We start from the raw sequence: 57671 nt of genomic DNA, 5'->3' as shown, positions 1-57671 counted from the left end.
TTTCCTGCAGATCTTTTTCCAGAGAACCGGCATTCACGCCGATACGGATAGGAATATTTTTATCGCGTGCGCAGTCAACCACCGTGCGAATACGCTCTTCGTTGCCGATGTTGCCGGGGTTAATACGCAGGCAATCAACGCCGTACTCTGCGACTTTAAGCGCGATACGGTAATCGAAGTGGATATCGGCGACCAGCGGGACGCTGACCTGCTGCTTGATAAGCTTAAACGCCTCTGCGGCGTCCATTGTCGGCACGGATACGCGAACGATGTCGGCACCCACGCGTTCTAATGCTTTGATTTGATTAACCGTGGCTTCCACATCGGTGGTGCGCGTATTGGTCATCGACTGAACGGCGATAGGGGCACCATCGCCGATTGGCACATTACCGACGTAGATCCGCTTGGATTTGCGACGTTGGATGGGTGCGGCATTATGCATGGTAAATCTCCACAATTACGCGTCTGAACTGGCGCTGATTATTCAGCACCGACAGTGAGACGTGCAACCTGGTTAGTTCTGATAAAGCGACTCAGGTCCACAGGTTTGCCCTGATATTGAACCTGTACTGCTGACGGTGCGCCAATTTTCAGTTTATAAGGCGCTTTACCCGCTAAATCGAGCTTCGCATCTTTGCGCTGCAGGCCGCTAAACAGCTTTTTGCCGCTGGCGTCAGTCACTTCCAGCCAGCAGTCAGCTGTGAAGTGCATAGACAGCCCCTGAGAGGCGTCCGTAGTCTGATTCACGCCAGCCTGGTCGGTTGGCAGTTGGCCTGCGGTTGGCGCTGGCGTTGTCTGAGCGTTATCAACAGGTGCCTGGCTTGGCGCCACAACGGCAGATTGCTGAGCCGCATCTGCAGCAGCGGTTTGCTGAGCTGGTGCAGAAGAAGAAGCGGTGTTCTCCACTGGCGTAGGCAGTTCAACAGGTTGCGCAGGTGTTGATGTAGTAGATGTTGCATCGGCAGGCGTATCACTGCCGGTGTTCAGCGGCACAGACTGGCCGCCGCTGGTTGAAAGTTCGGTGGAAGATTGATCGGCCATGGTCGACAGCTCTTCCTGCTGCGCTTTGTGATTTTGCCACCACCATGCGCCGGTCAGGCCAATCACCACGAACAGAATCAGCCAGGTAAAGCTCATCAGCCAGCCGTCGCGCTTTTTACGACGCTTACCAAGAGAGAAGCTTTGCATCGGCTCAACTTTGGCTGCCTTAATCGGTGCCTGTTTCGCCATCATCGGCAACAGCTCTTCTTCAGGAATACGAACCAGTCGCGCATAAGAGCGGATATAGCCACGCAGGAAAGTAGACGCCAGCTCGGCAGGCGCCTTGTCGTCTTCGATATCCCTGACGGTGGAAACTTTCAGGCACAGGCGTTCAGCCACAGCCTGCTGGCTGAGCCCCATTTGCTCACGTGCATTACGTAAACGCTGGCCTGTGGTTTGTGCTGCATTTGATTCGTTAGTGGCTTCAGTATTCATTAGCTACAACTGCTGGTACTGTTCAAATTAAAGAATTTGGCACAAGTCCTGTACCGCAGCGTCTCCGCTACGTCAGATTGACTCGCACCGCGAAACAAATCTGATACCTGAAGGCTACCCCTCAGTAAAAATACCCGATTCCCGCCATGCTGTTAGCGCTAGCTGGCATTTTAACGGGCTACCGGACTCGCCGGTTAGTTAACCATAGTCAGCCTTTGGCAGGCTGTCCGTTAACTTTACGAAATGGGCACAACTAAACTGTTGTTGCGACGCTACATACTGCCTTAAAGCCGCCAGAAACGCACCGTAATTATTATGCTGAATGATGTATTAGGCCACGTTATTGACTGTTCATGCACTTTTGCCCGTTTTTTATACTGCGCCGGGCGCCCTCGCCCAGCGCGGCAAATCGCCATCTACAATCAAACAGCCTTTACGGCAATAGGTTCACCCTGCATACGTTTACGCATAGTGCGTTTGGTACGGTCGATCACTTCCCCGGCCAACTGACCACATGCCGCGTCGATATCGTCACCGCGTGTCTTGCGAACAATGGTGGTGAAACCATAGCTCATCAGCACTTTAGAGAAACGATCGATACGGCTGTTGGAGCTGCGGCCGTATGGTGCGCCCGGGAACGGGTTCCATGGAATCAGGTTGATTTTGCACGGCGTATCTTTCAGGCATTCAGCCAGCTGATGCGCATGTTCGGTACCATCATTGACGTGATCCAGCAGAACGTATTCCACCGTGACGCGGCCCTGGTTGGCGTTGGATTTCTCCAGGTAACGACGAACTGCCGCCAGGAAGGTTTCGATGTTGTACTTCTTGTTGATCGGCATGATTTCATCACGAATATCATCGGTCGGCGCGTGCAGCGAAATTGCCAGCGCGACATCAATCATATCCCCGAGCTTATCCAGTGCGGGTACCACACCAGAGGTAGAAAGCGTGACGCGGCGTTTGGACAGACCAAAGCCAAAGTCGTCGAGCATGATTTCCATTGCCGGAACAACGTTGTTCAGGTTCAGCAGAGGTTCGCCCATGCCCATCATCACCACGTTGGTGATAGGACGCACGCCGGTTTTCTTCTGCGCACCGATAATCTTCGCCGCGCGCCAGACCTGACCAATAATTTCAGACACACGCAGGTTACGGTTAAAGCCCTGCTGCGCGGTTGAGCAGAATTTACATTCCAGCGCACAGCCAACCTGAGAAGAAACACACAGCGTGGCGCGGTCTTCCTCCGGGATATACACCGTTTCCACCAGCTGGTCGGCAATTTTGATTGCCCACTTGATGGTACCGTCGGCAGAACGTTGCTCTTCAGCAACTTCAGGTGCACGAATCTCGGCGATCTCTTTCAGCTTATTGCGCAGGACCTTGTTGATGTCCGTCATTTCATCGAAATCATCACTGCAGTAGTGATACATCCACTTCATGACCTGATCTGCACGGAAAGGTTTTTCACCCAGCTCGGCGAAAAACTCGCGCAGCTGCTGGCGGTTGAGATCGAGCAGGTTAATTTTTTCGGCTTTATTGGAAACAACAACAGGTGTTGCTTCAGGCGTGTTCATTTCAGACATAATGTTTTCCGGCCTCGTTGTTACACGTTATGGCCCCTGGAGGGTTAGAAAAAGAAACGCCCCGGTGAGCAGGCTCTTCCGGGGGCGTTGCATTGTACAAATTCTATGGCATAGATGCCACGACTGAAAGCGAACAACTAAGATATTAAGTGTAAATTCGCTTACAGATTTAGAAATATCAACGTGTGCGTGGGCACACTTCGCCTTCGCCGAAGAAGTAGGCGATTTCACGGGCTGCGGATTCTACGGAGTCAGAACCGTGGGTGCCGTTTTCGGTGAAGCTGTCTGCGTAGTCTGCACGCAGAGTACCCGCCAGTGCGTTAGCCGGGTTAGTTGCGCCCAGCAGGTCACGGTGACGCTGTACTGCGTTTTCGCTTTCCAGCACGGAAACAACGATTGGGCCAGAAGTCATGAACTCAACCAGACCGTCGAAGAACGGCTTACCGTCGTGCTCGGCGTAGAAACCACGAGCCTGCTCAACGGTCAGGTGCAGCATTTTTGCGCCAACGATTTTAAACCCTGCAGATTCAAAACGAGCATAAATGTTACCAATAACGTTTTTTGCCACCGCGTTTGGTTTGATGATGGAAAAAGTACGTTCAATAGCCATGATTACCTCTGTAGATGTTCTGTGTGTCCGGGGAAACCCGGTTATGAAATTGGCGCAGATTATAAAGAGCAAGTTTGTCGTTGCCTATGGATGGAGATAACATTTTTTTAAAATAAGATTAGTTTTGGCAACACTATTGCTGCAGCGGATGAAATTTCACGTTTTGTCGTCACTGCAGGGTAAAGGTCGCGCTGGCAACCTGCCCGGACTCATCCATCACCACGACCTGATAGTCGCTCGGTTTATTGAGCATTAAGGCCAGCCCGTCGCCTTTGCTCTCTTCGCTTTCTCCGTTAATGAACCACCACCGCTGGCCCTGCCCGCCCTGGCTGGAAAACCGTAGCGGGAGCTGCATCTGCCCCGGTAAGCGTTTCAAAATAGTGCCGTCACGCACGCCGAGCAGCAGCAGCGGCGTTGCACTCTCTTTCTGTAGCGGTGGGCAACTGGCTGAAACGGCTGGCAAACGAGCAGCACGGCGTTCAGTCGGGGGTAGCCAGGGTTCAAGGGGCAATGGCCAGAGAGCCACTGCCTGTTGAATAGCCCCAGGACAATCGGCGGCCACTCGCTTACCCTGCGCATCCACCCAAATAAGCTGGCGCGTTCCCTGAACGCCCTCTTGCCCCGGAGCCAGCAGCGTGGGCGGCTGAGCATCGTCCAGAAGCCATGTTGCCAGCCGTCGACGACAGTTCACATCCCCGGCTGGCAATGCCTGGCCGCCAGGCCAGCAGATCTCTGCGGCAGTAACGGAAGTGGGCCGGGGATCGGTCGGCAAATGGAGCTGCTGCACGCGCGAATTAGCCTGCAGCAAATTATTCACCTGATTAAGCAGCGGTACGGCACTCCCTAACCCAAACTGCCCCGCCACCGGCGTGCTATCAGGCCTGCCGGTCCAGATGCCAATCAGATAGCGCGAGTTAATGCCTATGGCCCAGGCATCACGATACCCGTAACTGGTCCCGGTTTTCCACGCCAGAGGCACGACGGGAGGTAAAGAAGCATCCGGCTGAGGCTGGGCTTCTCCGGCAAGAATACGGCGAATCACCCACGCAGCTCCCGGCGACATCAGAGGGCGCTCTTGCAGGGCATCACTTTCCAAAATCCGCAACTGAGCGGCCTTGCCATGACGGGCAAACGCGCTGTAGGCTGCCACTATCTGGTCCAGCCTGGCGCCACCGCCCCCAAGAATAAGCGACAGGTTGGGCTCACTGCCCTGAGGGAAGCGAAGATTAAGCCCCACATTGCCCATCTGCCCGGCAAAACGCTTCGGCCCGTAGGCCTCAAGCACCTGAACAGCAGGTAAATTCAGCGAACGCACCAAAGCATCACTCATGCTTACCGGCCCGTGAAAACCGGTGTCGAAATTCCCAGGGCGATAATCGCCGAACCGACGCGGGACGTCCTGCAACAACGACGCCGGATGAATCAGCCCGTCATCCATTGCCATGCCGTAAACAAAAGGCTTTAACACGGACCCCGGCGAGCGAATCGCGGTGACCATATCGACATGCCCAAATCGGCTATCGTCGTTAATATCCGCCGATCCCACCCACCCGCGAACCTGCATTGTGGTGTGATCAACCACCAGCATGGCCAGAGAGGATCGAGGCGGCAGGCGTGATTTCCAGTTCAGCGCCAGCTCTTCCAGTTGGCGCTGTAAAGGAGCATTTATCGTGGTCGCAATCAACGTTGACTTGCTTTTCGATACCAGTGCCCGCGACAGCAGCGGAGCCAGCTGCGGCATCTGTCGCGGTGCCAGCCAAACAGGCTCCTGCAAAGCCTCATCAACCTGCTTTTGCGACCACACGCCCTGTTCCGCCATACGGCGTAAAACCTTATCCCGCGCCTGTTGCGCTCGTTCAGGCCAGCGATCGGGCCGCAGGCGGCTGGGAGCCTGAGGTAGCACGGCAAGCAAGGCCGCTTCTGAATAACTTAGCTGTTCAGGCGCTTTTCCAAGGTAGGCCCAGCTTGCCGCGCCGATCCCCTGTAGAGTGCCGCCAAAGGGGGCACGATTAAGGTAGAGCGTCAGGATCTCCGTTTTGGAAAGATGCCACTCGAGCTGAAAGGCCCGCCAGACCTGACGTATTTTGCCGCCGAGTGTACGAGGATGGGGATCCAATAAACGGGCAACCTGCATTGTCAGCGTACTGCCACCAGAGATTACTTCCCCATTGAGCAGATCCTGCCAGGCCGCACGCAAGATAGAGAACGGATTGACGCCAGGATGATCCCAAAACCAGCGATCCTCATAGCCGATTAGCGCTTCCAGGTAGCGGGGAGACACCTGGTTTTGTACGACGGGATAACGCCAGATCCCTTCGGCATCCGCAAAACGCCAAAGCGGCGTGCCGTCTGCCGCCACCACCACCCGGGCCGGATTGACCTCTTGCAGCGGCAACGGCCAAAGCTTATCCGCCAGCCAGATAAAAGTGGCAACCAGCAGTGGGACTATCAGCCAGAGATAGCCCCGCCGCCAGCGTAGCCTTGATCCGTTAAGCACCGACGTTCTGCTTACGGCACAACGGTCAACGTGCCGATACTGCTACCGGTTGCCCGCCACTGCGGAACGTACATGGATTCCACCTGCGGTACGGGCACGGTGTAGCTTCCCGGCGTAACGGCTCGGGCCAGGTAAATAAGAGTCGCATGCTGGCCTTCATTAAGCGGCAATGCGGCCACAAAGCGGTCATCCCTGAACTCCACATGCTGAATGTCCTGCTGCTGCATTTGGTTCAGCAGAGTCTGTACTTCACTCGCGCTGTCCCCCAGGCTGGCGCTGCTTTTAGCCAGATTCTGGTTTTCCAGCTCCAGCCCGGCCGGCAGTAAATCGACGACCAGAGCATCAGGCACGTTCTTGTCTGCCCAAACATCCAGCCAGACCATAACCAGCTCACCGCTTTTCAGTGAAGAAAGCGGCCGGGTGTTGCCTTTCGCATCAAGGAAGTGGCGTTCAATATGCAGCACATTGCTGTAGGGAGCCGGTGCCTGCTGCGGATATCCCGCGCTGTCGAGGCGTAAATAGAGGCTGCTCATCCCGGTGTTGGTCACCTGAAGGCCAGAAAGCTGCTGCGCGCTCAAATTACGCGTTACCGACTGACTGGATGCCAGTGGCTGTGCACCAAGCGATGTTTGCGCCTGCCAGTCGCCTTTCACGTTTTGCAGACCGTGACCGGCAATAAACAACGCATTGGTTTCCTGAGTGGATAACCAACCCTGGCTCCAGGCCATATCAGACAGCTCAAGCAGTAGCTGGTTTTGGGTGTCGGGTAGCAGCTTATTCTCTTCCAGCAGGCTCAGCATCATCGCTTTATCCCGCAGTTCGCTGCCGTAATCCGCCATCCAGATCTGTTTATCACTGCGCTGAGTTTTCAGCCCCAAAGCAATCGCTTGTTGGCTACGAGGTTCATCCCCCATGAGCTTCAGGGCCACGCCCAACTGCACGAGGGGCAGCCCGGCACGAGCCTGCTCGCGGCGTTGCCAAAGCTCTCGCAATGCCCCAAGGGGCGCTTTTTGCTGGCGAGCCAGCACCAGCCCGGCATAGGTCTGTACCGCAAAGCGGCTGGCCGGAGCGTCATCACTGTAGCGTAAGGCAATCAAACCCGGATCCTGCAGATAGCGCAGCAGGCGCTGATTGGCCTTGCTGAGTGCATCCGCATTGACGCTGTAACCCTGTTCGCCAGCTCGCACCAGGAAGTCGGTCACGTAGGCCGTCAGCCAGTATTCTTCCGGCCCTGCTTTATCCCACAGCCCAAAAGCGCCATTGTCACTTTGCATCTCAAGCAGGCGGGCAATCCCTACATCAATGGCGTTCCGGCGCTGCTGGTCGGTAATACCTTTGATACCCAGCGCATTAAGTTCAGCTTCATTGGTGTACAGAGACGGGAACAGGCCGCTGGTCGTTTGCTCAAGGCAGCCATACGGATAGGCTTTTAGCTCACGAATGTAACGCGCCAGGTTCAGTGGCGGACGCCCGCTCAGCAGCAACTGCCCTTCCAGGGTTGATTCAGCAATGCCGGACAGATGCTTAGGCGGAAGCGTCCATGTCTCTCCCGGTTTAACCACGGCACCGCTGTTCACCGTCTGCGCAGGGAATGCAGGACGAACGCCGATTTTCCACTGTTTGATTGGGTCAGCCAGCGCTTCACCCGGCAGTGCGAGGCCGTTAATCACGGCTTTGATTTCACCGTCACCGAAACCTTCCAGCGCACGTACGGGAATGAACAGCGTGCCGCGAGCACCAGGCGCCAGCTTCACGTCCATCGTCGACGCGCCATTGAGCGCTAACAGCCCCTGAGCGCTGAGTACCACGCTAAGCTGCTGGGGCCTGTCCGTCAGGTTAGTGAGATCCAGCGCGAAGCGGCTGGTATCGCCACTCGCCATAAATCTCGGCGCTGCCAGTTCGCTCACCAGCGGCGCGGCAACTGTGACTTTTTCTTCGGTATTACCAAAGCGATCGTCGGTCCAGGCCTGCGCCATAACCCGCAACTCGCCGTTGAAATCACCAATCGGCAGCGTTACCGTTCCTTCGCCGTTTTCATCCAGCGCAACCGGTTGGGCTTGCTGAGCGATGATAGTGACATGATTCACCGGCTTTTTACCGCCGCGACTTAGCTCATCGCCTTCATCGCCGTCACCGCCGAAGCGCAAAGCAGCCAGTCGCCCTTCTCCTTCAATCACCTGACCGTAAATGTCATAGATATCTGCCCCATAGCGCTTGCGTCCAAAGAAGGCGTCCCACGGATCCGGCGTTTTGTAATCGGTGATATTAAGCACGCCGCTGTCCACGGCGGACAGCAGCACGTTAATCTGCTTCGGCACTTCGCCATTTTTCACGCTGGCCTTCACCTTCACGGTCAGGTTTTGGTTAGGCCGCATTTTAGCTGGATTTTGCAACGTCAGATCGAGACGGCGGCTCTCGTCTCCTAGCGGCAGATGAAGGATCCCAACCGCACGCTTAGGCGTGGCGGAACGCGCCTTGTCTCCGGGGCGAATAACAACGGTGCTTAAGTAAAGATCGTGCCGCTGCCAGCTCTTATCCACCGGAATGGCAAGATCCATGCCGCCTGCCGGAACATCGATTTCTTTCCACCACAGTGGGCCGTCACTGGATTCCACCAGCGCATAACCTTTACCTGCGGCAGGCGCGGCAATATGCAGATTGATGGTATCGCCAGCTTTGTAAGACGGTTTATCTATTTTTAACGTCACTCTGTCCGGGCGCACTACCCCCGTGCCATCGCTGTTATCCTGCCAGCTGTAACCGGCCCAGAAGCGCAGGCTACTGACAAGGTTGCTCTCTGGATCTCGAACTTCCAGACGGTACGAGCCCCACTCTACCGGGAAGGCAACTTTGCCCGTTTCTCCGGCAGCCAGCGTCAACGTCTGCTCGGCTTCCACCAGATCTTTTTGATCGTACTGAGACCGCCAGCCTTCACTTTCTTCCCAGCTCCAGTAGTAGTCCCGACGCTCACGAATCAGGCGCACGTCCAGATCGCTTACCGCCAGCTTTTCCCCCCGCGAATCGGCATACACAATGTCGAAACCTGCGCTGCTGTCTTCATCGACGATGGGCTGAGTGCGGGTAGTGTCGGTCCGGTAGTCATAAACCTCTTTGCTGGCAAATTGAGGGCGGATCCCAGGCATTGCCTGAGCTGGCCAGATAGCCTGCTCAACGCGGCGTGTCACCGGGCGACCGCCGGACTCCAGCAGGCTAGCCTGCAAAATAAGGCGCAGAGGAGAATGCACGTCCCCCCACTGGCTTTCCGCGCTGACGGTCGTGTGCCCTTGTTCATCCAGCGTTAGCTCAACGGCATCCAGGCTACGGGAAAGGTTTTGCTCATTGATATCTCCGAACTGGAACCCAGGCAGCTTTGCAACGGCATCACGTAAAGGGCGCAGGAATAACTGCCCCTGAAGGCTGTTACCCGCGGCTGGCGCACCGTAGAGATAGCGTCCGGTAACGTCGAAATTGACGGTATCTTCAGGCGCTATCGGCGCACTCTGCGCCGTGAGATTCAGCGCCATACGCTCCGGCATGAAGTCTTCAACTTTAAATGTCCAGATACGCGGCTGGTTATCCCCGGTGTTGACCCGCATTTGCCAGTTACCGGTTGCCGCGCTTTCACTCAGAGGATAGGTAAATTGATAAAGTCCGTTGGCAGACTGCCACACTTCTGTACGGGTAACCTGTCCGTCTGGTTTTACGACCTCAAGCTTCACCGGCTGCGGCGGGAGCGGTTTGCCATCCCCATCCCTGAGCAGGGCATTCACGATGACAGACTCTCCGGGACGATAGAGATCTCTTGGGCCAAACATGAAGAACTGTTTGCTGTAGCCTTGCTCACCGGCAATATCAAACTCCGCCAGATCCAGCGCCGGGCGGCTGAGATCGAGCAGCGTGGTTTGCTCACCATTGCGCGCCAGCAGCAGCGTGCCTTTGTTCAGCTTCTCAAGCGTGGCATGCCCGTCACTATCACTTTTCGTTTGCCCTACCGTTTGGCCTTTTTCGTTCAACAGCGCAATCTCCACACCCGACTGCGCGGCACCGTTCTCCAGGCTTTGAGTAAAGACGTCAATTCTGTCGTGGTAGCGATGCACCGAAACACCAACATCACTCAGCGTGAACAGGGTTGCAGCATTGCTGTAGGCGTAATGCCCGGCCTGGCTCATGATAGCGAGATAGACGCCGGGCTGCTGGAGAGGTTTGATATCACCCAGCGGCAGCATTAGCTTCTCACGGGTATTTCGCGCAGGATTTAGGTCAAAACGCCCGGTGTAAACCAAGTCAGCCAGCTTCAGCAGATTGTCAGATTCCCAGTTTGAAACCGAGTTACGGTACTGCCACTGGCTGACAAACGCGCTTAGGGAGCTGTCTTTAATGCGATAAAAGTTAACGTCAACGTTATCGACGTTAAGCGCCATCACCGGCAACCCCGCAATCACTTTAGTCGGCAGCAAGGAGCCCCGGCTGGCAAAGCCAACGCTCGGCTGAATATCACGCGTGGCAATTTGCTTTTCAAAGCCATCTTCGAACGTCGCTTTATTGAGCGCGAGCAGCCCGCTGTCTACGGTCACAATCAGCGTGCGTTTGGGCTCCAGATGCCGCAGACGAAGTTCTTTTAGGTCGCTGGAAAGCTCCCAGGCACCGTCCACTTTGCCGCTGGTTTTATCCACGAGATGGGCAACTTTATTGAAGTCCTGATTGGGATCGAGCGGAATCGAGAAGGTCAGCACTAACGTACTGGCACCGTCCAGCTGAACTTCAGAGGCATCGAGCAGCTTCAGCGGCTTCCCCGCAGACTGCTGAGCCAGTTTTTCCAGTTGAGCTGCATCCGGTTTAGTTTCAGCCTTACTGTTTTGTTCCGCTGCTGCAGAGGCGGTGGGCTGAACGGTTTGCTGATTGTTTTTATCGTCACAGCCGGAAAGCGCAAGCAGGCCGCAAACCAGTACGGCAAGGCTCGTCAAACGTAGTGCATTCATTCTTTCATCCCTGGCCAATAAGGGCCGCCAAACATTACGTAGAGCAAGTATTATGCGGATTAGCCAGAAAAGCGAAAGTCGGAATACTCTGCCTTGCGCGAGGCCTCGCAGGCGGCAGTAAATTTGCGGGAGTATTCATTAAGTTTTACGAAGTATCTCGCGGTGTCGGGCAAGGCCGCTTGCCGGGTTATAGAAAAACACCGACAATCCATTTTTCTTTGATGAACCGGAGGCTCATTGTGTCCACCTCTTTCTTCGTCGCGAGCGACTGGCTCGCAGAACATATTAACGATGACGATATCCAGATTTTAGATGCCCGCATGGCACCAGCAGGCCAGGAAGCACTTCGCGATATGCCTGCGGAGTACCGTGCCGGGCATCTGCCAGGTGCAGCCTATTTCGACATTGAAGCGCTCTCCGATCACACCAGCCCTCTTCCTCATATGATGCCACGTGCAGAAGCGTTTGCCGTTGCTATGCGCGAGCTTGGCGTTAGCAGTGACAAGCATCTGGTGGTTTACGACGAAGGCAACCTGTTCTCCGCGCCTCGCGCCTGGTGGATGCTGCGCACCTTCGGCGTCGAGAGAGTGTCAATTCTGGCCGGTGGGCTGGCGGAGTGGCAGCGTGAGGCATTGCCGCTGGAACAAGGGGGCGTGGATCTACCGGAAGGTGAGTTCGAAGTTAACTTCGACCCGCTGGTGATTAAGCGCCTGACGGACGTGCTGCTGGTCAGTCACGAAGGCACTGCACAGATTGTGGATGCCCGACCTGCTCCACGCTTTAACGCGTTGGCCGATGAGCCACGCCCGGGCCTGAAACGAGGCCATATTCCTGGGGCGCTTAACGTGCCGTGGGTGGACCTGGTAGAAAACGGTCAACTGAAGACTACGGACAAACTGAGCGAGATCTTTGAACGCCAGGGCGTGAACTTTGAGCGGCCAATTATTGCCAGCTGTGGTTCAGGCGTTACCGCCGCCGTTGTGGTGCTGGCGCTCACCACGCTGGGCGTGAACGGCGTGTCGCTTTACGATGGTTCGTGGAGTGAATGGGGTGCTCGCCCAGACCTGCCCGTTGAGCCTGCGCAATAAATACTAAAAGGGAGGCACTGCGCCTCCCTTAGAATATGTATAACCGGCCGTTAAATAATGCGGTTTTGCTTGAAGTCGCGCAGGAAGCTGCCCCAGCGGCGTTCATAGAACGGCGTGATGTGGGCAATCATAAAGTGGCTGATACCCTTCTCGCCTTCAACAACCTGGCAGATATCAACCGGCTCATCGCCCGGTAACGTATCGGTAGCCACGCTTCCGGCCTGGCGAATAATCGCCTCGATGCCGCCGTCTGCCTCAATGCCAATCAGCAGGTTTGGCTCTTCGTCCGCCTGCTCTTTGATAGAGCAGATAAACGCACGTTTGACCGTTTTCAGGTTTTTAAACAACGTGGTCAGAGAGTCAACCATCTGCGCTGGCGGTTCAGCGACTTCGGAAAGCAGCAGTGAAGTACCGCCCTCCAGCACTTCCTGCTGGCTCAGTGGATCGCTTTCCGCGCTGACCAGATGGCTGATTTCATTTGGCGTAAATTCTTTGCCTGTCGGCAGTTTGGCGTTGAGGAACAGTGCTTCACCCAGCGTCATTTCAAATAAAGTGCGCACGGGCATTACCACAAACGCCTGCTCGTGACTGACCGCTTCCTGCAAAGCTTCCAGGGAGGTGAAGAAAGGGATCACCGAAGTGCCGTCTTCTTTTTCCCAGTGCTGCAGTTCAACCGCGCTATCGGCGTCAATCGCTTCACCTTCTGCCGCATTGCCCGGCACCCAAACGGTGGATTCCAGCAGGGTACGGAAAAATGCCGGGCGATGCGCCGGCTCGGTTGCCGCCTGCTCAAGCAGGGTTTCTAATTCGTTTTTTGTTTCTGACATTGTTATTCCGGGATAAAGCTTAAGAGGTTTACCCTCACCCTAACCCTCTCCCTGAAAGGGAGAGGGAACAGTTCTGAGTATCTCTTCCTGAAAGGGAGAGGAGAACCACTCAAAGTGTCTCCCCTTCCAGAGAGAGATTGTCGGTGTTAACTTCCCTCGAACTTTTGTCTCCCTCTCCCCAATGGGGAGAGGGGCGGGGTGAGGGGCAATATTACTTCGCTAACAGCAGATTGGCGATCGCACGCACGCCGAGACCGGTCGCACCAGCAGACCACTGCTCAACGGCACCTTTACGGTAAGTCGCAGAACAGTCAACGTGCAGCCAGCCTTCGTGGTAGTTTTCTACAAAGTGAGACAGGAAACCTGCCGCCGTGCTCGCACCAGCAGGGTAAGAGGCGTTCGCGGTATTGTTCAGTTCGGCGAAGTTAGACGGCAGCTGGCTGCGGTGGAATTCAGCCAGCGGCAGGCGCCAGAACGGCTCGTTTTCTTCCGCCGCGCTTGCCAGCAGGCGGGCAGCCAGCTTGTCATCAAAACTGAACAGCGCATGGTAGTCATTACCCAGGGCCGTTTTTGCTGCCCCGGTCAGGGTCGCGCAGTCGATGATCAGCTCTGGCTTCTGTGCGGCAGCGTCAATCAGGCCATCAGCCAGCACCAGTCGCCCTTCGGCATCGGTATTCATCACTTCAACGGTTTTGCCGTTGCGGTAGGTGATGATGTCACCCAGCTTCATGGCGTTGCCGCTGATCATGTTATCCGCACAGCACAGGAACAGCTTAACGCGCTTGTTCAGGCCACGAGTGATGGCCAGAGCCAGTGCGCCAGTGATAGTCGCGGCACCACCCATATCGGATTTCATGGAATCCATAAACGCGGTCTGCTTAATGCTGTAGCCGCCGGAGTCAAAGGTAATGCCCTTCCCGACCAGGCTTGCATAAACCGGTGCATCCGGGTTGCCGGTTGGGTTGTAGTCCAGTGCCAGCAGCACAGGGGCGCGGTCTGAGCCACGGCCAACGGTGTGGATACCGGCATAGTTCTGCTCACGCAGGTCTTCACCCTTGGTGATGCGGTAAGAAACGTGGTCGCAGGCGACATCGCACAGCAGATCTACCGCGCGGGAAGCAAGCTGCTCAGGGCCAAGCTCTTCGGCCGGGGTGTTGATGGTATGGCGAACCCAGTCGATCACTTTCAGGCGGTTATCCAGCTCTTTCTGCTCGGTTTCGCTCAGCACCGCCCAGTCAATTTTGCGGGTGCCTTTTGGGGCACGATAGCCCTGCCAGAAAGCCCAGCTTTTCTCAACGTCCCAGCCTTCACCAGCCAGTTGGACGTGCTTCAGCCCCTGGCCGTCAATTTTGCGCGCCGCGCGCTGGATCAGACCGAGATCCTCTTTGCCGGTCAGGTGTAGGGTAATGCCGTCATTGTTAATGCTATACGTCGCCTTTTCGCCCCAGCGTGCGTCCGCTGGCTGCGTGGAAAGGGTGATTTTCATGGCTTCAGTCATTTTCCAATCCTTCATTATTCAGCACAGGCAAAATGCAAAAACGGGCCGCCCAAGGCAGCCCGTGTATCATTCAGCTTCATCTAACCAGACAAGTAAAATCGCTTCCAGTACTTTCTCGTTAGAAGCGTTCGGATCGTCATCAAACTCTTCCAGCTCGCAGATCCACTGATGCATATCGGTGAAACGCACCGTCTTAGGATCGAGATCCGGAAGGCTGTCGTACAGCGCCTCGCCGATTTCGCGGCTGTCGGTCCACTTCAGTCCCATGGCGGCTCCCGTTAGTGTTCGCGTGCGTGGTTAATGGTGTAACGCGGCATCTCAACCACCAGATCTTCGTCGCTGACGCGAGCCTGGCAACTCAGGCGGCTTTCCGGCTCCAGACCCCATGCTTTATCTAGCATGTCATCTTCGTCTTCGGTGCTTTCCGCGAGGGAATCAAAACCTTCACGCACTACGCAGTGGCAGGTGGTGCAGGCGCAGGACTTCTCACAGGCGTGTTCAATCTCAATGCCGTTGCGCAGCGCAACGTCGAGAATGGTTTCACCTTGCTTCGCTTCCAGAACTGCGCCATCCGGACACAGGTCCTGATGAGGCAGAAAAACAATCTTTGGCATATTAAACCTCGTCCACAGAATGGCCGGTCAGCGCTTTACGGATCGATTGATCCATACGACGTGCGGCGAATTCCTGGGTTTGCTTGTCTACGTTTTTGATTTCATTTTGAATAGCGTCGGCATCTTCGCCTGCTGCAGCAGCGCTTAACGCGGCCATCGCGGCATCAATGTCGGCACGTTCTGCGGCGCTTAGCAGCGCGGCATCCGCCGTCAACGCGCTGGTCAAACTTTCCAGCACGCGGGCAGCTTCGACTTTTTGCTCGGCCAGCATGCGTGCCTGCACATCATGCTCGGCGTAACTCATGGAATCCTGAATCATACTGGCAATTTCGCCATCGCTCAGGCCATAAGAAGGTTTCACCTGGATTGAAGATTCAACGCCGGTGGATTTTTCCATCGCCGTCACGCTCAGCAGGCCATCGGCATCGACCTGGAAGGTGACGCGAATGTGGGCTCCGCCCGCGGACATTGCCGGGATGCCGCGCAGCGTAAAGCGCGCCAGAGAACGACAGTCCTGAACGAGTTCACGTTCGCCCTGCAGCACGTGGATTGCCATCGCTGTCTGGCCGTCTTTGAAGGTGGTGAATTCCTGCGCGCGGGCCACCGGGATGGTGGTGTTACGCGGGATAACCTTCTCGACCAGGCCGCCCATCGTTTCCAGGCCAAGGGACAGCGGAATCACATCCAGCAGCAGCATTTCACTGTCCGGCTTGTTGCCCACCAGAATATCGGCCTGAATGGCCGCGCCGATGGCAACAACTTTATCCGGGTCGATAGAGGTTAACGGCGTGCGGCCAAAGAACTCGCCTACGCGCTCACGCACCAACGGTACGCGGGTTGAGCCGCCGACCATCACCACTTCCAGTACGTCTTCTGCTTCCACGCCCGCGTCTTTCAACGCACGACGGCAGGACAGCAGCGTCCGTTTAACCAGAGAAGAGATAAGCTCGTTGAACTGCTCGCGGGTGACTTGGCCCTGCCAGCCAGCCACTTCCACACTAGCGGTGGCGGCATCGCTAAGCGCGATCTTGGCGGCGATGGCGGCGTCCAAAAGCTGGCGCTGCACGCGGTCGTCGCTACGGTCAGCAATCCCGGCCTGCTCACGCAGCCAGTCGGCCAAAAGATGGTCGAAGTCATCACCGCCCAGCGCGGAATCACCGCCGGTAGCCAGCACTTCAAACACACCGCGGCTCAGGCGCAGGATGGAGATGTCAAACGTCCCACCGCCCAGATCGTAAACGGCAATAACGCCTTCTTTGCCTGAATCGAGGCCGTAGGCAATTGCCGCGGCGGTAGGTTCGTTCAGCAAACGAAGAACGTGCAGCCCGGCAAGGCGAGCAGCGTCTTTGGTGCCCTGGCGCTGCGCATCGTCAAAATAGGCTGGCACCGTGATCACCACGCCATCCAGTTCCCCTTCCAGGGTTTCACTGGCTCGCGCGGAGAGCGATTTCAGGATGTCGGCAGAGATGCGTACCGGGTTCAGCAGTCCCGCAGGCGTTTCAATCATCGGCAGGCCGTTTTCACTGGCCTGCAGGCGATACGGAAGATGAGGATAACGCGTCTGGATGTCCGCCAGAGAGCGGCCCATCATACGTTTTACCGAGCTAATGGTATTCGCGGGATCCTGCGCGGCAAGCGCGCGAGCGTCAAAACCAACGATATGCTCTTGCTGCTGATAATGCACCACGGAAGGCAGTAGGTGGCGGCCTTCATGGTCGGCAAGGGTTTCGGCCTGGCCGCTGCGAACGGTAGCCACCAGCGAGTTGGTGGTGCCAAGGTCGATGCCCGCCGCCAGCCTGCGCTGGTGCGGCGCAGCCATCATGCCAGGCTCACTAATTTGTAATAAGGCCATGTATCGCTTCCAAAAATCGGGCCTGAGTTCAGGCGTTAAAAGTCGAGCAGCTTTTCTTCTAGTTGTTCAATTTGGCTCTGCAATTTGTCGAGGAAACGCAGCTTGCGCACAGTGTCCGCCGCCTGTTCCCACTGCTGGTCATCCAGCTGCTGCACCATCTGCGCGCTGCGGTTTTTCACCATCGTTTTTACGCGCGAGGCAAAGCTTTCAAGCTTGTCGCTGTCTTTCGCCTGCTCGATATCGTCCAGCTCTTCACGCAGCTCCAGCTGTTCCATCAGGAACGCGGTGTCGCGCACGGTGTGCTGTTCATTCGCGAGGTCGAAACCGTTCAGGGACAGGATGTATTCGGCGCGGGCAAGCGGATGACGCAGCGTCTGCCAGGCCTGGTTGATAGTGGCGGACTGGCTCACGGCCAGAAGCTGTTCTGCCTGAGGGCGGCTGGCGTATTTGTCCGGGTGGAACTGACGCTGCAGCTCCTGGTAACGGCTGGCAAGTTGCTCGGTGTTCAGGGTGTAGCCTGGCGTCAGCCCAAACAGGGTAAAATAATCCATAACAGACTCGGGTTCAGATCAGGTAAGTGCTGTGTGGTAAAGCAAAATCCCCACAGGCCAGAGCCAGTGGGGAATTGCGCGGGATCAGACGTGGAAGCTTTCGCCGCAGCCACACTCATCCTTCACGTTCGGGTTAGTGAACTTAAACCCTTCGTTAAGGCCTTCTTTGACGAAGTCGAGCTCGGTCCCGTTTAAGAATTGCAGGCTTTTACCATCGACAACCACCTTCACGCCTTTGTCCTCGAACACGGTGTCATCCGCCATCGGTGCATCAACAAATTCGAGAACATAAGCCATCCCAGAGCAGCCTGATGTGCGTACACCCAGACGCAGACCAAACCCTTTACCGCGGTTGGTCAGGAAGGCACTTACACGGGCAGCGGCGCTGTCGCTAAGGGTAATCGACATACAACAACCTCAATAAAAATGTTAACTCGTCATACTTCGAGCCGCTGCCGGGCAGCAAGCTCGAATTAGTTAGAGTTATTTTGTTTCACGTTTGCTTTTGTAATCCGCGATAGCCGCTTTGATAGCGTCTTCAGCCAGGATTGAGCAGTGAATTTTCACCGGCGGCAGTTCGAGTTCGTCTGCGATGTCGGTGTTTTTGATCGCCTGCGCTTCGTCCAGGGACTTGCCCTTCACCCACTCGGTCACCAGCGAGCTGGACGCAATCGCCGAGCCGCAGCCGTAGGTTTTGAAACGCGCGTCTTCAATGATACCGTCATTGTTGACTTTGATCTGCAACTTCATCACGTCGCCACAGGCCGGTGCACCCACCATGCCGGAACCTACGCTGTCGTCGCTGTTGTCAAAAGAGCCAACGTTGCGTGGGTTTTCGTAGTGATCAATTACTTTTTCGCTGTAAGCCATTTTTACTTCTCCAGAATCTGAAATCGACGTCCTGACGAACGATCAGTGATGAGCCCATTCGATGGAATTAAGATCCACGCCCTGTTTGAACATTTCCCACAGCGGAGAAAGGTCGCGCAGACGGCCAATGGATTTACGTACCAGCTCGATGGTGTAATCGATCTCTTCTTCAGTGGTAAAACGACCCAGAGAGAAACGGATAGAGCTGTGTGCCAGTTCATCGCTCATCCCCAGCGCGCGCAGCACGTAGGATGGCTCGAGGCTAGCGGAAGTACAGGCTGAGCCCGAAGAGACCGCGAGGTCTTTCAGCGCCATGATCAGCGACTCGCCTTCAACGTAGTTAAAGCTGACGTTGAGGATGTTTGGCGCGCCGTGCTCCAGGTCACCGTTCAGGTAAACTTCTTCCATATCTTTCACGCCGTTCCACAGACGGTTACGCAGCGTGCGCAGACGGGCCATTTCGGTCTCCATCTCTTCTTTTGCGATACGGTAAGCTTCGCCCATGCCGACGATCTGGTGTACAGGCAGCGTACCAGAACGCATGCCGCGCTCGTGACCACCGCCGTGAACCTGCGCTTCGATACGGATACGCGGTTTGCGACGCACGTACAGCGCACCGATCCCTTTCGGCCCGTAAATTTTGTGGCCAGAGAAGGACATCAGGTCAACTTTCAGCTGGCTCAGGTCGATAGGCAGTTTGCCCACGCTCTGGGTAGCATCAACGTGGAAGATAATGCCACGGGAACGGCACATTTCGCCGATAGCCGCGATATCCTGCACCACGCCGATTTCGTTGTTCACGTGCATGATGGACACCAGAATAGTGTCTTCACGCATAGCGGCTTCCAGCTGCTTCAGGTCAACGATACCGTTGCTCTGCGGCGCCAGATAAGTCACTTCAAACCCTTCACGCTCAAGCTGGCGACAGGTGTCCAGCACGGCTTTGTGTTCGGTTTTGGCGGTGATGATGTGCTTGCCTTTCTTCTGATAGAAGTTAGCTGCACCTTTGATGGCCAGGTTGTCTGACTCGGTCGCGCCGGAGGTGAAGACGATTTCACGCGGGTCTGCGCCAACCAGTTCAGCGATTTGGTTACGGGCAATATCAACGGCTTCTTCAGCCTGCCAGCCAAAACGGTGGGAACGAGAGGCCGGGTTACCGAAGGTGCCGTCCATCGTTAAAAACTGCATCATCTTCTCGGCAACACGCGGGTCTACCGGCGTGGTTGCGGAGTAGTCGAGGTAAATCGGTAATTTCATTGCTCTTAAGCTCCGTACATCACTTCAATGCGAAGAATCAGGCTTAAAATATGTTGCCGTTATAGACAGGGAGCACCGCTCCCCGAACCTGATTCTAAAATTCTTGTTCTTCTGCTTATGCGCGCAGTTTGACGTCGATAGCGTCCTGAGAACGGGTGCTGCGATGATTTTCACTATGTTGACGATCGGACACGTCCAGCACTTCCTGGTTGTTAACCAGTTCACCCAGGGTGATGTTATTCAGGAAGCCGGTCAGGCGATCGCTCAGGTCGCGCCACAGCGCGTGAGTCAGGCACTTATCGCCGCCCTGGCAGCCGCCCTTACCCTGGCAACGGGTGGCGTCTACGGACTCATCAACGGCGCTGATCACTTCGCCTACGGCGATGCTGCTCGCGTCTTTACCTAACAGATAACCACCGCCAGGACCGCGAACGCTGGCCACCAGGCCATTTTTACGCAGGCGGGAGAACAGCTGCTCCAGGTAGGAGAGTGAAATACCCTGACGTTCAGAAATATCAGCCAAAGGAACCGGGCCCGATTCAGAGTTCAGCGCAACGTCAAGCATCGCGGTTACGGCGTAGCGCCCTTTTGATGTCAGTCTCATGTCTTACTTAACCTCAAATAGCCCCTCGAGCCGGGGGTTTTTAAAAGTGTGATTGTCACATAGCAGGACGCAAGTCTGACATTCCTGAGTAAAATGGTCAACTATTTAACCTACCATTTTACTCAAGTATTATTGGCCCGATTTTTTCGGGTTTTCCAGCGACGCCAGCATGCCGCGCAGGATGTTTAATTCCTGACTTTCCGGGCGTGCACGGGTAAACAGACGGCGCAGGCGATTCATCACCTGCCCCGGATGGGTTGGGCGAATGAAACCGCTTTCCTGCAGCGCTTTTTCGAGATGCACGTAGAAACGCTCTAAGTCATCCACCAGCGGATAAGGGGCGTCTTCCTCTTCTTTAGCCGCTTCCGGCTGCTCTTGCGTGGCGAGCCAGGCAATGCGCACTTCATAGGCGAGGATCTGTACCGCCATCGCGAGGTTAAGGGAGCTATATTCCGGGTTCGCCTGAATGGCAACGTGATAATGGCATTTTTGCAGCTCTTCGTTGGTCAGGCCCACGCGTTCGCGGCCAAAGACGATTGCCACCGGCGCATGCTGCGCTTCGCTGATGCTTTTTAAACCGCATTCGCGCGGGTCCAGCATCGGCCACGGCAGAGTGCGGGAACGCGCGCTGGTGCCGACCACCAGGCTGCATCCTGCCAGCGCTTCATCAAGCGTATCGACGATCTGAGCATCGCCAATAACATCACTGGCGCCAGCGGCCAGGGCGATGGCCTGGGAGTCCGGTTTGACCAGCGGATTGACCAGCCACAGGTTAGTTAAGCCCATGGTTTTCATAGCACGAGCCACGGAGCCCATGTTGCCGGTATGCGAGGTTTCGACCAGCACGATTCGTACGTTTTGCAGCATTGTCATTCATAGCCTGGGAAGAATATCGCAATATCTTATCATAACCCTGGGACATATTCCGAACGCTCTGCTATACTCCGCCGCGATTTCTGTTCTTTAACATCCAGCGAGAGAGACCGATGCAACATCCAATGTTGACCATCGCCGTGCGTGCTGCGCGCAAGGCGGGTAATGTAATTGCCAAACACTACGAAACACCAGACTCCGTAGAAAGCAGTCAGAAAGGCAGCAATGACTTTGTGACTAACGTCGATAAAGCTGCAGAAGCGATTATTATCGACACAATCCGCAAATCTTACCCGCAGCACACCATCATCACCGAAGAAAGCGGTGAACATGCAGGCGAAGATCAGGACGTGCAATGGGTTATCGATCCGCTGGATGGCACCACCAACTTCATCAAACGTCTGCCACATTTCTCCGTTTCTATCGCTGTTCGTATCAAAGGCCGCACTGAAGTTGCCGTTGTTTACGATCCAATGCGTAACGAACTGTTCACCGCGACCCGTGGCCAGGGCGCCCAGCTTAACGGCTACCGCCTGCGCGGCAGCAACGCACGCGACCTGGACGGCACCGTTCTGGCGACCGGCTTCCCGTTCAAAGTGAAGCAGCACGCGACCCCTTACATCAACATCGTTGGCAAACTGTTCACCCAGTGTGCAGACTTCCGCCGCACCGGTTCCGCTGCGCTGGACCTGGCCTACGTTGCCGCTGGCCGCGTGGACGGTTTCTTCGAGATTGGCCTGAAGCCATGGGATTTCGCCGCAGGTGAGCTGCTGGCTCGTGAATCCGGCAGCATCGTGTGTGATTTCACCGGTGGCCATAACTACCTGACAACCGGGAACATCGTCGCCGGTAACCCGCGTGTTGTGAAAGCCATGCTGGCTACCATGCGTGAAGAACTGAGCGAAGCGCTGAAGCGCTAAGCTTTTTTTGCCTGACCTTCTTTAATAAAGAAGAGGCAAAAGCAAAAATCCCCTCAGCTTTACGGCGAGGGGATTTTTTTATGCCCGCATTTAGCGACACGTTCAGAAAGGCCGAATACCTCGCGCCATCGGCTGGGCGCTCAGCCACATAATCAGCGCTGCCACGACCAGGACAATTCCTCCCGCCAACGCGAGCGTTGACCAGCCCACCTGCCGCCACAGCACCGGGGCCTGGTTCCCGCTTAAGCGAACCGCCAGCGCACGGAAGCTGTGCACCAGCAGCGCCAGGCCGGAAATGGTGATCGAGGTACCTGCCGCCATCGCCAGCGCAGACAGCACGCCCCAGCTAAAGACCCCGATTACCTTGCTGAACAGCAGCACCATAATCGCGCCAGAACAGGGGCGCATGCCCATCGACAGGACAATCATCAGCCTGGCCCGCCAGTCGTTTCCCGCCGTCAGCTGTTTTTCGTCCGGGACGTGCTGATGCCCGCAGCCGCAGTTGGCGTCATGCACATGATGCGGCGTAAACGAGGTAAATTTGGGTTTGCGGCGTAACTGAACCTGTAAACGCCGCAGCGCCCGCCAGCTCAATAAAAGGCCCAGGAATCCGACAAGCAGATAGCTGCCCTTCTCCAGCCAGAAGCTGCTGAGATGAAGCTGCCGGGAAGGCAAAGCGAGAACACCCAGTACCACGACCACCAGCGCAATAGCCACCAGCCCCTGCAATAAAGACGCGGCAAAGGTCAAACCGAGGCTGCTTTTAATTTTCGAGGGATGGGTCGCAAGCCAGGTGCTGATGACGATTTTGCCGTGCCCCGGCCCCAGCGCATGGAGCACGCCGTAGACAAAACTGAAAGAGAGCAGCGATAAGCCTGCGCGAGCGGGGTTGTCCGCCACCTGGCGCAGCAGCCCGCTTAATTCCTGATTGATTGAACGCTGCCAGACGGCCGAACTAAGCAAGATTTGCGGCCAGTAAAGCCACAAGGCATAAAGCCCGGCGGCGGCAAGCAGAATAAACAGCGCCAGCGGCCACAGATGGCCCCAGCGGCGGACGGGAGAAGAAGCGGTGATTATTGACATGCCAGCGTCACCTCCTGAGCAAACTGTTTCCCTAAGTCCATGTCCTCCGGCGGGGCGTCAGCTTTATCCAGCGACTGCGCGAACAGCAGAGTTTCTTCGCTAGGCTTTGGCGTGTGCACGGCAACTTTACAGCTTGAGGCCAGCTCCTGCGGCAGATGCACGTCCCCGTCGTGGTCATAACTCATGTCGACAAAATAGGTCGGATCGAAGGTCGAGAAACGGTATGTCTGCCCTTTGAGTGGCTGCGGATGCGCCAGCGGCAGAACAAACGTCAGCACCGCCTGATGATTGCTACGGCTCAGGCCATATTCCGGCGGCAAATTGCCAAACTTCACCTTCTCTTTGTTATGCCAGAACTCGGTAAAGTAGTGCTGGCCCAGCACATTAGCCATCACTTCTGCCGCCAGCTTCTTCCATACTGGCGACCCCGGCTTGGCGTCGCCGGCGTCATACAACAGATCTGCTGAAGTAATGTCGTCCATCGTCCACTGCATTTTTAGCCCCGTCAGCTGCCCCTGATCAACCACAGGCGTGGTGACGATGGAGATAAAACTGTGGGGATGCGCCTGCACGCTTGCCACCGAAAACCCTGCCAGCAGCAAGGTTACTCCTTTCAGGCTGATTCTTTTGTCGCTCATGCTTCCCTCAAGATTTAAATTCTGTGAGCCAGCCGTAATTCCGTGATGAAAAACTAAAAAGGGCAATATATTGGCCGAAACCTTTAGCTATTCTTAACTTCTGACACCACATTGGGACAGCCAGATGATGACTTTACTGACGCCGCCACCCTCTGTGCTATCCAGTTCGCAGCGCCGCTGCCACCTGCTTCTGATGCTCTATCTCCCGGAGCAGATCGTCACGCAGGAGGTCATTGCCAGCCTTAACGGCGTGGATCAGAGGCAAACCCTGCAAGATATAGCCGACACGGGCCATGAGATCCAGAGTTATCACCGTCTCTCCCTGACGCAACAGCAGGACGGCAGCTACCGGATTGAAGGCACAGTCCTTGACCGCCGCCTCTGCCTGCTGCACTGGTTGCGACGCTCGCTGCGCCTTTGCCCGCAGTTTGTGCAAAACCACTTTAGTCCGGCGCTAAAGTCCCAGCTAAAGCATCTGGGGCTTATCAAGGCGCTGTATGACGAAACTAATTTACGTGCGCTGGTGAATCTGTGTGGTCGCCGTTTAAAAAGGCAGTACGACAGCCGGGACAGCCAGTTCCTGACGCTGTTTTTGCAGTATTGCCTGCATCAGCATCACTCCGGCAATGCGCCAGTCCTGACGCCGCAGCAGCGCGAATGGAGCCAGATGCGGCCTGAGTTTGTTGTCGCCCAGGAAATAGCCCGCCACTGGAAGCGCCGCGTCATGCAGCCCGCAGACGTTGATGAACAGCATTTCCTGGCCCTGCTGTTTCAATTGCTCAGAATTCCCGATCCGATTAATGACGAACATGAACAGGATGCCCGGTTACACAATGAAATCGCACGGATGATTGAACGTTTCCGCCGTCAGGCCGGGCTTTCTTTTAGCGATGAACAAGGGCTAAGCGATCAGCTTTATATTCACCTCGCCCAGGCGCTGAACCGCTGCCACTTTAATATCGGCATCGACCACAGCCTGCCGGAAGAGATCACGCGTCTTTATCCGAGGCTAATGCGAACCTCGCGAGAAGTGCTTGCGGATTTTGAACAGCACTATGGGATTCAGTTTTCCGATGCGGAAAGGGGCCTGGTCGCGGTTATCTTTGGTGCCTGGCTGATGCAGGAAAGTGACATTCAGGAAAAACAGGTGTTGCTGCTGACGGCCGACGATCGCGAGCTGGAACAGAAAATTGAGCAGCAGCTGCGCGAGCTGACACTGCTGCCGCTCAACATTAAATATCTGGCGGTGCAGCAGTTTCAAAGCCAGGGCGCCCCGCGTGAAGTGGTGCTGGTCATTACGCCCTACGCGACCTCGCTGCCGCTGTTTTCTCCCCCGCTCATTCACGCCACGCTGCCGCTGGGAGAACACCAGCAACAGCGTATCAAAGCGCTGTTAGAGGCTTAGCTTTCCGCAACAGGGCTGACTGCGGCGACTTTGGGCCGCAGGAACAGCGCCGGGGCCGCCACCAGCGCCATGACCCAGAACATCCCGCCCTGCAAATGCTGATAGAGGAAGCCCGAGAAAATCGTCATCACGGCGATACCGCCGCCCATCGCCACGGCGGAGTAAACGGCCTGCAGGCGGATCACCTCCCCGCCTTTGCGGGCAGAGATATAGCGCATCGCCGCCAGGTGGCAAATCGTGAAGCTGCCGCAGTGCAGGATCTGCGCCACAATCAGCCACGGAAGTTCGGTGGTGCTTGCCATCAGGCTCCAGCGAATAATGCCGGACACGGTGGACAACAGCAGCAAATCTCTGGCGCTCCAGCGGCGGAACAATTTGTTGCTGAGGGCAAAGATAACGATTTCCGCCACCACGCCCAGCGACCATAAATAGCCCACAACGGAAGCGGAATAGCCTGCCCCCTGCCAGTAAATCGCGCTAAAACCGTAGTAGGCCGCATGCGCGCCCTGCAGCAGAGAAACACAGGCCAGAAAACGCCAGGCACTGATAATCAGCCCTTTCCAGGCGGGCCAGCCAGCTGAAGCCTGATGCCGGGTTTCGCCCTGAGGCATAATGGAAGGCCGCAGCATCATGCCAATCAACATCGACGCCGCGCCAATGGTCAGCAGGACCAGAATAGCCTGATAGCTGAACTCGCTCACCAGCTTGCCGGTAATGGCCGAGCCGATGACAAACGCCAGCGATCCCCAGAGCCGCACCCGGCCATAATCCAGCGGCATTTGCCGCTGCCAGGTCCCCGCCAGCGCATCGGTCAGCGGCACCAGCGGCGAGAAAAACAGGTTAAAGCCCACCATCGTCAGCAGCAGCCAGAGCGCGGCATGGCCCAGCCAGAAACCGGCGGCAAAAATTAGTGTGGCAAGAGCTAACAGACGAAGGGCAAAAACAAGGCGGGAAGGATCGGTCACGCGGGGGGCTAATAATAAACTGCCGAGGAAACGGGCAATCAGCCCTGAACCTAACAGCAATCCGATAGTTTTCGGGGGAAGCCCGACGCCTTTGAGCCAGACGCTCCAGAACGGCAAAAACACGCCATAGCTAAAGAAGTAGGTAAAGTAACTGAGCGCCAGCCAGCGCGTGGAATGCAAAACCATGATCCCTCCCGTTTTGGAGGCGATAGTGTCGGGGATAGCTGACTGGCATGCAAGCAAACATTAACAGCGCAATAACACACATCAAAACAATGGCTATTGCGCGTTAGCTCACCTCAATCTCCATCTCCAGATGCGTGGTCTGGCCCGTCTCCAGTATGACTAAACCCGGCATCCCCGCCTGGTTGTGCGCGTTGACCGGATGCGTTTGCGGTTCAAGACAGATAAACGGCTGGTTCCCCATGCTGAATACCATCAAACAGGCCGCCGGGCTACGCAGACAAATGCTCATATCCGAGTGGGTAATAACCGCCCTGCCGCTCCAGCCGGAATACCCCACGTTAAGCCACTTGTTCTCCGGCGTTTTTGCACGGGAAAAATCTGCCTGCGGGGTGAACGTCCCTTCCCAGGCCAAAGGCAGGTGCTGCTCGCCTTCGGGCCAGTAGCCGCTGGCGGAAAACTGCACCTGGCTGGCTGACTCCAGCGCAAAATAAGGATGTAAACCCAGCCCGTATATCATCGGCTTCTCGCCGGTGTGCTTCAGCTCAAGCCGGGTTAACAGCCTGTTGCCTGCCAGGCGGTAAGTCAGATTTGCCAGATAGTGAAAACCGCAGGGATGCTGGCTGCACAGGCTCAAGGTGACAGACTCAGCTTCGTGCCGCTCAACGTGCCAAAGCTTTTGCCAGCCATCCCCGTGCAGGAAAAAGTGCTCATCGACGAGGCTGTCTGGCAGTTGGATTCGCTCGCCGCGCAGATGGAAAGCGTTCCCGGCCACCCGGTTAGCCAGCGGCAGCATTGGAAACAGCGCCGGGTTCGCGGGATGAAAAATCGGTTTTCCGTGCCTGAGAGATTCAAAGCCGAGAACTGAGGCCCCCTGCGGGGCAACAGTCAAACTAAGAAAATCATTTTGCAGGTGCAGAGTGTCCACTAGCGTAGCGCCTTTGCGGCCCGCGTGGGAGAAGCATTCACGCGGCCTTCAGTCAGCTGCTGCTCCAGCGCTTCGAGGCTCACGCCTTTGGTTTCCGGCACAAAGCGGCGCACGTAGATAAAGCCCGCGGCACAGATAACGCCGTACAGCAGGAAACTGCCGGATGCGCCCAGGCCCGCATTCAGCAGAGGGAAAGTGTAAGTCAGCAGGAAGCAGGCGACCCACAGCGCTAATGTCCCCAGCGACATCGCCAGGCCGCGAACGCGGTTCGGGAAGATTTCCGCCAACAGCACCCAGGTTACCGGGGCCAGCGTCAGCGCATAGGTGGCGATGGCGGCCAGCACCAGAATCAGGACCGGCAGCCCCAGAATGCCCAGGCCGTAGGCGGCACCAATCAGCGCATAGATAATCGTCAGCCCAGCGGCCCCAAACAGCATCAGTTTGCGGCGGCCAATTTTGTCCACCAGCGGCAGCGCGGCAAGGGTGAACACCAGGTTAATCAGGCCGGTCGCAACAATCGATTTCAACGTGCTGTTAATGTCGAACCCGGCGGAAGCAAAAATCTCCTGCGCATAGTTGAAGATAACGTTAATCCCACACCACTGCTGGAACACCGCCAGCACCATACCAATCACGATGATCGGGCGAACCTTCGGTGTCCAAAGCGCGGACCACGACACTTTTTGTGTGTCCTTGCTTAACGTTTCCTGAATATCTTTCAGCGTTGCATCGGCATAGGCTTTACTGCCGATGCGGCTCAGCATTTGGTGAGCGCGTTCGTTTTTCCCGGCGCGCACCAGCCAGCGAGGTGACTCAGGCACAAAAAACATCAGGATCAAAAAGACCACCGCCGGGAAGGCTTCAAAGCCAAACATCCAGCGCCAGCCCACCTGCCCGTTCCAGCTGGCGCTGATTTCCTGCATCGTTGCCTGGCTGGCAACCGGCTCGGCAATCATCAGGTTAATCAGCTGCGCCGCCAGCACCCCAACCACAATGGTGAGCTGGTTGACCGCCACAAAGCGCCCGCGCTGTGCCGCCGGGCTGATTTCTGCGATATACATCGGACTAAGCGCCGAAGCGAGGCCAATCCCCACCCCGCCGACAATGCGCCAGAGAACAAACATATCGAAGTGACTTGCCACTGCGGTGCCCCAGGCAGACGCGGTAAACATAATTGCGGCAAGAATAAGGGGAATTTTGCGGCCAAACTTGTCGGCACACCAGCCGGAGAGTATCGCCCCAAGAATACATCCCACCAGGGCAGAGCTCATTGCCCACCCGGAAACGGCCGGGTCGGTAATAGAAAAATAGGCTTCGTAGAACGGTTTTGCCCCGCCGATAACCACCCAGTCATAACCAAACAACAGCCCGCCACAGGCGGCCACCAGACAGATGGTCCAGACGTAACCCATGCGTAGTTGCGATTGCATACTTTCCATGGTCGATCCTCATCTTGTATTTGTAGAGTAAGGGAGCGGGCGCTCATCGTCGCCCGCCAGTTATTGTTAAAGTACGCCGGTGCTAAGGGCCTGACGCAGCAGATGCGCCTTGTCATGGGCCGGGTTAAGGGTCAGCAGGGCTTCCACCCGCTGGTTGAAGGCGGCGATATCCCCCAGGCCGAGCCATCCAAGCGCCTCCACAAACAGGCAATGCTGCTGATGTTGTTTCCGCGGGTCGCCATTGAGCGCAATCAGGTCCGGCAGGGAAACGGCGAAGAAATCGGCCTCAACCCCGTCGGCACGGTGCGCCTGCGCCCAGTCAACAAAGGCTTTGAATTGCTGATGAGCCGCCTCAAGCTCACCCAGCTGTTTGAGGGCCATAGCCTGATAGAAGAGGTAGTCCACGGGCTGGTCGTTGTAGTAGCGCCCGGCCGCCAGGGAACTCCCGCCCTTCAACGCCTGCTGGAAGTAGGATTTCGCCAGTTCGTGACGCTGCAGGAGCTGCGCACAGCACCCAAGCAGATACCAGATATCGTTGTCGGTTTGCCCGACCAAACGACCTTCGCCGAGGTTTTCCGGGTAGTTCAGCGCCTGTTGCAGCAGCTCCTCCGCCTGACCGTATTGGCCGGCAGACATACTGGCCAGGGCGAGCCGCTGTTGGCTGATAATGTACTGCCCCGTCACTTTGCCTTCGCCGCCTTCCCACGGGTGGAACTTGCGTTCAGCCAGCACCTTCGCGGCAGCTTCCTGCTTGCCATGCTGGTTCCACAGGCTCAGCAGCTCGGCAGTGAGATCGTCACGTTTTAGCGCGACGTCACGCTTCGCCTCCAGACGGGTAAGACGCTCCTCTGGTGCGCGGCCATTCAGCTTCAGCAGGAAGTCGAGTTCAAACAGGAAGCGCGCATTATCAGGTTCGAGATCAACGGCACGCTGCAGCAGCGTTTCAGCTTGCTGAACGTCCTGCTCTTTATTCCAGGCATGAATCGCCAGCACGCGCTGCACGGAGGCAAACTCCGGCATCTGTTCAGCGCAGAATGCCCAGCAGGTTAGCGCTTCTGCATAGCGACGTTTGCTGTACCAGAAGCAGCCCAGCAGATACTGCGCAAAACCATCCTGCGGAAGGCGCATCAGCATTTGCACTTCATCCAGCGTGTTAGGGAAGCGAACCCGGGCGGTAAACTGCTCCCGAGCCTGCACGAGATAGTTTTGCTGGCGCTGTGGATCGGATTCCAGCGAGGCTTGCCACAGCAGCGGCATCGTTTCCTGGGCATTCAGCACGGCGAGCAGTTCACGCGCGGCATGCTCTGCCCCAAAGCTCATCAGCCAGCCGGCCAAAACGCTGGCGTTAGTGCCGCGCTGGCCGGTCACCTGTCGCAGTTTTTGCTTGTCACCTTCATTCTGGGTTATCGCCCAGCGGGCATAATGCAGGGCATAACTCAGCGGCCAGACGGCAAGCTGCTGCTCAATCCACGCCAGCGCCGTAGCTTTTTCTCCTTGCTGAGACAGCGCCAGGGCTTTCAGCCCCATTGCCAGGTTATTAGAGGCGTTGAACTGCAAGCTTTGGGACACCAGCGCTATTGCGCGAGCCGTTTCCCCTTTGCGCATTGCCAAACGGGCCAAGGCATAAAATGCCGCATCCCGGCAGTTGCCGCTCCAGCTGGCCTTGTAGTAAGCATCGAAGGCGCCGTCGTAGTCGCCCAGGCGCTCTTTCGCCGAGCCGAGAAGCTGGCTGGCATCACCATTTTGCGGGTTTTTGTTCAGGCGATGGGCGCGCTGCAGCGCCGCGTCGGCGTGCTCTTTGGCTTTTTGCCAGTTGCCCCGGTTGAATTCGAGCGTGCCCAGGGCGACGTTACAGCGGGAATCGAGCGGATCAATGTCCAGCGCTCGCCGGTAGTAGTCGAAGGCTGACCGGCTGGCGTGCAGATACTGCTCCAGATGCTGACCAATGAAATAAAGCTCGTCGCAGTTAGCGATCTGTTCGGGCTTAGCCGGGGCCTGCGCCGCCTGCGGCAGAGGCAGCTCTTCCGCGATGTGTTCCAGGTAGCTGAGCACCACTTCGCCTTGCGCGTTGAGTAAGCTCAGCGTCAGCCGCTGCGGCCAGTCATCCGTCAGTTGATGCAGCCAGGCTTCCGCCGGTTTCAGGCTGAGCGGCGTTTGCCACAGGACTACGCCGTCGCTTTCAAGACGCAGCTTCACCGCTTCCAGCGGGGAGATGGCGTAGACACCGAGTTCCAGCCTGCCCTGTTCACGCTCAAGTTTGATGGCCGCATCGGTGCTGGCGTTTTGCAGCGTTCCCAGCTTGCTGTAAGGCAGGAAGTTTTGCACAAACACTTTTTCTTCAAACGGCGCCAGCCAGGTAAAGTCCGGCTGGTTATCGGTGAACACGCCGGTCATCAGCTCGATGTACGGGCCGTTGGTGTCGGTCAGATTGCGATCCCAGGCCAGGCCAAAGTCGCAGTTGCCCCAGGTCCACTGCTTTTTGCCCGGCGATACATGGTGATCGGCAATGTGCAGCAGCCCGCCCTGTTCGCCGTGGTGGTAGGCCCCAACAAAATCGTAATTCGACTTATCGGCCATGTAAGAGGTTGGCACCGGGATGTTTTTGTAGCGCGAGATATCCACGCCCGCAGAGTAATCCACTTTGTAGTAGGTGCCGCGGGCAATCGGGAAGGCGGAAACGTCGCGTTTGCCGTGGTCAAACACCGCGGTCACGTCCGGCGGGAATACGCTCTGATGGTCGTCACCGCCCTTCACCGCCGGGTTAGCCCACCACAGGAAGTGGCGCGGCGTGGCGTTGCCGTTAAAGACTTTGCCGGTAATTTCAATCAGCGCTTTTTCCGGGTAAAGCGTAAACCCGGTCATTACCTGCAGGCCGCGCATCGGCTCCACTTCCCCCAGCCAGACGGTTTGCGCCCCGCTTTCGTGCTGCTGGAAGGTCACGTCTACCGGCAGAAACGTGGTCGGGCGGTGGTGCTGAGGCCAGTTGAATTCGATCCCACCGGAGATCCACGGCCCAATCAGGCCCACCAGTGCGGGTTTGACCACTTCGTTGTAGTACACGAAATCGCGCTCCATCACTTTGTCCCAGGCTCGGTGAATACGCCCGCCCAGCTCCGGCAGCATCATGACGCGAATGAAATCGTTCTCCAGCCAAACCGCCTGATACTCGCGCATTTCTCGTTTACCGGTCAGGGTGTCTATCACGCCATAGGGGTAAACCGCGCCGGAAGATCCCTGATAGACACGATTTTCCAGGAACATCGGGTTTGGATCCTCTGCTCCGGTAGTCCAGGTAGGGAGTGAGATCGTTTCCTGCCAGACTTTAACGGCTCCGTACATAGCAACTCTCCAGTAAACAAATAACAGTGAATGAGGAATTGCCAACAGTCTGGAGCAGCTGATTATGATTTAATCGCTGAATGCTCACGCAATACAGTTAATGAGGTTTAGTAAACATGCAGCAGTCAGGTCTCAATAATCAGCGGGTACGTCAGCTCAACCGACAAACGCTGATGAAGCTGGTATGGTGGCACAAGCAGCTGAGTAAATCGCAGTTTGCCCGCTACACCGGGCTGTCCATTCCGGCCGTCAGCAACATCCTTGAGGAACTGGTCGATGAGGGCAAACTTAGCCACTCCAGCGAAAACCTCAGCAGCCGGGGGCTAAACAGCGGCAGCTATCAGATCCCGCCGGAGGGGGATTACATCCTCTGCATGAACGTCACCCCCACCAGCATCGAGAGCCAGCTGTGCAACGCCCAGCTTTCGCCGATAGCCGACTTTGAGCGCCGCGCTATTGTGGCCCCTTCTCCCCAGATGCTGCTGTCGGCCATCGAAGCAATCTGGCAGCAACAGCGAAAAAACTGGCCGAAAAAAACGATTAATCTCGCGCTGGGCATACACGGGCAGGTAGATCCGGTGACCGGTGTGTCGCAAACCATGCCGCAGGCTCCCTGGCGGGAGGCAGTGGAAATTAAATACCTGCTGGAAGAGAAGCTGAACGTTGAAGTCAGGCTGGATAACGACTGCGTGATGCTGGCCCTGGCAGAAAAGTGGCAAAACAACGGCAACCGGGAAGATTTCTGCGTGATTAACGTGGATTACGGCATCGGCTCTTCGTTTGTGATCAACGGGCAAATCTATCGCGGCAATCTTTACGGCAGCGGGCAAATTGGCCACACCATAGTTAATCCGGACGGCATGGCCTGCGACTGCGGGCGCTATGGCTGCCTGGAAACCGTGGCTTCGCTCAGCGCGCTGAAAAAACAGGCCCGCATCTGGCTCAAAACGCACCCTGAGGCGCAGCAGCACGATCCGGAAAAGCTCACTTCCCGGCAGCTGGTTCAGGCGCTGCATGCCGGGGATGAAAGGGTCGCCCGCTGGGTAGAAGATTCGGCCAACGCGATTGGGCTTAGCCTGTACAACTTCCTTAATATTCTCAACATTAACCAGATCTGGTTCTATGGCCGCAGCTGCGAGTTTGGCGAAAACTGGCTGAGCGCCATTAAACAGCGCATTGGTTTTAATCCGTTCGACCACGGTGATGGCCTGAAGAGTCACGCCACGCAAATAAACTTCGGGCAGCTCACCCGCGCCCAGCAGGTGATGGGGATTGGTTATTTATATGCCGAGAAGGCGCTAATGGAATAATGAGATGGCGTCGGGCGTCATTAATAAAAACATTCATTAACACAAACAACGTGGTAGAGGCGCAACGGCAATGGCAGGCTCGGAAGTTGTGTATTAACTTTAAATTGAGTCCACTACAGGCGAGCCCGCTATGAACACACTACGCTATTTCGATTTTGGTCAATCTCGTGCCCTGATCCTGCTTATTGCCCGTATTGCGTTGATTCTGCTGTTCATTATTTTCGGCTTGCCGAAGCTCAGCGGATTCAGCGGCACCGTGGCGTACATGGAGCATCTTGGCACCCCACTCCCGACGCTAGCCGCCGCGATTGCGGTGTTTATGGAAGTTGTCGCGGCTATCCTGGTCATCATCGGGTTCTTTACCCGCCCGCTGGCCATTTTGTTTGTTTTTTATACCCTCGGCACGGCGCTTATCGGTCACCATTACTGGAATATGACCGGGGATGCAGTGATGCCTAATATGATTAACTTCTATAAAAACATCAGCATAGCTGGTGGATTCCTGCTGCTGGCGGTCACCGGCCCTGGCGCGATTTCCGTCGATAAGCGCTAAATTTCTGCCTCACTTAAAGGCCGCTAATGCGGCCTTTTTCATTTGTTTCCAGCTCATTTTGCTTGATACGCTTCAGCTCACAATTTCGTAACATTCTTTTGCTGGCTTGCGCCCTCTTTGGTGTCAAAAACGTCCCCTCAATGGCAAGTTGTTTATTAATTGTTATCAATATGTTTCGTTTTTGATTGAGAATTAACACCACCATGTCCGTCCAGTTTAAAAAAACATCATATATTTAACCGTTTTTTAACTAAATTAGATCTAAAAACAAACAATAATGGGCGTGCATCACATTTAGAAAAACTGCGATTCATTCCCTCTTCCCTTCGTTGCTAGTCTCCTCTCCGTGACATGCCTCAGTCCCTAATAAAAAAGGTACACCTATGAAATTCAAACTCGCATTACTCAGTGCAACCCTGATTTCTGCATGCATGTTGTCCGGTACGGCCGTTGCGGCGGATAAGTATGAAATCGCAGTGGTGGCGAAAGTCACCGGAATCCCTTGGTTCAACCGGATGGAAACCGGCGTCAATGAAGCCGCAAAAAAACTCAACGTTAATGCTTACCAGACCGGGGCTTCAACGCCCGATCCGGCTCAGCAGGTGAAGGTGATTGAGGATCTGATCGCCAAGAAAGTGAACGCCATTATTGTGGTGCCTAACGATGCCAAAGTACTGGAGCCGGTGCTGAAAAAAGCGCGCGATCAGGGCATCGTGGTGCTGACGCATGAATCCCCTGACCAGCAGATCGGCCAGTGGGATATCGAAACCATCGACAGCGAAAAATATGCTCAGGCCAACATGGACGAGCTGGCGAAAGACATGGGCGGCAAAGGTGGCTACGCCATTTACGTTGGGTCGCTGACCGTGCCGCTGCACAACGCCTGGGCGGATTCCGCCATTAAATATCAGAAAGAAAAATACCCGGATATGTTCGAAGTGACTTCGCGCCTGCCGGTGGCGGAGAGCATCGACAAATCCTATTCCACTACGCTCGATCTGATGAAAACGTATCCGCAGATGAAGGGCGTGATTGGCTTTGGCTCCCTCGGCCCAATCGGCGCGGGTCAGGCGGTACAGAAGAAACGTGCGAAGGACAAACTGGCCGTTGTCGGCATTGCCATGCCGGGCCAGGCGGCACCTTACCTGATGCGCGGCGACATTAAAAAAGCGCTGCTGTGGGATCCTAAAGATGCCGGTTACGCACTGGTTACCGTGGCCGATCAGCTGCTGCAGGGCAAAGCCGTGACCAAAGACCTGACCATTGACGGTCTGGGCAAGGCCGATGTCGACATGGATAAGAAAGTGATCCGTTTTAACAAGATCCTCGAAGTCACCAAAGATAACGCTCAGTCACTCGGTTTCTAAGGCACTCCGCCAACACCAGGGAAACCGGAATGCCGGTCAGCCGACCGGCATTCTCCAACAAGATTATTTTGTGGCGCCCAGGTCGGGCGCCGGCAGGGGCATTACCCATGACCGACACATCCGCATTTATCACTCTTGAGAATATCAGCAAGCAATTCCCGGGCGTGCGGGCGCTGGATAACGTCAATCTGACGCTTAGAAAAGGCGAAGTTCATTGCCTGGCCGGGCAAAACGGCTGCGGTAAAAGCACGATCATCAAAGTGATTTCCGGCGTCTATCACCCGGAAAAAGGGGCGCAGATTGCCCTCGACGGCAAACTGTTTCACAGCCTGACGCCCACGCTTTCCGCGCATTACGGCATCCAGGTGATCTACCAGGATCTGTCGCTGTTCCCCAATTTCAGCGTGGCCGAGAATATCGCCGTGCACCGCTATCAGCCCGGCGGCAGCCTGTGGGTTAACCGCAGCGCGATGAAAGCCCAGGCGCTGGCGGCCATGCAGCGCATTGGCGTCACGCTCGACCCGGACAAAAAAGTCGAAAAACTCTCGATAGCCGATCGCCAACTGGTGGCGATTTGCCGCGCCATTGCCGCCGACGCCCGGCTGGTCATTATGGACGAGCCAACGGCCTCTCTGACTCGCCAGGAGGTTAACGGCCTGCTGCGGGTGGTGAATGAACTCAAAGCGGACGGGATTTGCGTGGTGTTTGTCAGCCACCGTCTGGACGAAGTGATGGAAGTCGCCGACCGCATTAGCGTGATGCGCGACGGGAAGCTGGTCGGCACCTGGCAGGCCAGCGAGCTGGACAGCAACGAGCTTGCGTTCCTGATGACCGGGCAACGCTTCCACTACAGCCCGCTGCCGGAAAAACCTCCGGTAGAAAAACAGCCGATGCTGGAGCTACGTGGCCTGAGCCGCAAAGGCAAATACCACAACATCAATCTGGCGCTGCGCAGCGGCGAAATTGTTTCCATCGTGGGCCTGCTCGGGTCGGGCCGCACCGAACTGTGCATGAGCCTGTTCGGCATGACTCAGCCGCAAAGCGGTGAAATGCTGATCGACGGCGTGCCGGTGACGTTTCGCAATAACCACGATGCGATCAAACACGGCATCGGCTATGTGTCTGAAGATCGCCTGACTCAAGGCCTGATCATGGAACAGTCGATCTACGACAACACGATTGTCACGGTCTTCGACAGGCTTCATACCCGCAGCGGCCTGCTCGATCACGCAAAAGCCCGTCACCTGGTGGCCGAGCTTATTCGTGAGCTAAACATCAAAGTCTCCGATGCCGGGCTACCGGTAAAAACCCTTTCTGGCGGCAACGCCCAAAGGATTGCCATCGCCAAATGGGTAGCGACTAACCCACAAATATTGATCCTCGACTCACCCACGGTGGGCGTGGATATCGCCAACAAAGAAGGCATTTACCAAATCGCCCGTTCTCTGGCGGAACAGGGCCTGGCGGTACTGATGATTTGTGATGAAATCCCTGAAGCGTATTACAACAGCCACCGCGTGCTGGTGATGCGCCGGGGCGAACTGGTCGCAGAGTTTAATCCTCATCGCAGTAGCGAGCAGGACATTGCTGAGGTGGTCAATGAATAACCCTCGTCTTTCCCGCCTAGCCGGGCAACATGAATTCTGGCTGGGTCTTCTGGTGGTAGCGCTGGCCGTTGGCCTGAGCATCAGCACCGATGAGTTTTTGTCCCTCGGTAACCTGACGGACGTCGCCACCAGCTACGCCATTCTCGGTATTCTGGCCTGTGGGCTGTTCGTGGTGCTTATTTCCGGGGGGATTGATATTTCGTTCCCGGCGATGACCGCCATTGCCCAGTACGTGATGGCAAGCTGGGTGATCGCCCACGGCGGTAATTTTGCGCTGGCGCTGGTGATTTCTATTGCCGTGGGGCTGCTGCTCGGGTTGATCAACGGCTTCCTGGTTTACTGGCTGCGGGTCCCGGCGATCATCATCACCATTGCCACCCTCAACGTTTACTACGGCCTGCTGGTTTACCTCACCAAAGGCACCTGGCTGTACGGCTTCCCGGACTGGTTTATGAACGGCATTAACTGGTTCTCTTTCACCGCCAAAGACGGTTATCAGTACGGGTTGACCCTGCCGCTGCTGTGCCTGGCCGCAGTGATTATCTTTACCGCCGTGCTGATGAACTACACGCGCCTTGGCCGCCAGATTTATGCCATGGGCGGCAACCGCGAGGCGGCGTCCCGTCTGGGGATGAACCTGTTAAAGCTGCACTTTTACGTCTACGGCTATATGGGGATTCTGGCGGGTATTGCCGCCGTCGTTCAGGCGCAGATCACCCAATCTGTCGCCCCAAACTCGCTGTTGGGCTTTGAGCTGACGGTTCTGGCTGCAGTGGTACTCGGCGGGACAAGCATGAGCGGCGGGCGCGGGACGCTCACCGGCACGCTACTCGGGGTTATCCTGCTGGCATTCTTACAAAACGGCCTGACGCTACTGAGCGTGTCCTCTTACTGGCACGCTGTGTTCAGCGGCGTGATTATCCTGGTCAGCATCAGCGCCACGGCGTGGAATGAAAAACGCAAACTCGCAAGGGAGCTTTGAGATGAAAACCTTCGCCAGATTTTTACCCGGTGACGCCATCATCCGGCTGCAGTGCGTGATTATTGTGGTGGTCGCCGTGGCGTTTTCGCTGCTGCTGGGCGGGCGCTTCTTTAGCCTCGCCAATTTCCAGTCCATCGGCTCTCAGCTGCCTATCCTTGGCATGCTGGCGCTAGGCATGGGGATGACGATGCTGACCGGTGGGATCAACCTGTCGATCATTGCCGGGGCAAACGCCTGTTCGCTGGTGATGGCCGCCATTATCGTCAGCCACCCGGATAACCCGCTGTTCTTCGCGCTGGCGCTGCTGGCGGGTATTGCCGTGGCGGTGGCTATCGGCACGCTAAATGGCGCGCTGGTCGCCTGGGTCGGCGTTTCGCCTATCCTGGCTACGCTCGGCACCATGACGCTGATTTCCGGCCTCAATATTTTGCTGTCCAACGGCACGGTGATTTCCGGCTTCCCGGCGGCAATTCAGTATCTGGGCAACGCCACATTGCTTGGTATTCCAGTCGCGCTGCTGCTGTTCCTGCTGGTTGCCGTCCTGCTCTGGGTATTACTGGAGCACACCACGCTGGGGCGCAGCCTTTATCTGGTCGGCTCCAACGAACAAGCCACTCGCTACAGCGGCGTTAACACCGTGCGGGTGCAGATATCGGTATACGTGATTTCCGCGCTGCTCGGCTGGGTAGCCGCCATTCTGATGATGGCGAAATTCAACTCCGCCAAAGCCGGGTACGGTGAGTCTTACCTGCTGGTAACCATCCTTGCCTCGGTGTTGGGCGGCATAAACCCGGACGGCGGTTTTGGCCGCATCATCGGCCTGGTACTGGCGCTCATCGTGCTGCAAATGCTGGAAAGCGGCTTTAATTTGCTGGGGATCAGCAGTTATCTGACCATGGCGCTCTGGGGCGCGGTGCTGATCCTCTTTATCGCATTACAGAATCGTAAAGCCTGAGTTCAGGAGAATCATTATGGCGAGTTACTTCATTGGGGTGGATGTAGGGACGGGAAGCGCCCGCGCGGGTGTTTTTGACCTGAATGGCAGAATGGTCGGCGAGGCAAGCCGGGCGATTGAGATTTACCGCCCGCAGGCGGACTTCGTTGAACAATCCTCGGACAATATCTGGCAGGCGGTCTGTAACGCGGTGCGGGATGCGGTTAACCAGGCTGACATTAACCCGATTCAGGTAAAAGGGCTGGGCTTTGACGCCACCTGTTCCCTGGTGGTGCTGGATAAAGAAGGCAAGCCGCTGACCATCAGCCCCTCCGGGCGCAGCGAACAGAACATCATTGTGTGGATGGATCACCGCGCCATTACCCAGGCCGACAGGATTAATGCCCTGCACCACCGCGTGCTGGACTACGTGGGCGGAATTATTTCCCCGGAAATGCAGACGCCAAAATTGCTGTGGCTTAAACAACACATGCCGAATACCTGGTCGAACGCGGGCTACTATTTTGACCTGCCGGACTTCCTGACCTGGCGCGCAACCGGGGATGATACCCGCTCGCTCTGCTCCACCGTCTGTAAATGGACCTACATGGGCCACGAAGACAAATGGGACAGCAGTTATTTCCGCCAGATTGGGCTGGAAGATTTGCTGGAGCACGATGCGGAAAAAATTGGCCGCTATGTAAAAACCATGGGCGAGCCGCTGGGCCACGGCCTGACCCAGCGCGCCGCAAGCGAAATGGGACTGATTGCCGGCACCGCCGTCAGCGTCTCGATTATTGATGCCCATGCGGGCACGCTTGGTACACTCGGCGCCTGCGGCGTTTCGGGCGAAGTGGCAGACTTTGACCGCCGTGTGGCGCTCATCGGCGGCACCTCAACCGGGCATATGGCCATTTCAAAAGAAGCCCGTTTTATTAATGGCGTTTGGGGGCCTTACTACTCCGCCGTGCTGCCGGGCTACTGGCTCAACGAAGGCGGCCAGTCAGCCACCGGGGCGCTCATCGACCATATTATTCAGTCTCATCCATGCTATGAAACGCTGCTTGCCCAGGCGAAGACTCAGGGGCAAACCATTTACGAACTGCTAAACGCCCTGCTGCGTAAAATGGCCGGAGAGCCGGAAAACATCGCCTTCCTGACGAAGGATATGCACATCCTGCCCTACTTCCACGGCAACCGTTCGCCGCGCGCCAACCCGACGCTAACCGGCGTCATCAGCGGGCTGAAGCTTTCCCGTACGCCGGAAGATATGGCGCTGCAGTACCTGGCGACGATTCAGGCCATCGCGCTTGGTACCCGCCATATTATCGAAACCATGAACCACAGCGGCTACACCATCGACACCATCATGGCGAGCGGCGGTGGCACTAAAAATCCTATCTTCGTTCAGGAGCACGCCAACGCCACCGGCTGCGCGATGTTGTTGCCGGAAGAGAGCGAGGCGATGCTGCTGGGCAGCGCGATGATGGGCACGGTGGCGGCGGGCGTGTTTGATTCTTTCCCGGAAGCGATGTCGGTCATGAGCCGCATTGGCAAAACGGTCACGCCGCAGACCAACCGCATCAAGCATTACTACGACCGCAAATACAAAGTGTTCCATGAGATGTATCTCGATCACATGAAATACCGCCAGCTGATGCAGGAGGAAGCATGAGTCATTCATGGCAGCAGGCCGTCAGCGCGTGGGCAACCTGCAGCCGCGAGCTTGCGGCGCTGGAACAGCATTTGAGCGAGCCACAGTGGCTCGCCTTGCTGGCCGAACTGAGAAACTGTAAAGGCAAGATTGTGGTCACCGGCGTCGGTACTTCGGGCATCGCCGCGAGGAAAATTGCCCATATGCTGGCCTGCGTCGAACACCCGGCCATTTATCTCAGCGCGACGGACGCGGCGCATGGCGATCTGGGGTTTCTCCGTGCGGACGACCTGATGATCATGCTTTCCCGGGGCGGGAATTCTGACGAGCTGACGCGCCTGCTGCCGGGCCTGGCGGCCAGAAACGTCCCGCTCATTAGCGTCACTGAGAACCCGGATTCTGCCATCGCCCAGGCAGCAAGGCTGGTGATTTCTACCGGTGTGAAGCAGGAAATGGATCCGCTGAATATGCTGGCGACCACGTCGATAATTCTGACGCTGGCGATTTTTGATGCCGCCTGCGCCTGCCTGATGAGCGAGAGCGGTTATTCGAAAGAGACGCTGCTGGCCGTTCATCCCGGTGGGGATGTTGGGCTGACGCTGCGAGATGATGAAACGCTAAGATAGTTGAAAGGACAACGCGGGAGAAGGATTATCCCGCGTAAACGCTTATCGGCAAAATACCACGTTGATTCTCTTTGAGAATAAAAAGTACGGTATCCATATCACCGCCGCGACCAGGGGTGCCGACATATTGCGGATATCGTTATAGTCCATACGATACTGACCTGACCATGCTGGTAACCCCACAATATAAAGCGCTGCAGCTACACCCATCAGGTAATAGGCAATCATGACTTTTCTCACACCTTTTTTTCTTTTAAAGAAGAAATAGGTGGCAGACACGATCGTCAGTAAATCAATCGTATTCAAGGTCACTGCACCAATAGCATAAAACGTTATAGTATTCATGCGTTGGTAATAATCTATTATTGCAGTAATAAAACCATAAAGAGTTGAGCCGGATAAAAAAAGACTGAACACTATACCCGCCGCGGGTAAGTAAAGCAGACCATTAATTTTCTTCTCCTCCAGGCTTTCGCAGCTAACACACAGCCCTGATTCTTTATTTGCTACATGTTGCTGACACGCTATACATTGCATTTTTATTCCCTTGCAAAATGAAAACGCCATATTACACAGCAATGTAAAAAGAAGAACTAACAAGAGAAATAAAAAAATCCACTGCCGCCAATATCTAAATTTAATCTAGATAGCAGCATAAGCATCGAAGAATTTAACTTAATCACAAAGTAAAAAGGCTTCCCGAAGGAAGCCTTTCAATATTTCAGCTTAACAATTATGCGTAAACCGGGAAGCGAGCACAGATATCCAGCACTTTACCTTTGACGCGCTCAATAACCGCTTCGTCATTGATGTTGTCCAGAACGTCACACATCCAGCCAGCCAGTTCTTTCACTTCCGCTTCTTTAAAGCCGCGGCGAGTGACAGCCGGAGAACCGATACGAATACCGGAGGTCACGAACGGGCTCTTCGGATCGTTCGGTACGCTGTTTTTGTTCACGGTGATATTGGCACGGCCGAGGGCAGCGTCAGCTTCTTTACCGGTCAGGTTTTTATCAACCAGATCCAGCAGGAACAGGTGGTTTTCAGTCCCGCCGGAAACCACTTTGTAGCCACGGTTCAGGAACACTTCCACCATCGCTTTGGCGTTTTTCGCCACCTGCTGCTGGTAAACCTTGAACTCAGGCTCCATCGCTTCTTTCAGCGCAACGGCTTTAGCCGCGATAACGTGCATCAGCGGGCCGCCCTGTGCGCTTGGGAATACGGCAGAGTTCAGTTTTTTGTAGAGATCTTCGTCGCCGCCCTTCGCCAGGATCAGGCCACCGCGTGGACCCGCAAGGGTTTTGTGGGTGGTGGTGGTGACAACGTGAGCGTGTGGCACCGGGTTCGGGTAAACGTCTGCGGCAATCAGACCCGCAACGTGCGCCATATCAACGAACAGGTAAGCGCCGATGCTGTCTGCGATTTCGCGCATCTTAGCCCAGTCAACCACGCCGGAGTAAGCAGAGAAGCCGCCGATGATCATCTTCGGCTTGTGCTCTTTAGCCTGCTTCGCCATGTCTTCGTAGTCAATTTTACCGGACTCATCGATACCGTAAGGAATGATGTTGTACAGCTTGCCGGAGAAGTTAACCGGGGAACCGTGAGTCAGGTGGCCGCCCTGCGCCAGGTTCATGCCCAGCACGGTATCGCCCGGCTGCAGCAGCGCGGTGTATACCGCGAAGTTAGCCTGGGAACCGGAGTGTGGCTGCACGTTCGCATAGTCTGCGCCAAACAGCTCTTTTGCACGGTCGATAGCCAGCTGCTCGACGATGTCCACGTACTCACAACCGCCGTAGTAGCGCTTGCCTGGGTAACCTTCAGCATATTTGTTTGTCAGCTGAGAACCCTGAGCCTGCATCACGCGCGGGCTGGTGTAGTTTTCGGAGGCGATCAGTTCAATGTGCTCTTCCTGACGTACTTTCTCTTGCTCCATGGCCTGCCACAGTTCGGCATCATAATCGGCAATGTTCATTTCACGCTTTAACATTCGCATCTCCTGACTCAGCTAACGGTAAAAATTTTACTGCAATGAGGGGGCCCATTTGGGCGACGGGCAACAGTGTAAACCGAAACCCTTTCGGGTGATAGGGCTTGACAGAGGTTTTTACGCAAACGATTACCCAGGCATGAAATAAGGATTCCATGCAATAAAGTCCGCATCTTTTTGCCGGATATTTCTTCATCAATACTATGCGTATTTTTCACGTTCTGTGAGCTCAGTCGTTAACAACGATAACCCATTTACAACATAAGGCCATTTCTATAAGATGCATTTAAAATGCAATTTATACATTACGCTGTTTATGGAGACCGCCATGCTAGACGCACAAACCATCGCCGTTGTTAAGTCGACCATCCCTCTGCTGGCCGCGACCGGGCCTAAACTTACCGCCCACTTTTATGAGCGCATGTTCAGCCACAACCCTGAGCTGAAAGAGATCTTTAACATGAGCAACCAGCGCAACGGTGACCAGCGTGAAGCGCTGTTCAACGCCATTTGCGCCTATGCTTCCAACATCGAAAATCTGGCCGCCCTGCTGCCAGCGGTAGAGAAAATCGCCCAGAAACACACTACCTTCCAGATTAAACCGGAGCAGTACAACATTGTGGGCAGCCATCTGCTGGCCACGTTAGACGAGCTGTTCAGCCCGGGGCAGGAAGTGCTGGACGCCTGGGGAAAAGCCTACGGCGTTCTGGCGCAGGTCTTTATTAACCGTGAATCAGAAATTTACCAGGATAACGCCGCTAAGCAGGGTGGCTGGGAAGGCACGCGTCCCTTCACTATCGTAGAGAAAAAAGAGCAAAGTTCACTGATCACCAGCTTCGAACTTGCCCCGTTAGACGGCGGCCCGGTGGCAGATTATCAGCCGGGGCAATACCTCGGCGTCTGGCTGAAACCTGTTGGTTTCCCGCATCAGGAAATTCGTCAGTATTCTTTGACCCGCCAGCCGAACGGGAGAAGTTACCGCATTGCCGTAAAGCGTGAAGAGAAAGGTATGGTCTCAAACTGGCTGCACAATCATGCTCAGGCGGGGGATCGGGTGCATCTGGCTTCACCGGCAGGCGACTTCTTTATGGACGTCAACTCCGACACGCCGGTAACGCTGATTTCCGCAGGCGTCGGCCAGACGCCGATGCTATCGATGCTGGACACGCTAGCGAACGGCGGCCATCAGGCACAGGTCAACTGGCTGCACGCCGCCGAGCACGGGGATGTGCATGCGTTTAGCGAAGAAGTGGCAGGGCTTGGCGCTCAGTTGCCGAAATTTGAAAGCCACGTCTGGTACCGTGAACCCTCCGCAGAGGATCGTGCTCAGGCGCGCTTTGACCGTGAAGGACTGATGAATCTGCTGGAAATCGAAGGGAAGTTAAGCGATCCGGCGATGCAGTTCTATCTCTGCGGCCCGATCAGCTTTATGCGTTTTGTGGCGGAACAGCTGGTGAAGATTGGCGTGAATAAAGACAGCATTCACTATGAGTGCTTTGGCCCGCACAAGGTGATGTAGTTTAGTAAGACTGCCCCTCGCCCTTCCAGGGTGAGGGGCAAAATCTAAATCAAATCGCCGCGTCGTCTTCTTCGCCGGTACGAATACGCACCACGCGCGCCACATCAAACACGAAAATCTTACCGTCACCGATCTTGCCGGTCTGGGCCGTGCGGATAATGGTGTCCACGCAGGTATCAACGATATCGTCGGTCACCACAATTTCAATTTTTACTTTTGGCAGAAAGTCCACCATGTACTCGGCACCGCGGTACAGCTCGGTATGCCCTTTCTGACGGCCAAAACCTTTGACTTCCGTCACCGTCATGCCGGTAATGCCCACTTCAGCCAGCGCTTCGCGCACATCATCCAGTTTGAAAGGTTTAATAATCGCATCAATTTTTTTCATGGTATTACCGGTGTCCCCGCGCGGCGTTTTGTACTGTTAGTAATCGGTTGCTCACACTACCACAGCCTACTCTTTAAAGTCATTGGCCTCGAGTTCATGCCTGGCCAGTAATTTATAGAATTCGGTTCGGTTACGCCCCGCCATGCGTGCGGCATGGGTGACATTTCCTTTGGTAATTTGCAGCAGCTTACGCAGATAGTTTAGTTCGAACTGGTTACGGGCTTCGACAAATGTCGGCAAGGCGGTGTTTTCGCCTTCCAGCGCCTGCTCCACCAGCGCTTCGCCAATCACCGGGGCTGAGGTCAGCGCCACGCACTGCTCAATCACGTTCACTAGCTGACGTACGTTGCCCGGCCAGCTTGCGGTCATCAACCGCTTCATTGCGTCGGTGGAGAAACTCCGAACGAAAGGTTTGTGCCTGTCGGCGGACTGGCGTAACAAATGATTCGCCAGCAGCGGAATATCTTCGGCACGTTCATGCAACGCAGGAATTTTCAGGTTCACAACGTTGAGGCGGTAGAAGAGGTCTTCACGAAACTCCCCGCGCTCCATGGCTTTCGGCAAGTCCCGGTGCGTGGCGGAGATAATCCGCACGTCGATGTCCAGATCGCGATTACTGCCCAGCGGGCGAACTTTTCGCTCCTGCAAAACGCGCAACAGCTTAACCTGCAGCGGGATAGGCATATCGCCGATCTCATCCAGAAATAGCGTTCCACCTTCTGCCGCCTGGAACAGGCCTTCGCGGCTGCTAACCGCGCCGGTAAAGGCCCCGCGAGCGTGGCCGAACAGCTCTGACTCAAGCAACTGTTCAGGCAGCGCGCCACAGTTGATAGCGATAAACGCTTTTTTGCTGCGCGGGCTGGCGTTGTGTATCGCCTGGGCCAGAATCTCTTTCCCGGTGCCGCTTTGGCCGTTAATCAACACGCTGACGTCCGACTGCGCCACCATGCGCGCCTGCTCGAGCAAACGCTGCATAATCGGGCTGCGGGTCACAATGGTGTCGCGCCACATGTCATCGCCAGCGATGACGGTATGCTCAAGCGCGTTGTCGATGGCCTGATAAAGTGCGTCTCTGTCCACCGGTTTGGTGAGGAAGCTGAATACACCCTGCTGGGTCGCAGCCACCGCGTCAGGAATAGAACCGTGCGCAGTCAGGATGATCACCGGCATCCCCGGCTGGCCTTTTTGGATCTCCGCGAACAGCGCCATGCCGTCCATTTCGTCCATCCTGAGATCGCTTATCACCAGGTCGATTTTTTCCCGTGCCAAGACTTTCAGCCCCTCAGCCCCGCTTTCAGCCGTGGTGACCGTATAGCCCTCGCTCGACAGGCGCATTCCCAGCAGCTTTAACAGGCCGGGATCATCATCCACTAACAGTAAGCGCGCGGGTTTCCTTTGCGTCATGGTTTTGCCTCCGGCTGCGATTTGTTTGAAGCGCCGCTATCGTCGTCGTCATTGTCATCAGTGCTGTGCGTGCCGGGCACCAGATTGCTTCCCGGCTTGCGGCTGGAAAGCTGACGCTCAATGTCGGTCAGATTTTCCAGCTTGCGCGTAGTGAGATCGAGCTGGCTGCGAAGGCGCTGCTGCTGCTCCCGCAGCGTATCCAGCTCGCCGTCGCTTGACTGCTGCAGCTTGCTGTAGCGCGTGCGCTCATCCGAGAGTTTAAGCTGAGACTGTTGCCCGTCGCGCCAAATCTCAAACAGAGAACGTACCTGCACAGGCACTTCGCTGGTCATGGTCTCGAGCTGGGTCATGTAGCGGCGGCGCTCGGTCGGGGTAATTTTAGCCGTAGACAGCAAAATGCCGCGCTTAAACGTGTCCTGCCAGGTTTCTGCTGGCCACTGGCGAGCTTCCGCGCGGGCTTCTGCCGGTGACAGGCGCTGGGCGCAATCCATACCGCGAAGCCAGTAAAGCGGGTTACTGCTGACGTCATGCCCCGTGAGATCCCATATTTCGGTGCAGTCCGTGGACAGGTAATCTGGGATTTGTTGTTCTGGAATATGCAGTTTGTGGGCCTCATCCAGGCTGCTGGACACGCTTGCGGGGGCGCATCCTGTCAACAGCGTCGCGCCAACCAGCGCCCCAGATACCCAGCAAATCAGGCGAGTCAAAGACCCGCGGCGCGGTTCACGCAATAAAAGTACTTTCATCGTTTTAGTCATTCTCAGGGAAAACCGGTAATTCGATACGGAAGCACACTTCCGCGCTGTTAGCGTTGATCAGGCTAAGTTTTCCGTGCATACGTCGAATGCAATCCCTGGCGATACTTAACCCCAGCCCACTTCCCTTTACGGAGCCCTTCCGCTGGTGGCTACCCTGGAAGAAAGGCTCAAAAATCATCTCTTGTTCCGTGGCCGGAATCGGCTCGCCGGTATTAGCGACCTCAATGTACAGTATCGCGCCCACCTGCAAACTCCGGAGATAAATGGTACCGGATTCACTGCCATAGTGCACCGCATTGGAGTAGAGATTATCCAGTACGCTCATCAGCAGCGTCGCCTCTGCGAGGCAGGCTTTTGGGCTCAATTGAATGTCGGTATGCATCATTTTAGCCCTCGCCGGCAGACTGTGGGCAGAGATAACCATCTCCACAATCGGGGCCAGTTCGACCCTTTCCAGCGTTACCGTTCCATCCGCCAGCTTGCGGTTATAGTCCAGCAGTTGTTCAATCAGCTTTTGCAGGTGGCGGCTGCTGTTGTCCAGGATGGCGACGACCTCTTTCTGGTCGGCATTGAGCGGCCCGGCAACCTGGTCAGCAAGCAGTTCAGTCCCCTCTCTCATACTGGCGAGCGGCGTTTTTAATTCATGGGAAAGATGGCGGAGGAACTCGTGGCGCTGGGATTCAAGCCAGGACAGGCGTTCGCTTAGCCAGACAATGCGCTGCCCAACGGAACGCAGCTCACGCGGCCCTTTAAAGACCTCGCTGTTGCCGAGCGAACGCCCTTCCCCCAGCCGGTTAATCATCCGTTCGATGCCTTTAACCGGGCCGATAATCATGCGGGTGAAGATGATGACCAGCCCCAGGCTGAGCAGAAACAGCACCAAGGCCTGCCAGCCGAAGAACTGGCCTCGCTCAGCAATTTCCTGCTGCAGCTGCTGTCCACGAGAGAACACCACCGCCCGCGTGGCCTGCACCATTTCTGCATTGGTTGAGGCGAATTGTTCCAGTTGGTTTGCCGCAGGCGCTTCCGGCCCGCTGTTTTTACATTTGAGTTCAGCCAGATCGCTCAAAGACTGGCTGAGCGATTGGTAGAGTTTCGGGTCGGGTAATACTGAGGCGTGGGCTTCAAGCATTTGAGCATAGCGCTGACGCTGCCCCTGATACAGCTGGGCAAGGCGTGAGTCATCGAGCACGCAATATTGACGGTAGCTCCGCTCCATTTCTAGCGCGACATTAGTCATCGCTTCACTGCGGCGGGCATCGGTCAACGTGGTGCGGTTGGTCAACGCGGCCTGAGCGCTCAGGGCGTTAAGGCTTTGCCACGCCTGCCACGCAAGCACCAGCAGCGGTACGAGCACCAATAAAAAGGCCATCATGACAAGCTGGCGCAAAGATCGAGGGAAAAAATGCCACTGGTTCAATAGCTTCATCTCACATTACCTGTATGACACGATGCTAGCCGCGATTGCGCGTGGTGGAAAGGTGCGATTCCCGGAAACAACAAAGGCAGGGTCAAAAACCCTGCCTTTGTTTAGGAATTAGGCGGCGCCTTACTCAACGTTTCGCCCGGAGCATGATAAGCCGAAAGGCATTTATCAAAAATCGGACGGCAGGCACCTTTTTGTGCGTCATTCGGCGGTTTATGTAGTCTGTCTGAAAAGACGCTGACATAAGAGATTGAATGAGCCACTGGGTGTTATTAAGCAGATATCATGCCAACTTTGCAAAAATAAATTTAACACATTGTTTTAAATGTGATTATTAAGGAAAACAGGAAGATATATTGTGCGTATTTTTTGTTCTCTATGTCGCCATTTCACAACACTCTTAAACCTGCTCAATCACATCATTAAAAATCAATGAGTTAAATGTCTCTTTTTGGCGACATTTTAAAGGTGGAGGTGTCGGGGTTTAGTGACAAAAAAGCCCCTCACCCTGGCCTCTCCCCAAAGGGAAGAGGCCACTGGATCGGAGCCTGTCTGCTGTTTTCCCCTCTCCCTTTTAGGGAGAGGGTCGGGGTGAGGGTAATCAGCCCAATTGCTTACGTGCGTTGCGGAAAATACGCATCCACGGGCTGTCTTCGCCCCACTCTGCCGGGTGCCAGGAATTACTCACGGTACGGAACACGCGCTCAGGGTGCGGCATCATGATGGTCACGCGCCCGCTTTCGTTGCTCACCGCGGTGATGCCGTTCGGCGAACCGTTCGGGTTAGCCGGGTAGGTTTCGGTCACGTTCGCGAAGTTATCCACGAAGCGCAGCGCCACCAGCCCTTTGCTTTCAAGCGCGGCGAGATGAGCGGCATCACGCACTTCCACACGACCTTCGCCGTGAGAAACCGCGATAGGCATATGGGAACCGGCCATGCCCTGCAACAGCAGCGACGGGCTCGAGGTCACTTCAACCAGGCTGAAGCGCGCTTCAAAGCGATCGGACTGGTTACGCACGAAGCGCGGCCACAAATCACTGCCTGGGATCAGCTCACGCAGGTTAGACATCATCTGGCAGCCATTACAAACGCCAAGCGCCAACGTTTCCGGGCGATGGAAGAAGGTTTCAAACTCATCGCGCACGCGAGCGTTGAACAGGATGGACTTCGCCCAACCTTCACCCGCGCCCAGCACGTCACCATAAGAGAAGCCGCCGCACGCCACCAGCGTGTGGAAGCTTTCCAGCCCGGTACGGCCCGCCAGCAGGTCGCTCATATGCACGTCGATGGCGTCAAAGCCCGCACGGTGGAAGGCGGCCGCCATCTCAACGTGGGAGTTAACGCCCTGCTCGCGCAGGATGGCCACTTTAGGACGCGCGCCCGTCGCGATAAACGGCGCAGCAATATCTTCTTTGATATCGAAGCTCAGATTCACGTTCAGGCCAGGATCGTTATCGTTCGCCTTGGCGTTGTGCTCTTCATCCGCGCAGTCTGGGTTGTCACGCAGACGCTGCATCTGCCAGGTGGTTTCTGCCCACCACATACGTAGCGTGGTGCGGCTTTCGCTGAACACAGCGTGCCCGTCAGCGCTAATAGTGAAGCGGTCGCCTTCGACAGCTTTACCGAGGTAATGCACGCAGTCAGCCAGGCCATGCTTAGCCAGCAGCGCCTCAACGGCTGCGCGATCCTCAGCGCGAACCTGGATCACGCCACCCAGCTCTTCGTTAAACAATGCGGCCAGGCGATCGTTACCGAGACCAGCGATATCAACCTCAACGCCGCAGTGGCCGGTAAAGGCCATTTCCGCCAGGGTCACCAGCAGCCCACCGTCGGAACGGTCGTGCCAGGCCAGCAGTTTGCGATCCGCCACCAGTGTCTGCATTGCGTCCCAGAAACCTTTCAGTTGCTCAACGCTGCGAACGTCCGCAGGCTTGTCGCCCAGTTGACGGTAAACCTGGGACAGCGCGGTCGCGCCCAGCGCGTTATGGCCTTTGCCTAAATCGATCAGCAGCAGGGCGTTGTCTTCGGTGCTCAGCTGCGGCGTCACGGTGCCACGCACGTCTTCCACGCGGGCAAACGCGGTGATCACCAGCGACAACGGAGAGGTCATCTCGCGCTGCTCGTTACCTTCCTGCCAGCGGGTTTTCATCGACATGGAGTCTTTACCCACCGGGATAGTGATCCCGAGAGCCGGGCAAAGTTCTTCACCAACGGCCTTCACCGCTTCATACAGGCCGGCGTCTTCGCCAGGGTGACCGGCTGCGGCCATCCAGTTTGCGGAGAGTTTAATGCGCTTCAGGGAGCCAATTTGGGTCGCGGCGATGTTCGTTAAGGCTTCGCCCACGGCCAGGCGACCGGATGCCGCGAAGTCCAGCAGGGCCACTGGCGCACGTTCACCGATAGACATCGCTTCACCGTAGTAGCTGTCCAGGCTGGCGGTAGTCACCGCGCAGTTGGCGACTGGGATCTGCCACGGGCCAACCATCTGATCGCGGGACACCATGCCGGTTACCGTGCGGTCGCCGATGGTCACGAGGAAGGTTTTTTCAGCCACGGTCGGCAAGTGCAGAACGCGTTTCACCGCATCGGCAATAGCAATTTCGCTGCTGTTGAAGGCATCGCCTTTGGCTTTCAGCGTCTCAACGTTACGCTCCATCTTCGGCGTTTTGCCCAGCAGCACGTCCAGCGGCATGTCGATAGGCTGGTTATCAAAGTGGCTGTCGTTGAGCGTCAGGTGCTGTTCGGTGGTGGCTTCACCGATCACCGCATACGGCGCGCGCTCGCGGCGGCAAAGTTCATCAAACAGCGGCAGCTGCTCTGGCGCAACGGCCAGCACATAGCGCTCCTGAGATTCGTTACACCAGACTTCGAGCGGGCTCATGCCAGGTTCGTCGTTAAGAATATCGCGCAGCTCGAAGCGGCCACCGCGTCCGCCATCGCTGACCAGTTCAGGCATGGCGTTAGACAGGCCACCCGCGCCAACGTCGTGGATAAACAGGATTGGGTTGTCGTCGCCCATCTGCCAGCAGCGGTCGATCACTTCCTGGCAGCGGCGTTCCATTTCAGGGTTGTCACGCTGCACGGAAGCAAAATCTAAATCCGCATCAGACTGGCCGGAAGCCATTGACGAAGCCGCCCCGCCGCCCAGGCCGATGTTCATTGCCGGGCCGCCCAGCACAATCAGCTTCGCGCCGGGGGTGATTTCGCCCTTCTGGACGTGGTCGGCGCGGATGTTGCCGATCCCGCCCGCGAGCATGATAGGTTTGTGGTAACCGCGCAGCTCCACGCCGTTGTGGCTGTTCACCTGCTCTTCATAGGTACGGAAGTAGCCGGTCAGCGCCGGACGGCCAAATTCGTTGTTAAACGCTGCCCCGCCCAGAGGGCCTTCGGTCATGATATCCAGCGCGGTAACGATGCGGTCTGGCTTGCCGAAATCTTGCTCCCATGGCTGTTCAAAGCCCGGAATACGCAGGTTAGACACGGAGAAGCCCACCAGGCCTGCTTTTGGCTTCGCGCCACGCCCGGTCGCGCCTTCGTCGCGGATTTCACCGCCTGAGCCGGTTGCCGCGCCCGGCCACGGAGAGATTGCGGTCGGGTGATTGTGGGTTTCAACCTTCATCAGGATATGCGCGTCTTCCTGGTGGAAGTCATAGCGCCCTGCTTCACGGTCGGCGAAGAAGCGGCCGACGGCGGAACCTTCCATCACCGCCGCGTTGTCTTTATAGGCAGACAGCACGTAATCCGGCGTTTTCTCGAAGGTGTTTTTGATCATTTTGAACAGCGACTTCGGCTGCTTCTGCCCGTCAATAATCCAGTCGGCGTTAAAGATCTTATGACGGCAGTGCTCGGAGTTCGCCTGAGCAAACATATACAGTTCAATGTCGTTCGGGTTGCGGCCAAGTTTGTTGAACGCATCCTGCAGGTAGTCGATTTCGTCTTCCGCCAGCGCAAGGCCAAGGCGAATATTCGCTTCCACCAGCGCATCACGCCCTTTCCCGAGCAGATCAACGCTCTGCACCGGGGCCGGTTGCTGCTGGGTAAACAGCTGATGTGCATCGTTCAGAGAGGTAAACACGCTCTCCATCATGCGGTCGTGCAGCAGAGCGGCAACGTCCTGCAACTGCTCAGCGGTCAGCGTGCTGCCGGTAACATACCAGGCCACACCGCGCTCAAGGCGTTTAATCTGCGGCAGGTCACAGTTGTGGGCGATATCGGTAGCTTTTGAAGACCAGGGGGAGATGGTGCCAGGGCGCGGAGTCACCAACAGCAGGGAGCCTTCCGGTGCATGCTCTGCGAGGGTTGGACCATATTTCAACAGCCGCTGCAGGCGGGCAAGCTCGTCAGCGTTCAGCGGCGCTTCAAGGTCGGCAAAATGAACATACTCGGCATAAATATCGCTTACCGGGAGGTGAGCATCGTTGAAACGGGCCAGGAGTTTGTTAATACGAAATGCCGAAAGAGCAGGCGAACCACGCAGAATTTCCATCATTAAAGATCTCTCGTCTTCAGGGCGAAGGGGGGGAAAACGGGCGTCATTATAGAGAATCCTCCGCCTCGACGAAACCGTTTGCGTAGAAATAACAGCAGAAGTTTTTATTGCACGAAAAGTAAACGATATATTCTTAAAAGTTGCTTACTGGCGTTTTCTTACGCAAAATGCGCCTCATTCACTCACGGGGTTCAGACAAATCATGGTTATTGTTGGCTAAGGCTCATCCTGCTGCAGAATGTTATCTATTTGAAAAGAATAAATATTAATTATCTGCTTATCGGTATCGTCACCTTGTTGCTGGCAGTGGCTTTATGGCCCTCCATTCCAGGTTTCAATCAGGCCGAAAACCGTATCGCCGCGATCAAAGCGCGGGGGGTTTTGCGCGTCAGTACCATTTCATCGCCGCTGACCTGGACGATGATTAACGGCAAGGCAACGGGCCTCGATTACGAACTTGCAAAACAGTTTGCAGACTACCTGGGCGTGAAGCTGTTAGTGGTCGTGCGGCCAAACATTAACGCGCTGTTTGATGACCTGGATAACGACAACGCCGACCTGCTCGCCGCCGGCCTGGTGTATAACTCTCGCCGCAGCAGCGACTACCAGGCGGGCCCAACTTATTATTCCGTTTCGCAGCAGATGGTCTATCGTGTGGGTAGCCCGCGCCCCAAATCTCTCGGCGGCGTCAAGCCATCGCAGCTGGTGCTCTCTTCTGGCCAGGCGGTGGTGAGCGACCTGCAAAAGCTCAAAGACGCTCAGTACCCTGAGCTGAGCTGGAATATTGACACCAAACAAACCAGCAACCAGCTCCTGCAGCAGGTGGTTGATGGCAATATCGCGTTTACCATCTCAGACTCCATCGCCATCAGCCTTTTCCAGCGCGTGCATCCTCAACTGGCCGTTGCGCTGGACGTCACCGATGAACAACCGGTCACCTGGTTTTCTAAACGCGATGGCGACGACAGCATGAGCGCCGCGCTGCTCGATTTCTATAATAAGATCAGCAGCGACGGCACGCTGGCGAGGGTTGAGGAGAAATACCTGGGCCATATTGGCGATTTTGATTATGTCGATACCCGAACCTTCCTGAACGCGGTGGATGCCGTTTTGCCGGAACTCCAGCCGCTGTTTGAAAAGTACTCCGACGATATTGACTGGCCGCTGCTGGCTGCAATTTCCTATCAGGAATCCCACTGGGATACTCACGCGACTTCGCCGACGGGCGTGCGCGGGTTAATGATGCTGACAAAAAATACGGCCCAAAGCCTCGGTATCATCGACAGGCTGGACGCAGAACAGAGCATCAGCGGCGGCAGCCGGTATCTGAAAGATATGATGAGCAAGGTCCCGGCCACGGTACCGGAGTACGAGCGTATCTGGTTCGCGCTGGCGGCCTATAACATGGGCTATGCCCACATGCTGGATGCCCGTCAGCTAACGGCCAAACAGAAAGGCAACCCTGACAGCTGGGCAGATGTAAAAACACGCCTGCCGCTGCTGAGCCTGAAGCCTTATTACAGCAAAACAACCTATGGATATGCTCGTGGACACGAGGCTTACGCGTATGTAGAAAACATCCGCAAGTATCAGCTAAGTCTGGAAGGGTATTTGCAGGAGAAACAGAAGAAGGCGATCCAGGCTGATAAATTTGCCGAGGCTTACCCTGCGGTTGCCCCGGTGGAGCTGACTAGTCCGTCTTACGGGCCTTTTCCTTTAGGGCCTTTTTCTCCAGGCGACGAGCGCGAAAAAAATCGCTCAGCATGGCTGAGCACTCTGTCGCGAGCACCCCTTCACTGACCTGCACCTGATGGTTCATGCCGGGGTGGCCGAGCACGTCCATCAGCGAGCCTATCGCTCCGGTTTTAGCGTCACGCGCCCCAAACACTAAATGGCCAATGCGGCTATGCACCATCGCCCCCGCGCACATGACGCAAGGTTCGAGCGTGACATAGAGCGTGGTATCAAGCAGACGGTAATTTTGCAGTACCAACCCGCCCTGACGCAGCGCCATGATCTCCGCGTGAGCCGTAGGATCGTGGCGACCTATCGGGCGATTCCAGCCTTCACCTATGACCTGATTATTGTGTACCAGCACCGCACCGACGGGCACTTCGCCTTCATCCCAGGCTCGTTGAGCGAGGGTCAGGGCGTGGCGCATCCAGTGTTCATGGGTAAATTCTGTGTCTGACACAATGCTCTCCGCGGCAAAAGTGGGCGGCGCATTATACACACCGCTTAACGGATTCAAAACGCCTCACTCAAGCTGCTGCAGTTCCCCTTGAGGCGTGACGCGCCAGCGGTGCTCGCAGAAATAGAGTAAGGGATTATCCTGATGGCTGTCGCTGTAGCCGCTGTAAAGCCGCAGCGGCGCGCCAAGATGCTGCTCCAGCTGAACCACTTTCTCATGGCCCAGACAGCGCAGGGTCAATATCCAGCCGCCGTGAGCCCGTGCAATCTGGCTGGCAATCACTTTGACCTCCGGCAGCCACGGCGTATCAAAATAGACTTTTTCCACCAGCGGCTGCGGCGAGCCGGTAATCAACCAGACGTCGGCATCCGGGCTGTGCAGATAATCCGTGAGGCGCTGCTGGACGACGGGAAATGCCCTCACCTTCTGCCGGAACCAGGCGACAAACTCGCTTTGTAGCCGCTGAAGCCGGGCCTCGCTGCGCCCAAACGTGATGCCCCATAACAGCAGGCTCATCGGCTGGCGGGCCGCGCTGCCTTTGATCAGCATCATGCCGCCAATCAGCGGCAGCAAGATAATAACCAACGGTACGTTCAACGGCAGGCGGCGCAGGAGATACAACAGAAAGCTGCCGAACATGTCCTGCTGATGCAGGGTGCCATCCAGGTCAAAAAAGACGACGCGGCGCGGGTGATGAGGTGTCAATTCAGGCTCCTTTTGGACTCGCGTTCACGAAACAACGCCAGCTAAAGCCTAACAGATAGCCCCGCGATTTTCCGCGCGCCTTACTGGCTGGCAGGTTGAACACAACAGAATATTTAATTCGGCAACATTGCTCTATAATGGAATTTATAATTCGCTCAAATGCTTACCAGAGCAAGTCGTTATCAGAAGTGCCGCCCCGGAGGTGAAATGAACTGTTTACTGCGCATTCGAAGCCGTTACGCCATGCTGGCCCAGAGTGACCGCAAGCTGGCCGACTTTTTGCTCGCTGAGCCCGATCGCGCACGCCACCTCAGTTCACAGCAGCTGGCGGAAGAAGCCGGTGTCAGCCAGTCCAGCGTCGTAAAATTCGCGCAGAAACTGGGGTTCAAGGGCTTCCCGGCAATGAAACTGGCGATCAGCGAAGCGCTGGCGAGCGGTCAAAATCCTAACTCTGTCCCGGTTCACAACCAAATTTTAGGTGACGATCCGCTGAGGCTTGTTGGGGAAAAATTGATTAAAGAGAATATCGCGGCGATGCACGCCACGCTGGATATTAATGCGGAAGATAAATTACTGGCGAGCGTTTCGCTGCTGCGGAATGCGCGACGCGTGCTGCTCGTGGGAATAGGCGCCTCTGGCCTTGTGGCGAAGAATTTCTCGTGGAAGTTAATGAAGATTGGTATTCACGCCGTTGCCGAGCAGGATATGCATGCCCTGCTGGCAACCGTGCAGGCGATGACGCCGGAAGACGTGCTGCTTGCTGTTTCTTACTCGGGCGAGCGCCGTGAGATCAATCTGGCCGCCGATGAAGCGCTGAACGCCGGGGCGAAAATCCTCGCCATTACCGGCTTCACGCCTAACGCCCTGCAGCAGCGCGCCAGCCTATGCCTGTATACCATCGCGGAAGAACAGGCCACGCGCAGCGCCGCAATTTCCTCCACCAGCGCCCAAATGATGTTGACCGACCTGTTATTTATGGCCCTGGTTCAACAGGACCTGGAAAACGCGCCGGAGCGGATCCGACAGAGCGAGGCGCTGGTGAAGAAGCTGGTTTAGGGTTTCGCATTTGCAGGAAATTTTTTATACAGCGTAGAAATACCGACATCATAAATAATCGCCACCTGCTGCCTTGTTTCTCCGGCAGCAATTAACCTCCCGACCTGCGCCCATTGCGTGGCCGACAGCTTAGGCCGCCGCCCGCCAATTCGCCCTTCCGTTCTAGCCGCCGCCAGCCCAGCGCGGGTTCTTTCGACGATAAGTTCACGTTCCATCTCAGCTAACGCGCCCATCACGTGAAAGAAAAACCGCCCCATTGGCGTGGAGGTATCAATGCTATCCGTCAGGCTACGGAAGTTAATCCCGCGCGAACGCAACTCTTCAATCAGCGAAACAAGGTGCCGCATGCTGCGCCCCAACCGATCCAGCTTCCAGACGACCAACGTGTCGCCTTCACTGAGCATTCTGAGCACCTTTTTTAACCCCGGCCTGTCCGCCGTTTTACCGCTGATTTTATCCTCAAAAATTAGCTCACATCCTGCGCACTCCAGCGCATTTTTCTGTAGCGCGGTGTTTTGGTCATTTGTTGACACCCTGACATAGCCTATCAGCATGACGTTTTGCCTCATAAAAGGCTGAGAGCATGCCACGGCGCGGCAGGATGTGCATTTTCTTAAAGGTTGGTTTGGGGGA

Annotated in this window: 48 protein-coding genes (1 of these 48 running past the window's edge); 14 read left to right on the top strand and 34 right to left on the bottom strand. The window is 56.1% G+C overall.

The annotated features are described in order from the left end of the window. The 6 genes from ispG to ACR6JA_RS09875 all read right to left on the bottom strand — a co-directional run. Positions 1 to 442, bottom strand: the 5' end (the start) of a protein-coding gene (gene ispG / locus ACR6JA_RS09900) for a flavodoxin-dependent (E)-4-hydroxy-3-methylbut-2-enyl-diphosphate synthase (protein ID WP_494492651.1). The gene continues 680 nt to the left of window position 1, outside the view; only the first 442 of its 1122 coding nucleotides appear in the window; the start codon lies at positions 440 to 442; its stop codon lies off the left edge, out of view. A 38-nt stretch (positions 443 to 480) separates the two neighbouring features. Next, positions 481 to 1476 carry a cytoskeleton protein RodZ gene (gene rodZ / locus ACR6JA_RS09895; RefSeq protein ID WP_213715555.1) on the bottom strand — a complete coding sequence of 332 codons (996 nt, stop codon included), beginning with the start codon at positions 1474 to 1476 and terminating at the stop codon, positions 481 to 483. A gap of 422 nt (positions 1477 to 1898) precedes the next feature. Beyond that, on the bottom strand, positions 1899 to 3062 hold the full coding sequence (rlmN, locus tag ACR6JA_RS09890) for a dual-specificity RNA methyltransferase RlmN (protein WP_008459410.1): 1164 nt from the start codon (positions 3060 to 3062) through the stop codon (positions 1899 to 1901). 178 nt (positions 3063 to 3240) lie between these two features. Continuing rightward, a complete protein-coding gene (gene ndk, locus ACR6JA_RS09885) occupies positions 3241 to 3672 on the bottom strand; it encodes a nucleoside-diphosphate kinase (protein ID WP_039296136.1) in 432 nt (143 codons plus the stop codon). Between the two features lie 169 nt (positions 3673 to 3841). Next, positions 3842 to 6169 (bottom strand): peptidoglycan glycosyltransferase PbpC, encoded by a 2328-nt coding sequence (gene pbpC, locus ACR6JA_RS09880; RefSeq protein ID WP_494492650.1) that lies wholly within the window; start codon positions 6167 to 6169, stop codon positions 3842 to 3844. 11 nt (positions 6170 to 6180) lie between these two features. Beyond that, positions 6181 to 11148: an alpha-2-macroglobulin family protein gene (locus ACR6JA_RS09875; protein WP_494492649.1), complete on the bottom strand. Its 4968-nt coding sequence runs from the start codon at positions 11146 to 11148 to the stop codon at positions 6181 to 6183. A gap of 239 nt (positions 11149 to 11387) precedes the next feature. Between ACR6JA_RS09875 and sseA the strand changes: the two genes are divergently transcribed. Continuing rightward, the gene (gene sseA / locus ACR6JA_RS09870; RefSeq protein ID WP_494492648.1) at positions 11388 to 12236 is read left to right on the top strand and encodes a 3-mercaptopyruvate sulfurtransferase; all 849 of its coding nucleotides are present in this window, start codon (positions 11388 to 11390) and stop codon (positions 12234 to 12236) included. Between the two features lie 50 nt (positions 12237 to 12286). On the opposite strand, the gene sseB is transcribed toward sseA, so the two are convergent. From sseB to trmJ, 11 genes are all read right to left on the bottom strand, one after another. Beyond that, a complete protein-coding gene (gene sseB / locus ACR6JA_RS09865; RefSeq protein ID WP_494492647.1) occupies positions 12287 to 13063 on the bottom strand; it encodes an enhanced serine sensitivity protein SseB in 777 nt (258 codons plus the stop codon). A gap of 211 nt (positions 13064 to 13274) precedes the next feature. Further along, positions 13275 to 14561 carry an aminopeptidase PepB gene (gene pepB, locus ACR6JA_RS09860; RefSeq protein ID WP_213715549.1) on the bottom strand — a complete coding sequence of 429 codons (1287 nt, stop codon included), beginning with the start codon at positions 14559 to 14561 and terminating at the stop codon, positions 13275 to 13277. Between the two features lie 66 nt (positions 14562 to 14627). Beyond that, on the bottom strand, positions 14628 to 14828 hold the full coding sequence (iscX, locus tag ACR6JA_RS09855) for a Fe-S cluster assembly protein IscX (RefSeq protein WP_494492646.1): 201 nt from the start codon (positions 14826 to 14828) through the stop codon (positions 14628 to 14630). Between the two features lie 11 nt (positions 14829 to 14839). Continuing rightward, complete coding sequence (fdx, locus tag ACR6JA_RS09850) at positions 14840 to 15175, bottom strand: ISC system 2Fe-2S type ferredoxin (protein ID WP_008459424.1); 336 nt, start codon at positions 15173 to 15175, stop codon at positions 14840 to 14842. Position 15176: 1 nt separating this feature from the next. After that, positions 15177 to 17027: a Fe-S protein assembly chaperone HscA gene (gene hscA / locus ACR6JA_RS09845; protein WP_494492645.1), complete on the bottom strand. Its 1851-nt coding sequence runs from the start codon at positions 17025 to 17027 to the stop codon at positions 15177 to 15179. Between the two features lie 35 nt (positions 17028 to 17062). Further along, the gene (gene hscB, locus ACR6JA_RS09840) at positions 17063 to 17578 is read right to left on the bottom strand and encodes a co-chaperone HscB (RefSeq protein ID WP_039296154.1); all 516 of its coding nucleotides are present in this window, start codon (positions 17576 to 17578) and stop codon (positions 17063 to 17065) included. Positions 17579 to 17662: 84 nt separating this feature from the next. Then, entirely contained in the window at positions 17663 to 17986 is a 324-nt protein-coding gene (gene iscA / locus ACR6JA_RS09835) for an iron-sulfur cluster assembly protein IscA (protein ID WP_008459427.1), read from the bottom strand. A gap of 75 nt (positions 17987 to 18061) precedes the next feature. After that, positions 18062 to 18448 carry a Fe-S cluster assembly scaffold IscU gene (iscU, locus tag ACR6JA_RS09830; RefSeq protein ID WP_008459428.1) on the bottom strand — a complete coding sequence of 129 codons (387 nt, stop codon included), beginning with the start codon at positions 18446 to 18448 and terminating at the stop codon, positions 18062 to 18064. Between the two features lie 42 nt (positions 18449 to 18490). Further along, positions 18491 to 19705: a cysteine desulfurase gene (gene iscS, locus ACR6JA_RS09825; RefSeq protein ID WP_039296161.1), complete on the bottom strand. Its 1215-nt coding sequence runs from the start codon at positions 19703 to 19705 to the stop codon at positions 18491 to 18493. Between the two features lie 115 nt (positions 19706 to 19820). After that, the gene (iscR, locus tag ACR6JA_RS09820; RefSeq protein WP_008459430.1) at positions 19821 to 20309 is read right to left on the bottom strand and encodes a Fe-S cluster assembly transcriptional regulator IscR; all 489 of its coding nucleotides are present in this window, start codon (positions 20307 to 20309) and stop codon (positions 19821 to 19823) included. Positions 20310 to 20438: 129 nt separating this feature from the next. Further along, entirely contained in the window at positions 20439 to 21176 is a 738-nt protein-coding gene (gene trmJ / locus ACR6JA_RS09815; RefSeq protein ID WP_039305709.1) for a tRNA (cytosine(32)/uridine(32)-2'-O)-methyltransferase TrmJ, read from the bottom strand. Between the two features lie 119 nt (positions 21177 to 21295). Between trmJ and suhB the strand changes: the two genes are divergently transcribed. Beyond that, positions 21296 to 22102, top strand: a complete 807-nt coding sequence (suhB, locus tag ACR6JA_RS09810) for an inositol-1-monophosphatase (RefSeq protein WP_085938908.1) — start codon at positions 21296 to 21298, stop codon at positions 22100 to 22102. 102 nt (positions 22103 to 22204) lie between these two features. Here the strand turns inward: suhB and ACR6JA_RS09805 are convergent, their stop codons facing one another. Then, entirely contained in the window at positions 22205 to 23185 is a 981-nt protein-coding gene (locus ACR6JA_RS09805) for a nickel/cobalt transporter (RefSeq protein ID WP_213715547.1), read from the bottom strand. After that, positions 23176 to 23823, bottom strand: coding sequence for a DUF1007 family protein (locus ACR6JA_RS09800; RefSeq protein WP_494492644.1), 648 nt, complete (start codon positions 23821 to 23823; stop codon positions 23176 to 23178). Before ACR6JA_RS09800 ends, ACR6JA_RS09805 begins: the two co-directional genes overlap by 10 nt. 124 nt (positions 23824 to 23947) lie before the next feature. Here ACR6JA_RS09800 and csiE point away from each other — a divergent pair, with 124 nt between their 5' ends. Next, a complete protein-coding gene (csiE, locus tag ACR6JA_RS09795) occupies positions 23948 to 25228 on the top strand; it encodes a stationary phase inducible protein CsiE (protein WP_494492643.1) in 1281 nt (426 codons plus the stop codon). On the opposite strand, the gene ACR6JA_RS09790 is transcribed toward csiE, so the two are convergent. The 4 genes from ACR6JA_RS09790 to ACR6JA_RS09775 form a co-directional block, all read right to left on the bottom strand. Then, a complete protein-coding gene (locus ACR6JA_RS09790) occupies positions 25225 to 26379 on the bottom strand; it encodes a 3-phenylpropionate MFS transporter (protein ID WP_494492642.1) in 1155 nt (384 codons plus the stop codon). The genes csiE and ACR6JA_RS09790 overlap by 4 nt on opposite strands. 103 nt (positions 26380 to 26482) lie before the next feature. Continuing rightward, positions 26483 to 27304 (bottom strand): aldose 1-epimerase, encoded by an 822-nt coding sequence (locus ACR6JA_RS09785; protein WP_494492641.1) that lies wholly within the window; start codon positions 27302 to 27304, stop codon positions 26483 to 26485. Beyond that, positions 27304 to 28743 carry a sugar porter family MFS transporter gene (locus ACR6JA_RS09780; RefSeq protein ID WP_494492640.1) on the bottom strand — a complete coding sequence of 480 codons (1440 nt, stop codon included), beginning with the start codon at positions 28741 to 28743 and terminating at the stop codon, positions 27304 to 27306. Before ACR6JA_RS09780 ends, ACR6JA_RS09785 begins: the two co-directional genes overlap by 1 nt. Before the next feature lie 66 nt (positions 28744 to 28809). Beyond that, positions 28810 to 32082, bottom strand: coding sequence for a DUF5107 domain-containing protein (locus ACR6JA_RS09775; RefSeq protein ID WP_494492639.1), 3273 nt, complete (start codon positions 32080 to 32082; stop codon positions 28810 to 28812). 116 nt (positions 32083 to 32198) lie between these two features. On the opposite strand from ACR6JA_RS09775, the gene ACR6JA_RS09770 reads away from it, so the two are divergent. Both ACR6JA_RS09770 and ACR6JA_RS09765 read left to right on the top strand, forming a co-directional pair. Further along, the gene (locus ACR6JA_RS09770; protein WP_494492638.1) at positions 32199 to 33392 is read left to right on the top strand and encodes an ROK family protein; all 1194 of its coding nucleotides are present in this window, start codon (positions 32199 to 32201) and stop codon (positions 33390 to 33392) included. A gap of 130 nt (positions 33393 to 33522) precedes the next feature. Next, a complete protein-coding gene (locus ACR6JA_RS09765) occupies positions 33523 to 33945 on the top strand; it encodes a DoxX family protein (RefSeq protein ID WP_008459445.1) in 423 nt (140 codons plus the stop codon). A 13-nt stretch (positions 33946 to 33958) separates the two neighbouring features. Here ACR6JA_RS09765 and ACR6JA_RS09760 read toward each other — a convergent pair whose 3' ends face one another. After that, the gene (locus ACR6JA_RS09760; protein ID WP_494492637.1) at positions 33959 to 34150 is read right to left on the bottom strand and encodes a hypothetical protein; all 192 of its coding nucleotides are present in this window, start codon (positions 34148 to 34150) and stop codon (positions 33959 to 33961) included. A 178-nt stretch (positions 34151 to 34328) separates the two neighbouring features. On the opposite strand from ACR6JA_RS09760, the gene ACR6JA_RS09755 reads away from it, so the two are divergent. The 6 genes from ACR6JA_RS09755 to ACR6JA_RS09730 all read left to right on the top strand — a co-directional run bounded on the left by ACR6JA_RS09755 (position 34329) and on the right by ACR6JA_RS09730 (position 41115). Beyond that, positions 34329 to 35312 (top strand): autoinducer 2 ABC transporter substrate-binding protein, encoded by a 984-nt coding sequence (locus ACR6JA_RS09755; protein WP_008459446.1) that lies wholly within the window; start codon positions 34329 to 34331, stop codon positions 35310 to 35312. A 107-nt stretch (positions 35313 to 35419) separates the two neighbouring features. After that, the gene (locus ACR6JA_RS09750) at positions 35420 to 36919 is read left to right on the top strand and encodes a sugar ABC transporter ATP-binding protein (protein WP_494492636.1); all 1500 of its coding nucleotides are present in this window, start codon (positions 35420 to 35422) and stop codon (positions 36917 to 36919) included. After that, positions 36912 to 37901 (top strand): ABC transporter permease, encoded by a 990-nt coding sequence (locus tag ACR6JA_RS09745; RefSeq protein WP_039296197.1) that lies wholly within the window; start codon positions 36912 to 36914, stop codon positions 37899 to 37901. Before ACR6JA_RS09750 ends, ACR6JA_RS09745 begins: the two co-directional genes overlap by 8 nt. A 1-nt stretch (position 37902) precedes the next feature. Next, on the top strand, positions 37903 to 38856 hold the full coding sequence (locus ACR6JA_RS09740; protein WP_008459449.1) for an ABC transporter permease: 954 nt from the start codon (positions 37903 to 37905) through the stop codon (positions 38854 to 38856). A 16-nt stretch (positions 38857 to 38872) separates the two neighbouring features. Next, the gene (locus ACR6JA_RS09735; protein ID WP_213715538.1) at positions 38873 to 40510 is read left to right on the top strand and encodes an FGGY-family carbohydrate kinase; all 1638 of its coding nucleotides are present in this window, start codon (positions 38873 to 38875) and stop codon (positions 40508 to 40510) included. After that, positions 40507 to 41115: an SIS domain-containing protein gene (locus tag ACR6JA_RS09730; RefSeq protein ID WP_494492635.1), complete on the top strand. Its 609-nt coding sequence runs from the start codon at positions 40507 to 40509 to the stop codon at positions 41113 to 41115. The genes ACR6JA_RS09735 and ACR6JA_RS09730 overlap by 4 nt, the downstream gene beginning before the upstream one ends. Positions 41116 to 41157: 42 nt before the next feature. Here ACR6JA_RS09730 and ACR6JA_RS09725 read toward each other — a convergent pair whose 3' ends face one another. Together ACR6JA_RS09725 and glyA are read right to left on the bottom strand one after the other, a co-directional pair. Next, the gene (locus tag ACR6JA_RS09725; RefSeq protein WP_494492634.1) at positions 41158 to 41652 is read right to left on the bottom strand and encodes a DUF2569 domain-containing protein; all 495 of its coding nucleotides are present in this window, start codon (positions 41650 to 41652) and stop codon (positions 41158 to 41160) included. 196 nt (positions 41653 to 41848) lie between these two features. Further along, the gene (gene glyA, locus ACR6JA_RS09720) at positions 41849 to 43102 is read right to left on the bottom strand and encodes a serine hydroxymethyltransferase (RefSeq protein WP_038479905.1); all 1254 of its coding nucleotides are present in this window, start codon (positions 43100 to 43102) and stop codon (positions 41849 to 41851) included. Positions 43103 to 43430: 328 nt separating this feature from the next. On the opposite strand from glyA, the gene hmpA reads away from it, so the two are divergent. Beyond that, positions 43431 to 44621, top strand: coding sequence for an NO-inducible flavohemoprotein (gene hmpA / locus ACR6JA_RS09715; protein ID WP_213715535.1), 1191 nt, complete (start codon positions 43431 to 43433; stop codon positions 44619 to 44621). A 49-nt stretch (positions 44622 to 44670) separates the two neighbouring features. Here the strand turns inward: hmpA and glnB are convergent, their stop codons facing one another. The 5 genes from glnB to purL all read right to left on the bottom strand — a co-directional run bounded on the left by glnB (position 44671) and on the right by purL (position 53086). After that, positions 44671 to 45009 (bottom strand): nitrogen regulatory protein P-II, encoded by a 339-nt coding sequence (gene glnB / locus ACR6JA_RS09710; RefSeq protein WP_002438074.1) that lies wholly within the window; start codon positions 45007 to 45009, stop codon positions 44671 to 44673. 66 nt (positions 45010 to 45075) lie between these two features. Beyond that, positions 45076 to 46413: a two-component system response regulator GlrR gene (gene glrR, locus ACR6JA_RS09705; protein WP_008459460.1), complete on the bottom strand. Its 1338-nt coding sequence runs from the start codon at positions 46411 to 46413 to the stop codon at positions 45076 to 45078. After that, a complete protein-coding gene (gene qseG, locus ACR6JA_RS09700; protein WP_494492633.1) occupies positions 46410 to 47159 on the bottom strand; it encodes a two-component system QseEF-associated lipoprotein QseG in 750 nt (249 codons plus the stop codon). Before qseG ends, glrR begins: the two co-directional genes overlap by 4 nt. 4 nt (positions 47160 to 47163) lie before the next feature. Further along, the gene (locus ACR6JA_RS09695; protein WP_442892321.1) at positions 47164 to 48600 is read right to left on the bottom strand and encodes a sensor histidine kinase; all 1437 of its coding nucleotides are present in this window, start codon (positions 48598 to 48600) and stop codon (positions 47164 to 47166) included. Positions 48601 to 49198: 598 nt separating this feature from the next. Further along, complete coding sequence (gene purL / locus ACR6JA_RS09690; RefSeq protein WP_494492632.1) at positions 49199 to 53086, bottom strand: phosphoribosylformylglycinamidine synthase; 3888 nt, start codon at positions 53084 to 53086, stop codon at positions 49199 to 49201. Positions 53087 to 53335: 249 nt separating this feature from the next. Here purL and mltF point away from each other — a divergent pair, with 249 nt between their 5' ends. Further along, positions 53336 to 54886, top strand: coding sequence for a membrane-bound lytic murein transglycosylase MltF (gene mltF, locus ACR6JA_RS09685; RefSeq protein ID WP_494492631.1), 1551 nt, complete (start codon positions 53336 to 53338; stop codon positions 54884 to 54886). Here the strand turns inward: mltF and tadA are convergent. Continuing rightward, entirely contained in the window at positions 54777 to 55247 is a 471-nt protein-coding gene (tadA, locus tag ACR6JA_RS09680; protein ID WP_286175196.1) for a tRNA adenosine(34) deaminase TadA, read from the bottom strand. The genes mltF and tadA overlap by 110 nt on opposite strands. Before the next feature lie 96 nt (positions 55248 to 55343). Further along, positions 55344 to 55982, bottom strand: a complete 639-nt coding sequence (gene yfhb, locus ACR6JA_RS09675; RefSeq protein WP_494492630.1) for a phosphatidylglycerophosphatase C — start codon at positions 55980 to 55982, stop codon at positions 55344 to 55346. A 207-nt stretch (positions 55983 to 56189) separates the two neighbouring features. On the opposite strand from yfhb, the gene ACR6JA_RS09670 reads away from it, so the two are divergent. Next, complete coding sequence (locus tag ACR6JA_RS09670) at positions 56190 to 57038, top strand: MurR/RpiR family transcriptional regulator (RefSeq protein WP_494492629.1); 849 nt, start codon at positions 56190 to 56192, stop codon at positions 57036 to 57038. On the opposite strand, the gene ACR6JA_RS09665 is transcribed toward ACR6JA_RS09670, so the two are convergent. Beyond that, positions 57035 to 57592, bottom strand: a complete 558-nt coding sequence (locus tag ACR6JA_RS09665; protein WP_494492628.1) for a recombinase family protein — start codon at positions 57590 to 57592, stop codon at positions 57035 to 57037. The two genes, ACR6JA_RS09670 and ACR6JA_RS09665, sit on opposite strands and share 4 nt — an antisense overlap. Positions 57593 to 57671: the final 79 nt, after the last annotated feature.

The sequence above is a fragment of the Cedecea sp. B1(4) genome, from assembly GCF_059414925.1.
Note: the sequence above shows the minus strand (reverse complement) of the source record. Positions and strands in the feature narration are given on the sequence as shown.

Bases quoted from the DNA above. Each gene is read 5' to 3' on its own strand.
- ACR6JA_RS09765 (WP_008459445.1), top strand. From the start codon at position 33,523: ATGAACACACTACGCTATTTCGATTTTGGTCAATCTCGTGCCCTGATC.
- ACR6JA_RS09670 (WP_494492629.1), top strand. From the start codon at position 56,190: ATGAACTGTTTACTGCGCATTCGAAGCCGTTACGCCATGCTGGCCCAG.
- ACR6JA_RS09740 (WP_008459449.1), top strand. From the start codon at position 37,903: ATGAAAACCTTCGCCAGATTTTTACCCGGTGACGCCATCATCCGGCTG.
- ACR6JA_RS09730 (WP_494492635.1), top strand. From the start codon at position 40,507: ATGAGTCATTCATGGCAGCAGGCCGTCAGCGCGTGGGCAACCTGCAGC.
- ACR6JA_RS09805 (WP_213715547.1), bottom strand. From the start codon at position 23,185: ATGTCAATAATCACCGCTTCTTCTCCCGTCCGCCGCTGGGGCCATCTG.
- ACR6JA_RS09770 (WP_494492638.1), top strand. From the start codon at position 32,199: ATGCAGCAGTCAGGTCTCAATAATCAGCGGGTACGTCAGCTCAACCGA.
- csiE (WP_494492643.1), top strand. From the start codon at position 23,948: ATGATGACTTTACTGACGCCGCCACCCTCTGTGCTATCCAGTTCGCAG.
- purL (WP_494492632.1), bottom strand. From the start codon at position 53,086: ATGATGGAAATTCTGCGTGGTTCGCCTGCTCTTTCGGCATTTCGTATT.
- glrR (WP_008459460.1), bottom strand. From the start codon at position 46,413: ATGACGCAAAGGAAACCCGCGCGCTTACTGTTAGTGGATGATGATCCC.
- hscA (WP_494492645.1), bottom strand. From the start codon at position 17,027: ATGGCCTTATTACAAATTAGTGAGCCTGGCATGATGGCTGCGCCGCAC.
- rlmN (WP_008459410.1), bottom strand. From the start codon at position 3,062: ATGTCTGAAATGAACACGCCTGAAGCAACACCTGTTGTTGTTTCCAAT.
- ACR6JA_RS09780 (WP_494492640.1), bottom strand. From the start codon at position 28,743: ATGGAAAGTATGCAATCGCAACTACGCATGGGTTACGTCTGGACCATC.
- ACR6JA_RS09755 (WP_008459446.1), top strand. From the start codon at position 34,329: ATGAAATTCAAACTCGCATTACTCAGTGCAACCCTGATTTCTGCATGC.
- tadA (WP_286175196.1), bottom strand. From the start codon at position 55,247: ATGCGCCACGCCCTGACCCTCGCTCAACGAGCCTGGGATGAAGGCGAA.
- ACR6JA_RS09790 (WP_494492642.1), bottom strand. From the start codon at position 26,379: ATGGTTTTGCATTCCACGCGCTGGCTGGCGCTCAGTTACTTTACCTAC.
- ACR6JA_RS09745 (WP_039296197.1), top strand. From the start codon at position 36,912: ATGAATAACCCTCGTCTTTCCCGCCTAGCCGGGCAACATGAATTCTGG.
- iscU (WP_008459428.1), bottom strand. From the start codon at position 18,448: ATGGCTTACAGCGAAAAAGTAATTGATCACTACGAAAACCCACGCAAC.
- ACR6JA_RS09735 (WP_213715538.1), top strand. From the start codon at position 38,873: ATGGCGAGTTACTTCATTGGGGTGGATGTAGGGACGGGAAGCGCCCGC.
- sseB (WP_494492647.1), bottom strand. From the start codon at position 13,063: ATGTCAGAAACAAAAAACGAATTAGAAACCCTGCTTGAGCAGGCGGCA.
- ACR6JA_RS09800 (WP_494492644.1), bottom strand. From the start codon at position 23,823: ATGAGCGACAAAAGAATCAGCCTGAAAGGAGTAACCTTGCTGCTGGCA.
- ACR6JA_RS09725 (WP_494492634.1), bottom strand. From the start codon at position 41,652: ATGCAATGTATAGCGTGTCAGCAACATGTAGCAAATAAAGAATCAGGG.
- iscX (WP_494492646.1), bottom strand. From the start codon at position 14,828: ATGGGACTGAAGTGGACCGACAGCCGCGAAATCGGCGAGGCGCTGTAC.
- iscR (WP_008459430.1), bottom strand. From the start codon at position 20,309: ATGAGACTGACATCAAAAGGGCGCTACGCCGTAACCGCGATGCTTGAC.
- pepB (WP_213715549.1), bottom strand. From the start codon at position 14,561: ATGACTGAAGCCATGAAAATCACCCTTTCCACGCAGCCAGCGGACGCA.
- ACR6JA_RS09695 (WP_442892321.1), bottom strand. From the start codon at position 48,600: ATGAAGCTATTGAACCAGTGGCATTTTTTCCCTCGATCTTTGCGCCAG.
- ndk (WP_039296136.1), bottom strand. From the start codon at position 3,672: ATGGCTATTGAACGTACTTTTTCCATCATCAAACCAAACGCGGTGGCA.
- ACR6JA_RS09775 (WP_494492639.1), bottom strand. From the start codon at position 32,082: ATGTACGGAGCCGTTAAAGTCTGGCAGGAAACGATCTCACTCCCTACC.
- hmpA (WP_213715535.1), top strand. From the start codon at position 43,431: ATGCTAGACGCACAAACCATCGCCGTTGTTAAGTCGACCATCCCTCTG.
- qseG (WP_494492633.1), bottom strand. From the start codon at position 47,159: ATGAAAGTACTTTTATTGCGTGAACCGCGCCGCGGGTCTTTGACTCGC.
- ACR6JA_RS09875 (WP_494492649.1), bottom strand. From the start codon at position 11,148: ATGAATGCACTACGTTTGACGAGCCTTGCCGTACTGGTTTGCGGCCTG.
- iscA (WP_008459427.1), bottom strand. From the start codon at position 17,986: ATGTCGATTACCCTTAGCGACAGCGCCGCTGCCCGTGTAAGTGCCTTC.
- fdx (WP_008459424.1), bottom strand. From the start codon at position 15,175: ATGCCAAAGATTGTTTTTCTGCCTCATCAGGACCTGTGTCCGGATGGC.
- ACR6JA_RS09760 (WP_494492637.1), bottom strand. From the start codon at position 34,150: ATGGTGGTGTTAATTCTCAATCAAAAACGAAACATATTGATAACAATT.
- hscB (WP_039296154.1), bottom strand. From the start codon at position 17,578: ATGGATTATTTTACCCTGTTTGGGCTGACGCCAGGCTACACCCTGAAC.
- glnB (WP_002438074.1), bottom strand. From the start codon at position 45,009: ATGAAAAAAATTGATGCGATTATTAAACCTTTCAAACTGGATGATGTG.
- iscS (WP_039296161.1), bottom strand. From the start codon at position 19,705: ATGAAATTACCGATTTACCTCGACTACTCCGCAACCACGCCGGTAGAC.
- ACR6JA_RS09750 (WP_494492636.1), top strand. From the start codon at position 35,420: ATGACCGACACATCCGCATTTATCACTCTTGAGAATATCAGCAAGCAA.
- suhB (WP_085938908.1), top strand. From the start codon at position 21,296: ATGCAACATCCAATGTTGACCATCGCCGTGCGTGCTGCGCGCAAGGCG.
- trmJ (WP_039305709.1), bottom strand. From the start codon at position 21,176: ATGCTGCAAAACGTACGAATCGTGCTGGTCGAAACCTCGCATACCGGC.
- rodZ (WP_213715555.1), bottom strand. From the start codon at position 1,476: ATGAATACTGAAGCCACTAACGAATCAAATGCAGCACAAACCACAGGC.
- ACR6JA_RS09665 (WP_494492628.1), bottom strand. From the start codon at position 57,592: ATGCTGATAGGCTATGTCAGGGTGTCAACAAATGACCAAAACACCGCG.
- glyA (WP_038479905.1), bottom strand. From the start codon at position 43,102: ATGTTAAAGCGTGAAATGAACATTGCCGATTATGATGCCGAACTGTGG.